This window comes from Fibrella aquatilis (genome assembly GCF_017353255.1).
In the GTDB taxonomy this organism is placed as follows: Bacteria; Bacteroidota; Bacteroidia; order Cytophagales; family Spirosomataceae; genus Fibrella; species Fibrella aquatilis.
This window is the reverse complement of sequence record NZ_JAFMYU010000017.1, coordinates 1-57671: the sequence shown is the minus strand read 5'-3', so window position 1 is coordinate 57671 and position 57671 is coordinate 1. Positions and strand designations below refer to the sequence as shown.

Below are 57671 nucleotides of genomic sequence, written 5' to 3'. Positions count from 1 at the left end.
TCTCGGATGGTTATGCCGGGCGCAACGCACAAAAAATAGTCAGCAAACCGGGTGTCGTTTCGATATTCTTGTCTGTTGAAATAATGGTACAGAATAAGCGCACCCATTACAACTGTTTTACCTGTACCAGTTGCCATTTTAAAGGCAATTCGCGGTAAGCTATCAGCTTCATTATCTTGTTCCTCACCTAGCCGATTCAAAATATTGGTACCTGCATTAGAGCGGCTGGCAACTTCATTAAGCCAAATGGCCGTCTCAATCGCTTCCTGTTGAACGAAAAATAGTTTTCTTTTAGGTATTGGCGTGAGGCCGTCGGGAATGAACCAAAATTTAAGGAGGTCAAGTGTTACGCGGGTTGTGTGCGGGTACCCTTCGGTTCGCCATTTTGCCACTTCTTTACGCAGTAAATTAACTAATTGCTCACCGTATTGAGGGGCGAATTCGTTGACATCGAACAATGATTTTTGCCCTTTAACACGGGTTGGGGCACCAATCATGTCATTGGTGAAGATGCGTCGCCCTTCAACGGTTCGGCTGTAATCCAAACTTCCTTTCTGCTCCCCATCGGGAGTGGTCGCGTAGTGATAAAGCGGTTCCAGATAAGGATTATTAAGAATGGGAGATGCGTCCATGCTGTTCAGTTGGGATCAAGACTCAAAGTAAATCTATTTTAGGGCAAGTCTACAACGTAGCTACAAACCTCGAACTGTGTCCATCACCAGCTTGAAGGGGTATCTGCCTACTAATCAAGAAACAAAAAGCCGCCGGTCATCAGACCAGCGGCTTAAAACTTTTCAATTTAACCTAATCTGTCTCAGTCGTCCTACGCCGTGGCCAGCATCGAGAGGGCTTTGGCTTCCAGAAACGACTCACCCATGAGGTATTCGTCGGCGGCGCGGGCGGCCTCACGACCCTCCGAAATGGCCCACACCACCAGCGATTGCCCCCGGCGCATATCGCCGGCAGCGAATACTCTGGGGTTACTAACGGTCTGGTAATGAATCGTTTTCACGTTGCCGCGTTCGTCGCGCTCCAGGTCAAGGCCGCTGAGGAGGCCTTCGTGCTGGGGGTGCAGGAAACCCGCCGCCAGCAGGGCCAGTTCGCAGGGAACGTCGCGCTCCGAGCCGGGAACTTCGACCATCTGCATCCTGCCACCCTCATTTTTCCACTCCAGGTCCACCAGCCGCAGGGCCTTCAGATTGCCGTTCTCGTCGCCAATGAAGGCTTTCGTGTTGATGCTCCACTGCCGCTCGCAGCCTTCTTCATGGCTGGTGCTCGTGCGGAGCATCATGGGCCAGTGGGGCCAGGGTGTGCTGGCGGCGCGGTCGGTGGGGGGCATGGGCATCAGTTCGATCTGCGTGATGCTTGCGGCCCCGTGCCGGTTGGACGTACCCACGCAGTCGGAACCGGTGTCGCCGCCGCCAATGACAAACACGTTTTTGCCCGTTGCCAGCAGTTCGCCATTGGCGTAGGGTGCGCCCCGGTGATCGACCGAAACGGGCCGGTCGGCATTGCGTTTGTTTTGCTGACTCAGGAATTCCATGGCCGGGTAAATGCCTTTAAGATCACGTCCCGGAATGGGCAGGTCGCGGGGTACGGTGCTGCCACCAGTAAGCATAACCAGGTCGAAGTCGGCCAGCAGGTCTTTGGCTTTGATATCCACGCCTACGTTCACGCCCGTGCGGAAGGTGATGCCCTCGGCCTCCATCACGGTTAGTCGACGGTCGATGGTCCACTTTTCGAGCTTGAAATCGGGGATGCCGTAGCGCAGTAAGCCGCCAATCTGGTCGGCGCGTTCAAAGAGCGTCACGGTATGACCTGCTTTGTTCAACTGCGTGGCGGCAGCCATACCGGCGGGGCCAGAACCGACCACAGCCACGGTTTTGCCCGTCCGTTTCAGGGGTGGCTGTGGCGTCACGTACCCACGCTCAAAGGCCACTTCGGCAATCGACTTTTCGATGAACTCAATCGCCACGGGCGGCTTGTTGATACCCAACACGCAGGCCGACTCGCAGGGAGCCGGGCAGATGCGCCCCGTAAATTCCGGGAAGTTGTTGGTTGACGACAGGATCTCCCAGGCGTATTGCCAGTTCTGCTCATACACGGCGTCGTTAAACTCCGGGATGATGTTACCCAGCGGACAGCCGCTATGGCAGAATGGCGTACCACAATCCATGCAGCGGGCGGCCTGTTTCTGAGTGATGTCCTCAGAATAGGGTTGCTCAATTTCCTTATAATCGTGTACCCGCTCGGCAGCGTCGCGCTTCTTTGGCAGTTCGCGGGTAAATTCTAAAAATCCGGTAGGTTTGCCCATTGTAAAAGAGCGAAAGAGTTAATGAGTGAAAGAGTGAGTGGGGCGGATAAAAAAGGGTTTTTGACAGGATTATCAGGATTTTAAGTTCTCCTTCCTAGTAAGCTTAGAGCAAAAGAAATCCTGTTTATCCTGAAATCCTGATAATCCTGTCAAAAACCCTTTTTTATTAATTCTGCACCACGTCAACTGTAATATCCTGGTAGACAACACTTTTGTCGCGGATCTGGTCGGCGAGGGAGATGCCGCGGCTGGCGAGGGCGGCTTTGAAATCGCCGGGGAGCACCTTCACAAATTTGCCCAGTTGTGCGTCCCAGTCCTGCATCAGGGCCAGGGCTACGTTGCTGGTGGTGTGCTGAAAATGCTTCTCTACAAAGTCGCGCAGGATGGTCCGATCTTCCTCGTTTAGTGGCTCCAGGCTCACCATCTCGCGGTTGACGTTGGCCGGGAACGAGCCGTCGATGTCATACACGTAGGCCACCCCGCCGCTCATACCCGCCGCGAAGTTGCGGCCGGTTTTACCCAGCACCACGGCCACGCCACCCGTCATGTACTCGAGGCCGTGGTCGCCCACGCCTTCTACCACCACTTTGGCGCCGGAGTTGCGCACGGCAAACCGCTCGCCCGCCATGCCGCGAATGTAGGCCTCGCCAGAGGTCGCGCCGTAGAACGACACGTTGCCCACGATGCTGTTTTCTTCGGGGGTAAATGTAGCCGTGCGGTCGGGGTAAACAATCAGTTCAGCGCCGCAGAGGCCTTTTCCGAAGTAATCGTTGGCATCGCCTTCCAGTTCCAGCCGCACCCCGGCGGTGGTAAACGCGCCGAAACTCTGACCCGCCGTACCCCGAAACTTGAAGTGGATGGTATTGGTCGGCAGACCCGGCCCCCCGTAGACTTTTGAAATCTCGTTCGACAGCATCGTGCCGATGGTCCGGTTGATATTCTGCACCGGAAATTCGGCATAGACCGATTCTGCCGAACGCGGCCCGGCGTGTTGCAGGGCCGGCTGAGCCAATTCAATCAGCTGACGGTCAAGGACATGGTCGATGCCGTGGTCCTGATCTTCCTGCTTGTACAGGGCCACGTCGAAGTTGGCGGGTTCGCGGTAGAGCAGGCCCGACAGGTCCAACGTTTTGTATTTCCAGTTGGTAATGTCGGGTCGCATTTCGAGCAACTGCGCCTGCCCAATCATCTCGGCCACGGTGCGAAAACCCAACTCGGCCATGATCTCGCGGAGTTCCTGCGCCATGAACGTAAACATGTTCACCACGTGTTCGGGCTTGCCTGTGAACAGGGCGCGGAGTTCCTTGTTCTGCGTGGCCACGCCCACCGGGCAGGTGTTCAGGTGGCATTTGCGCATCATAATACAACCAGCAGCTACCAGTGCGGCCGTGGCCACGCCAAACTCTTCGGCACCCAGCATGGCCGCAATGGCAATGTCGCGCCCGGTCCTGATCTGCCCGTCGGCCTGCACGGTTACGCGGCCCCGGAGCTTGTTTTTCACCAGCGTCTGGTGCGTTTCGGCCAGACCCAGTTCCCACGGCAATCCCGCATGACGAATGCTCGACAGGGGCGAAGCACCCGTGCCGCCGTCGTGGCCCGACACCAGAATATGATCGGCGTGGGCTTTGGTCACACCCGCCGCAATGGTGCCCACGCCCGCTTCCGATACCAGTTTTACGCTGATGCGGGCGGCCCGGTTCGCGTTTTTGAGATCGAAAATGAGCTGGGCCAGGTCTTCAATGGAATAGATGTCATGGTGGGGCGGGGGCGAAATCAGGCCTACGCCGGGGGTGCTGTGTCGGGTGCGGCCAATCCAGTCGTCGACTTTGTGGCCGGGCAGTTGACCCCCTTCGCCGGGCTTGGCCCCCTGCGCCATCTTAATCTGCAACTCGCGCGCGTTGCTCAGGTAGTGGCTCGTTACCCCAAACCGGCCCGACGCCACCTGCTTAATGGCTGAATTCATGCTGTCGCCGTTGGGTAGCGGGTTGAAGCGCAGCTCGTCTTCACCACCTTCGCCGGAGTTGCTTTTGCCGCCAATGCGGTTCATGGCAATGGCTAGTGTAGTGTGGGCTTCCCACGAAATTGACCCGAACGACATAGCCCCGGTGGCAAACCGTTTGAAAATCGCCTCGACCGGTTCTACCTCGTCAATCGAGATCGATTCGGCTTTTTTAAATTGGAGCAGACCACGTAACGTCAGCGCGTTTCTGGTCTGATCGTCAATGAGTTGGCTATACTTTTTGAACAGTTTGTAATCGCCTTTCTGGGTCGACTGTTGCAGCAGGTGGATGGTGTCGGGGTTGAAAATGTGTTTCTCGCCGCGCTGTTTCCATTGGTAAATGCCGCCTACTTCGAGCCGCCGCGTGGCCACCGTAGGCACCGGCGGGAAGGCCGTGTGGTGCCGTACCAGCACCTCCCGCGCAATCTCGGCCAGGCCCATGCCCCCAATGCGCGATACCGTGCCCGTGAAGTAGCGGTCTACCACCGATTTGTTCAGACCGAGACACTCAAAGATCATGGAACCCTGGTACGATTGCAGGGTCGAGATGCCCATCTTCGAGAAGATCTTCAGCAACTCGCCGTCTACCGCCTTGATGTAATTCTTGTTCAGCTTCTCGATGTCATAATCAACCTGTAATTGGTTTTTCTCTTTCAGGCTGGCAATGGTTTCAAACGCCATATACGGGTTTACCGCACTCGCGCCGTAGCCAATGAGCGTGGCCACGTGGTGCGTTTCCCACACGTCGCCGGCCTCCACCAGAATGCCCACTTTACCGCGCAGCCCTTCCCGAATGAGATAATGATGCACCGCCGACGTGGCCAGCAACGACGGAATGGGCGCGTGGCACGAGTCGATGGCGCGGTCGGAGAGGATCACGATAGTGTAGCCGTCTTCGATGGCGTCTTTGGCATAGCGGCACACCCGGTCCAGCGCCCGTTCCAGCGATTCGCCCTTGCCGTCGGCCAGAAACAAGGTGTTGATAGTCTTGGCCTGGAACCGGCGGCGGTCAATAAACCGCAGCTTGTCGAACTCCTGGATAGTCAGTACCGGCTGATCCAGTTCCACTTGTCGGCAGTGCTCGGGCGACTCAGACAGCAGGTTGCTGGTGGCCCCTACAAACGAGATCAGCGACATGATGGCCCGCTCCCGAATCGAGTCGATGGGCGGGTTGGTGACCTGCGCAAACAGCTGCTTGAAGTAATGGCTCAGGTGCTGACTTTGCTCGGACAAAATGGCCAGGGGTACATCAGTGCCCATGGAGCCGAGGGCTTCTTTGCCCGTCTCGACCATCGGGGCCAGAATCATGCGGAGGTCTTCGGAGGTGAAGCCAAAGGCCTGTTGCAGCCGCAGGAGGGTTTTCTCGTCGTAGCGGCTGTAGGTTCGGGCGGGGGCAGTGAGGTCGGCAATCTTCACCTTGTTTTCGTCCAGCCACTGCTGATACGGCTGCGCCGAACAGATCGTGTTCTTGATTTCTTCGTCGGCAATGATGCGGCCCTGCTCCATGTCGACCACAAACATTTTGCCGGGCTGCAACCGCCCTTTGCTCACCACCTTGGCGGGGTCTATGTCGATCACCCCCGCTTCAGACGCCATGATCACCACGTCGTCGGCAGTGACCCAGAAACGCGAGGGGCGCAGGCCGTTGCGGTCGAGGGTGGCACCCACGATGCGGCCGTCGGTGAAGGAAATCGAGGCGGGGCCGTCCCAGGGTTCAATCAGGGCGGCGTGGTATTCGTAGAACGCGTGGCGCACGGGGTCCATGTCGGCGTTGCCATCCCAGGCTTCGGGAATGAGCATCATCATCACGTGCGGCAACGACCGACCGCTCATCACGAGCAGTTCAATGGCATTGTCGAGGTTGGCCGAATCCGACTGGCTGTGGTCGCAGATGGGCAGGAGCATGTCCATCTCTTCGCGGGTAAACTGGCTCGATTCCAGCAGCGACTCGGCGGCTTTCATCCAGTTTACATTGCCCTTCACGGTGTTGATTTCGCCGTTGTGGGCAATGTAGCGAAACGGCTGCGCCAGCTTCCACGATGGAAATGTGTTGGTCGAAAACCGCGAGTGCACCACGCCCAGGGCTGAAACGACGTCGTCGTTTTCCAGATCGGGAAAATACGGCTCCAGCTGTTCGGTGGTCAGTTGCCCTTTGTACGTAATGGTGCGGCACGACAGCGACGAGAAATAGAAGTTTTCCACGCCTGCTACGGTCTCGTTGACCATGCGGGTGCTGACGTTGCGCAGAATGTACAGTTTCCGCTCGAAATCGTCGGTCGTCAACACGGTGGCGGGGCGCTTCACAAAAAGCTGTTCCATCTGCGGCTCGGCCGAACGCGAGGTTTCACCCAGGTCGGCGTTGTTCACCGGCACTACGCGGTAGCAGAGCAGTTCGAGGCCCAGCTTCTTCATTTTCCGGTTTAGCACGGCGCGGCACTCTTCGCGCAGCCATACGTCTTTAGGGAAATAGACCATGCCTACGCCATACTCACCGGCGGCGGGCAGGTGAACGCCCAGTTTCCGGCATTCGTCTACAAAGAATTCGTGCGGCAACTGAATCAGCAGACCAGCCCCGTCGCCCGAATTGGCTTCGGCACCCACGGCACCCCGGTGTTCCATCCGCCGCAGCATCGACAGGGCATTGGCCACGATGGTGTGCGACTTGCGGCCTTTGATATGCGCCACAAAGCCGATACCACAGTTATCGTGCTCAAATTCGGGATGATACAGGCCCGTTTGTACCGGCGCGGACAGCCCGCTTGCTTGGTCGACTTGGTCAGACATGAACGAAAAATAGGTTAACTGGCCGGTAGCCGGATGGGCACTATAGCAGCCCTGAGAAACCGACGCTGTGTTGCGAAAAAGACAACGAACGATCTAGGAAAGTTGGTTAAAGACGTTGTGTCTGCCCGTTAACTAACTTTTGTTTGTGATGAAAGCTACGCAATATACTAGATCAGCTGTATGGTAGAAAGGCCATTTTGCCAAATTTCATTCGCTCAAGTTGTAGTTATGGCTATGATTATAAAAGTTCTATAAAAAAGCATATGTCGTAATAGCGTTCAGCCGTTTTTGCTGTATTGGCAACATATGAACTGAATTATTATCGCTTTACTAAGATGAACATGGTTTTGCTAGCAATTGTATAATAAGGTTAGCCTTGGTATAGAACGAATTTTCAATAGGTTGTGGTTTGGGGGTATTGGTTGACCGATGCAAGCGTACTGGCGCGTCAGCTAACCGCCACTCATTACAATCCCTGTTCGTTGGCAAGGCGGATGAGTTCGGCGGTGCTGTTGGTGCCTAATTTGAAGTGGATGTTGCGGCGGTGGGTTTTAATGGTCAGGTAGCTCAGCCCGGTTTGCGCGGCTATCTGCTGCGAATTTAACCCCTCCACAACCAGCCGGATGATAGTCAGTTCGCGGGGAGTGAGCTGGTATTGTTTCAGAAAAACATCGTCGGCGTGTCCATTTGGAGCCACATTTTTGGTTAGCTGCGGGTCGAAGTAGTGACCACCCGCCAGCACCGTTCGGATACCCGTCAGCAGGGTTGGGCGACTGGCGTTTTTCAGGATATATCCCGACACGCCGATACGCCGGAAGTCATCGACCAGCTGTTGTTCAGCATACATGGTCAGGATAATAATTTTCAGCGAAGGAAAATCGCGCAGTAAATACGGGGCCAGGTCATGGCCATTCTGCCGGGGCATGTTTACGTCGAGCAGCAGCAGATCGGGCGCGTATTGCTGAACAGCCGACCGCACCCCCGTCCCGTCGTACACCTGCCCAACGATCTGAAAATCGGCTTCGGTGTTGAGCAGGCTACAGAGGCCATCGCTAAATAGTTGGTGATCATCGGCCAGTAGAATACGCGCCGACGGGGTGATTTGCACACGCATAGGGCGCAAATTACGCATAGGGTACTTCTAAAGAGACCAGCGTGCCCATCGGGCCAGATTCGGTGATGAGGGTAGCGTGGAGGTAGTCGGCCCGAAGCCGGGTTGTTTTCAGGCCTATACCCTGGCTGCGGGTTGGTTCGCCAATGCCTTTGCCGTCGTCTTCTACCGAGGCATACAGAAAGGTGTCATAATAGATAAGCTGAAGGGTAATCTGACCTGCCTGCGCATGTTTAAGGGCGTTGGCCAACAACTCGCGCACAATGCGGTAGGTATTGATTTCGCGGTCGGGCGGGAGGCGGTGTTCCTGACCGTGCCCCACCAGCCGTACGGTAGCCTCAGTCTGCGCACGATTGGCCAGGTCAACGGCTTCTTCCAGCACCTGCCGGAGTCCTTTTTGAGCAAAGGCCGTGGGCATGAGGTGGTGCGAGATCAGCCGCAGGTCGTCTACGGCGCGTTCGGTAAGCCGAATGGCCGGGGCTAGTTCGGGGTTGGTTTCGTTGGTGCGCGATAGCTCTCCGCGCAGGGCTGAGAGTGTGCCGCCGAGGTCGTCGTGGAGGTTGGCGGCCAGTTGCTGCCGTTCGTCTTCCTGCGCCTGCATAATGCGCCGCGTTGTTTCCTGCTCTACTTCATTGAGCCTTAGCAGGGCCTGGCGGCGGTCTTCGTTGAAGCGGTACGCCAGCCCGGCCCCCAGTACCAACACTTCAACCAGCAGCACCGGACTCACAAACGGCATGGTGAAAGCGGGCATGTAGAGGGGCAGCAGCCAGCCGCTCAACAGGTAGTAGGTCAACAGCAGCAGCACCGGCGTGAGCGCCGCCAGCATCCAGATGGCCCCGGCCTGCCGCCGCCACACACCCAGCCCCAGGCAGGCAAACATGCCCAGCAGGTAAGCTTGTGTGGCCAGGTTAGCACCCTGCCGAATGGGCCAGCCATCGCCCAAAAGAAGCCCGGCCACCACCAGGCCAGTCAACGCCCAGACGGTCAATTGGGCATAGCGACGCAGCCACAGCCCGGCAAAGTTGGCAATACGGAGAAAGCGCAGGTAGAAGTGCCCCTGGAGAGCTATGGAGGCCAGCACCATCGTGTAACCAAAAAGTGGTGTACCCACCCAGCCATTTTGAAAGTGTAGATAGTCAAACAGACCGTTTATGTTCAGCGCGTAGGCAGCCTGCGCCGCCACATACAAACTGTACAGACCATAGAGCCAATGGCGCGTGTAGACGGCCAGTAGCAGCCCAAACAGTATGGCCAGCAGCAGACAACCATAAAGCCCACCCTGAATTAGCAGTTCGCGGGTCATGGCCACGCCAAATTCGCCTTCGTCATACAGCGTCAGCAGGGCTTTGCTCACCCGCTGATGCACATTGACTTTGGTGTGCACCATCAGGCGGCGCGTGGCATGAGGCGGAATGACCACGGGCAGGTTATGCAGTGGATAGGGTAGCGGACGATGCCGCACCGGCACCCGCCAGCCGCTTTGACTTGCCAGTTCGAGCACACCCGCCGGGGTATAGGTGTAGACTGCGATGGTATCGAAAAAAAACTGTTCGAGACCCATTACCAGCCGGCGGGGCGCGGCAGTGGGGTTATACACCGTCAGCATGAGGTAGTGGTGGCGCGAATCATCACCATAGCCCACCACAGCCGCAACGGGCCGGAAACGTGGCCATAGTGTGGCGAGTTGGGCGGGCGGTAGGGGGGCGGTTGTATCGAAGCGCGACAGATAGCCCACCAGCACAGACCGCCGAAAATCAGACGAAAGCTGAAGCGTTGGAGGAGAAGCCAAAAGTGGCTCTGCCCCAATGACCAACAGCCAAAAGATATGTAACCAGCGCATTAGGCAAAACTACGGTGACGACTATGCTGTATCACTACCTCCAAAGAGGTATTGAACCCATTTTTAGGCTTGCCGTACTTGCCGACCAGTTACTAAGCCTAGTCAAAAACCACCAATGACGCTCCGTTCTGTTTTCAGCACCTCTCTTCCATGAATCTCAACCTACTACCCAATCCCACGCGTCGGCTCGTCATCCCGGCCCTGTCCCTGTTATTCACCCTGCTAACGCTCACCAATGGCTGGGCGGGGATGTGTAATTGCATATGTTGCAAGTGCGATGGTGGGAACAAATGCAACTATTTGGATAAAAGGAAACCTCTGTTTCTTTTGCCCTTCGAGGGGCGGTCAACAACGGCCTGGGTGAGCAACCGTACCACCCTGTCACGCGATCTGGCATCGGCCAACCTGGTGTCGGAAGCCGCCGACCGGCTGCGGGAGAAGATGAGCGTGTCGGGGGCCATTACCCTGCTGGGGTCTGATTTCAACAGCTTTGCCTCGCCCGGTAAAAGCCAGTTGACCTACCTATCGAGAAGTACAAGCGTAACGTTCGACATGGTGATTGGCAACGCCAATGCCGTGAACGCCCAGGTCTGGACGCTCCCCGCCGACCTCACTACCCAATTAGATCGCGTATCGCGGGCCGACTTTGTCGCCGTTGGTAGCATCCCCGCCAGTTTGAGCATCGCGGGCGTCACGCACGTCAGCAAGTACATTGCGGGCAATCGGCAATACGTTCAATTCAGTCAATACCAGTTGAAAAGTAATGAGTTGCAGTATTTGGGCTATGCCGTTGACCGCAAAATCGGTACTGATTTCGCCCAGGGATCGCCCGACCTGAACAGCTCGTTTGCGACCGTACCGCTCACGCTCGGCTCTACTTACACCGATATTGAGGTAGCCGAAGACCCTGCGGATGATACGAAGTACGAAAACACCAGCGTCATTACCTTCGACGGGTTCGGTACCCTCAACACCCCCAACGGCTCATTTCAGGCACTGCGCTACACGATGAACACGACGGGAAAGACGTATGACGTGAGCGATCCCAACAATCCGGTGCAGATTGACACCGACTCAGGTACGCAGGTGGGTTGGGTTACGAAAGAAGGGAACTGGATTGTGGCTAACTACACCGACTACAACGCCACCACAAAAGCGGCCACACTCAGCAACGTGCGGTATTCGGCCATTGTACCCACGAGCAGCCTGTCGCCTATGTTTACCAACCCAAGCTGCAACTGCCCTCGATGAGTCTGCCAAAGCACATACCCGCGTGGCTTATTTCGGGTCTGCTCTACGGCCTGGCGTGGCCCGCATTTCCGGTCGAGACGGGTTGGCTGGCCTGGTTTGCGCTGGTGCCGTTGCTGTTGCGTATCCGCACGGTGCGGTCGTTTGGCGAATACGTCCGGGTTACGTTACCTGCATTTCTGGTTGCGTTGCCATTTGTCTGCTGGTGGCTAAGTTACTTTTCGCGCTGGGCCATGCCCATGATCTGGCTCACGCAGGGACCGTTTATCTGGGTGCCGGTGGCGTTGCTCTATCCCGTGCAGCAGCGCATTGGCTGGCGCAGCGCATTGCTGTTGCTTCCCCTCTTCTGGGCATTCTGGGAGTGGGCCTGGCTCTACGTCTGTGATTTCGACCTCGCCGTGGGTGGCCCCGGCACCACGCAGTGTACGGGCCTGTGGGTTAATCAGTTTGCCGATTTGACAGGCGTGTGGGGGCTTATTTTCTGGGCCATCGGCTTTAACGTGTTGCTAGCGCGGATCATCGACCAAACCGAGATGCGCTCCCTGCGGCAGGTGGTGGGGCGGCTGGCGGGGGCGAGCGCGCTCTGGCTGGCTGGGCCGATGCTATACAGCGCGGTGGTGCTGAACGTACCGACGCTGGTGGTGAAACCATCCGGGCCAGCCGTGCGGGTTGGGCTGGTGCAAACCAACGAAGACTCTTACGCGCCCACCACCGAAGCGAGCAAAGAAACGATATTGCGGCGGCTGATTGCGCTTGGGACCAAAGCCGCCAAACAAAAACCAGACATTATTGTGGCCCCGGAAGGTGCGTTTCCGCTGCCACTGCTGCGCGACTCGGCTCTGTTTGCGGGGATGCGGCAGTACGTGCAGTATTATAACGTCCCCTTTGCCACGGGCCTGATGACCCCCACCGACAGCGCACATTATTACAACGAAGCGTTTGTGTTTACGCCCGAATTGAGCCGGGTCTACGAGCCGATGCTGCTTCGTCCGCAGGACCTACAGGTATACCGCAAACAGCACAGCCTGGCGTTTGGCGAGGCTTCACCCTGGTTGCTGCGGTGGGCTGATCCCTGGCTGCGGCCCGGTAAGCCGTCGGTCACGTTGGGAGAAACGCCCTACGCTTTTACGTTCACCGACCAAAAGCAGAACGCCCGTAAAATCGCCATTGCCATCTGCTGGGAACAACTTTATCCCGCCACTATCGCCAAACTGACCAGCGAGGGCGACGAACGCAGCCCGACAGAATTGCTGACGTTTATTATGAACGATGGCTGGTTCTATGACTCGCCGGGACCGCGTATTCTGCTGGCCCTCACACAGTTACGGGCCATTGAAAACCGCCGTAGCATTGCCCGATGCGCCAATCAGGGTTATTCGGGCTACGTCGATCCATTCGGGCGGGTGGTTGCCCTGTTGCCCCGGCAGTGCGAGGCGGTGGGCGACATCAGCGTACAGACCAACGCTAAACTGAGTTTCTTCACCCGCCATCCCGACTGGTTCCCGATCACCTGCGGGCTGCTGTGCGTAGTGTTAGGGGTGGTGAATCTGCGCCGGAAACAGGCCATACCGCGCTTTAAAGTCCAATCCATTAAGCCATTAATGAACATACACAACCCTTGATTCTATGACGAAGCATTCCATATTCACTGGGCTGTTCCTGTTTGCGGCTACGGTAGCGCAGGCCCAAACGACCGTTATCCTCAACTCACCCACGCAGAGCGGGTCGGCTATCGGGCAGTTTAACACCGTTGTGGGGGCGGGCAACGCCGGGGCCGCGCTTAACTCGTCTTCGCTCAACAACACCTTCGTTGGCTACGACGCGGGCAGCGGAGTCATCTCCGGCACGGCCAACACCTTCGTGGGCACATCGGCGGGGCAGTCAACGTCGGCGGGTAGTAACAACACCTTCGTTGGGACGGCGTCGGGTTATAATAGCCTGAGTACGTCGGCCAATACGTTTGTGGGTAACCAGAGCGGATTTAATACACTCTCCAGCGGCAACACGTTTATTGGCTCCTGTGCCGGACGAGCTAACACTGCCGGGTTGAACAACGTGTTTGTGGGTGCCTGCGCGGGGGGCGGCAACCAAACCGGCAACAACAACACCATCGTGGGCAATGGGGCCGGTCCTGCCTCCTTCAATTCCGATGACAATGTATATTTTGGCTATAATACGGGCCGCAATGACCGGGGCCGGGGCAACACCTTTCTGGGTACTGGGGCCGACATTCTGGCTGGTGACATGCCCCTCTACAACGCCACCGCCATTGGCTACGGTGCCCGCGTGGCTGTGAACAATGCCCTCGTGCTGGGCAACGGGGCCAACGTGGGCGTAGGCACCAGCGCACCTACTGCCCGCCTGCACGTGGTGGGCAACGAACTGGGGCAATCAGGGTTGCGTTTGGAAACGCTGACGAACCAGAGCCACGCAGTCGCCGCGACCGATAAGTTCCTGACGGTCAACGCCCAGGGCGAGGTTGTGCTGGGTCGCCCACGCTTGCAAATCGACTCACCCACCCAGTGGGCCGACCGGGTGTTTACCGCTGGCTATCGGCTACGGTCGCTGTCGGAAACGGAGCAATTTATACACCGTAACGGCCATCTGCCCGACGTGCCGAGTGCCGAAACCGTAGCGAAAGAAGGGGTCGATTTAGTGAAGATGAACGCCCTGCTGCTCCAAAAAATAGAAGAACTGACGCTTCATGTCATCCGGCTGGAGAAGCGGTTAAAGCGGCCTCGGTAGGGGCAGGCTGGCCCGAATCGGTCGTGCCTGCCCCTACGGTTTATCCATTCGTGACAAACGGAAATTTCCCCACCCATTGGCTAGTCTCCCATTCGGTCAGGATAAACGAGGCCAGGTCAGCGCGGGTGAGTTTGATGCCCTTTACGGTGCCTACATACCCCACTTGGTAGCTGCCTTTGGCGGTATCTTCGGTTAGCATCGGCCCCCGCACAATAGTCCAGTCGAGGCCGCTTTGCCGGATCAACTCGGCATGGCTGATACCGTCCGTAAGTGCATTGCGGGCACCCGACCCGGCCACGTTTTTCATGATAAACACAATGAGGTTATCCATGAAGCCGGGTTTGTCGTGGGCGGCATCACGCACGCCGCCGCCCGTGAGGCTGATCAGCCGACGTAGCTTATGCTTTTTCAGGCTCTCAATAATGAGTTTGGTAGCGCGGGTTTGTAAATCGGGTTGGCTGGCTTTGTCCTGTCCCAGCAGGCTCACCACGCCATCTGAACTATAAATAACCTTATCAATATCGGCCGGATTGAGGGCGTCGCCTTTAATAAGCCGTAGGCGGGGATGGCTGATCGTGATTTTTTGTGGTGTGCGTACCAAGGCTTGAACCGTATACCCCGCTTCAAGCGCCTGTTGAATAAAAGGAAGGCCAGTGCGGCCGGAGGCACCAAATACAGCAATTGTTGCCATAAGTTTGAGATTTATGTTTGTACATGCAAACATAAATCCCAGCGCTTTGTCTACAGGTTTATCCTTTTTTTATTGTGTGCTCGCGATCATCAGGGGCCCCATCAACCGATTTAGAACACCGTTGTCCGGTTGGGGTCGTAATTGGTTTGGTCGGGGGTATCATTCATGGAAAACTGCGACTGCGCCACGGTATCGATGGTGAAGCGAAGAATAGTGCTGCCCGCCATGATGAGGTCGTCGGGTTCGAGGCAGATGCCGTCCTGGGCCTGCTTGTTGTCTTTTTCGCTGTACAGCTGAATGGTACTCACCCCGCTTACCCCCTGCCTCGATAGGCGAGTGCCATGCACGCTGCCCAGATCAGAGATAATGTAGGATGGCTGTCGATTGTGCAACCGCGTTTCGATCTGAAAATGCAGCCGGCTCATCTTCTTGTCGTCGGTCTGAATGGGGTGATCGCTCAGGTCAAAGTCCGATTTGCGGCCATACGTCTGCACCATGCCTTCACCGATGGCCAACCGTAGGATGCCGCCGTCCATACTCTGCATTTCCAGGTAAGCCACGCGTTTGGCCTGCGTTTTTGGCTCTTCAAACTGAATCGTTGGGGTAGACGAAATGGGTGGGGGGGGCGGGGTGGCGGCCTGAACGGGTGGTGCCGCTGGGGGTGTAGGTGCAGTAGCTGCCGTTGGGGTTACGGCGGCAGCGGGTGGGGGCGGCGGGGTGGCTGGGGGCGTAGTGGCGGATGGGGCAGGTGGCACCGCTGGCTCAGCAACGGGCTGCTGAAGTGCCTCTATTGGCCCCAAACATACAACCGTACATTTCGGCTGCTTACCCGACAGGCAATTGACCGACGCTTTCTGGTCGGCCTGCCAGTTGATCTCGCTGTCGACGTCGAACTGTTTAAGGCAATCGGGGCAATTGAACTTATAGATTCCCATGGTGGAAGGGAGTTCACTGTTTTTATATCGTCCAGATAGCTCCACAACCGGCCAGGCAGTGGCCTTGTTTCTGGTTGATAGACCGTTGCATCAGCATCTGAAAGCTCGAATCGCGGGTAAGCGGAAAGGGTGTGCCGCATTTGGGGCAGGCATACACCTGGGTCATCTGCGCTTCCAAATCAGCTAGTTCGCGGCGTTTGCGGGCGCTACGTTCGGCACCTACCAACCGGCCTAGGGCCAGACCAATCAGGGGCACACCCACTGCCAGGTCGGCAATCTGATCTGATATACCCCGGTTTTCGAGTTGTGCTTTCAGGGCAATATAATCGTTCCAGACGTTTTCCAGTTCAGCAAACTCACGGGTATAATCGTCGGGGTTGCGCGAGAAGGCTTTAATCAGTCGGCGGTAGGTGATGGGCTGGTTGCCAATGCGTACCTGATCGTCGGGTTGAAGGCGACGTTTCAGGATGCGGAAATCATTGACGAAGGTGCCGTTTGAACTGTTGTTGTCTTCCAGCCAGTACTCGCTGCCCACCTTCGTCACGCGGGCGTGGAGGTCGGTGATTGAAAGTGTAGGCACCACAATATGGTTTGTCTTGCCGCGCCCAATGGTGATGTACTTCGCGTTTTCAGATGCCTGCATGGTGGGAGGGGGCTTTAAAGTCTAAAGTCTAAGGTTTAAAGTTGCTTCGCGAGCTAAACTGACTCGCGAAGCAACTTTAAACCTTAGACTTTAGACTTTAAACGTTTTTTTTAATGTCCGAAATGATGGGCGTCGGCCAGAGCATCACCGTCGGGTAGGTGGTCTGCTCCGTGTTCGAGCGACTGATGCATATCGACCGATCCGATGGTAGTATCATCCATACTGCCGGTATGCTGGGCTGCAAAATCATCGTTGTGTTGTTGTGCTGGTGCCTCCGCTGGTGCCGTTTCGGTGGTCGACTCCACGTTATGGGCCAGCGGAACCAGGGTAGGCGCGGCGGCGGCCATGGGCACTACGGTGAGGGTAGGTTCGGTGGCAGCTTTTTCGGCGGGCTGCTCCTGTTCAGCGACGGCTTCGTGCGGCACCTCTGCGGCCTTGTGGGCGTGGTGCCCACCGTGGTGCGCTGCCATGCGGGGGGCATCATCGGTCATCACGCTGGCAGGGGCTTTCATGCCACCAGCGCTGGGCAACGTGGCCAAAAAGGCCAGACGGTCGGCACGGCTGAGGTTGTCCAGCTCAGGCTCATAGTAGGTGTTATACAAGCCGTTGTGCCAGGTGAAATGATGTCCGGCCCCCAACTGATGGCGCGCGGCAGCAAACGCTTCGTCAAACGTCAGGCTGTCCAGATTGTCGAGCGACGTGTTCAGGTTGGCGTTGGGGTCGGTCAGGGGGGTTACCATGGGCAGGGCTGATGCCTGGGCGCGGGCATCGGCTGCTGCGGCGGCCGCTGCTGCCGACGAGTTGTCTTCTACAGGTTCCGAACTACTGTCATCGAGCAGGCTCAGGCCATAGGCGGCAGCACCTAAAACAGCCGTGCCAGCGGCGGCTGTGGCGACAGCCCGTTTCTGGTCTGCCGGTTGCTCAATTGTTGACGGATCAGGCGTTACCTCAGGGTATTCCGAGTTTGATGAATTGTTTTCGTACATGGACATGGCGTTTAAACAGGTTAATCTGGCTGGATCACAGCTTTTCACTCGCTACTACCGATAAGTCTACTAAACTAATGAATAACTCCGATATAACAACGTATTTCTATCGGTCTACCGTATTTCAAACGGAAAAAAGCAACCGTATCTGGTGTGGACTTGCGTAACGACTATGTACACCTGTTTGTTTTTCCAGATTACCTGCCTAGCTTACTTCCCTGATAGAAGGTTAGCCGTTAGCCACTGGTAGTTAGCGGCTCACTCGCTGTGGCTCCGGCGTCTATTTTATCCAAACGCATTATGAAACACCTACTGTTAGTACTCGGCCTGCTGGCTCTATTGACGGCCTGCAAAAAACCAGCAAATGACCCGCTCACCGCTGACCCGACCGATGCCGACACGGTGAGTAGTGCCCAGCTGGCAACGCTTGTTCACCGCGACGGACGTAGTCTGGTTGTTAATGGACAGCCGATTCGGCTCAACGGCGTGGCCTTTGGCAATTGGGTGTGGGACAACAGCGCTACGCCGCCCACGCGGCACCACAACGAGCAGGACTTTGCCCGGTTGCAGCAAAGCGGTCTCAACTGTGTGCGGTTCTACCTCAACTACCGCTATTTTGAAGACGACAACCAGCCCTATGTGTACCGGCAGGCAGGCTGGGACTGGCTTGACCAAAACATTGCCTGGGCCAAAAAATACGGTGTCTACCTGATCCTGAACATGCACGTGCCGCAGGGCGGCTACCAGTCGCAGGGGAAAGGCGGGGCGTTGTGGGACGTGGTAGAAAACCAGAACCGGCTCACTAAACTATGGCGCGCCATTGCCCGCCGTTACCGGGCCGAGCCTGCCATTGCCGGTTTTGATTTGTTGAACGAACCGGTTACTACCCAGTCTATTGACCAATGGAAAAACCTGGCGCAGCGCATCACTACGGCCATTCGGGAGGTAGACAAAGGGCACCTGGTGGTGGTAGAACGGCTCAATGCGGTGGCGGGTGACTGGCGGGACTACAACGGCGAACGGAACATGTTTCTGGTCAACGATGCCAACGTGATGTACCAGTTCCACACCTATGACCCCTTCGAGTTTACCCACCAGACCTTCGACTGGGCGGGCCGGTCACCTACCGAATTTGAGCGCTATCCCGACGAAACAAAGTTATCTATCACCGACGCCACCTGGTATTCGGCCGTTTTCACCAATCCGGCCCTGCCCGCAGGTACCACCGACTGGGCTTATTACGAAGGCGTGAAGTTCACCGTCAACGACCCGAAAATCAAGATTGGTCAGGCTGTTTGTCAGGCCTCGACGCTGGGGGCGGGCAAGGCCTATTTCGACGAACTGGTGGTGCGTGAATATGCTCCCGACGGTTCGTTGGTACGTACGGTACTGACGGCTAACATGGACAACAAAGACGGCTGGTACTTCTGGAGTAAGGCCAACACCGGTAGCGCTGCGATTGTTGATGCCGGGAAGACGGGCAAGGGGGTAGTGATTGCTCAAACCACCGACGACGCCAACCTGGGCAGTTCGTCGTTGCCGTTTCTGATTCGGCAGGGATATAGCTATCAGGTGAGCGGCTGGATGCGCGGTGAGGCAGTGCCGACGGCCGCTACGGTGCGGTTACGGGTCGATTTTCAAACTACACAGCAGCCTATTCTAGCCCGCAACAAAGAGTACCTGCGCCAGGCACTAGCGTTCTATGCCGACTGGGGTAAGAAAACCAACGTGCCCATCTACCTCGGCGAATATGGTGCGGGAGCACCCTGTTTCCGCGATGGGCGGGGCGGCGCGCAATGGGTGACCGACATGATTGACCTGAACCGGGAATTTGGCTTTCACACTACCTACCACGACTACCATGAAGATGGCTTCGGCTGGTATTTCGGCTATAATGCCCTGCCTGACCCCGCCAATGCCAACACGGCGTTGATTGAGTTGTTCAAACAGAAATTTGGGCGTTAGTCAGTGGTTATCACCACGTCTTGCGAATGCCCAGATAGCCTCCCAGGGTGTTGGTAAGCAACTGCCCCTGGTCTGTGGCGAGGCTGGCCGACAGGCTGGTGTTGCCGAGCTGGTTGAGGGGCACCCGCGCCTGTAGCAGCCCCGAAAACTGGCCAATGGTGCTGAGGTAGGGCGTGCCGTGGAGGCCATGATTTTGGCTGTATGAAAACCGCCCCTGAACAGTGGTCCGACCTGCCACCGTAGCTTCAAACGCCCCGTAGAACGCCATAACGCGGTTATTTGGGTAAAAGAGAGCCGGATTGGGCAGGGCAATGTCGCGGGCGGGGATAATGAACGGGGTGCCAATGGTGCGCCGGAAATACGAATAGCCCTCTACGTACTGCCCGTGATTGTAGTAATTGTCGGCCCCCTTATAATACTGCCCTGGCACGTTGAACTCGTTGCCCGACTGGTTCATGGTCGATAGCACTTCGCCCACCACGCGCTGCCAAACCCAGAACCGCCCGGCGGTCGAGGTAGGCTTGGCGCGTTGCCAGCGTAGACCGTACAGCCCGTCGGGGGCATTAAGCCAGACCAGACCGCTGGCATCGTCGTAGGGGTGCTGGAGGTATAGCAGCCAGTTGGCATTGGGGCGCTTCAGACTGAAACCCAGGTCGACACTGCCCACGTGGTTGCCCACCCGATTGGCCCCGTCGAAGCTGGTATAGCGGCTGTTATCCCAGTCGTTGGGGAGGAAACCCAGGAAGACGCTTTTTACGAAATCGCCGAAATCGCTGGTCAGGTAGCCATTTACGGCATAAGGCGTGCCCACCAGGTAGGGCGCATAGCCACCCCACTGCACCATGTGGTTGATGCCCACTATGCCGTGCAGCCGCGATTGAGGCTTACCAAAGCGCAGAAACAGGGCCTTCTGATGCACATAGGCGTTTTGGACGTAGGGCACGTTGAACCAGACGTGCGCCAACTGCCCTTTGAACGCCACGGCCTTACCTAAAAAACCGACAGGCACATAGTCGGGGATGGCGAGTTGAATCTGCGGCATGGGCAGCGCGTTGTTCGACACCGAATAGGACCCCGACGATAGCAGCGTATCGACCAGCCCCAGGATCTGCCGTCGCCTGCCGCCCCAGAGTTCGATCTTGCCAAACCGGACTTTAGCGTAGGCTTCGGGCAGGAGCAGTTGTTGTTGACCAAAGCGGGGCTGATCCTGATTGAGGTTGCCCACGGCCTCTAGCCCAAACCCCCATCCAAAGCGGCGGCGGGGCAGAAGGGTGTCGGCGGGTTGGTAGTCGCGGAAGACACCCGCCCGGAGTTGTCCCGCCGGTGCCGACAGCGGCGACGTGCCCCAGGTAGTGGTACGTTGCCAGAAGGGCGTACGGTCGGTGGTGGACCCGTAGGCACCTACTTCAACCAGCGCATGGAGGTGGCCGTCGGCGGGTTGAGCCAGAGCGGGCAAGGAGAGCAGCAAACACACCAGCAGGCTGGCGGGGCGTAGTAGTGGAGTCATGAAATCGTATTCGATACCCTACTTACGCAAAAGCAATGGAAAAAGGATGCGTGAGCGCTAAAATCGATATTATGGCCTGAAATGAACGGCTTTCCGTAGAATTACTTAGCAGGCCTGTTTATAGACTATGGTAAGAACAGGTGTAATTAATCAAGGATAGCTAGGTGGGCTGTTAATCTTGTGTTAATTTCATCTCCCGTAATTAACCTAATCATCACAACCATGTTACGGGTATTTTTATTGAGTATATCGGCACTTTTTTTGTGCCTGACCACTGTCTTCGGACAAGTTACCACTGCCTCCATGGCAGGCCAGATTCTGGACGCTGAGGGTAACCAGCCACTGTTGGGGGCCACCGTTCAGGCTACGCACCAGCCCACCGGTACGCAGTATGGCGGCGTCACGCGCGAAGAAGGCCGGTTTGCCATTGCCAACATGCGCGTGGGTGGGCCTTACCTAATCACGGTCACCTACGTAGGCTACAAGACCGAGACCATCGAAAACGTGTCGCTGGTACTGGGGCAGCGGCTACCAGTAAACGTATCCCTGCGCAGTGAATCGTCAACATTGCAAACGGTGACGGTACGGGCTGCTTCCGGCGACGTGATGAGCAGCAACCGCACCGGGGCCAGCACCAACATTGGGTCGGAACAACTACGTACGCTGCCCACCATCAAGCGGTCGGTGTTCGATTACACGCGTCTGACGCCCATGTCGGGTGGCGACGGGTCGTTTGGGGGGCGCAACAGCCGGTTCAATAACTTTGCCCTGAACGGGGCCATTTTCGTAAACCCCTTCGGGCTGGATGCCGCCACACCCGGTGGGCAGGCCGACGCGCAGCCCGTTTCGCTCGACGCCATCGAGCAGGTGCAGGTGGCCCTCTCGCCCTACGACGTGACCCAGGCCGGGTTTACGGGTGCGGGCATCAACGCCGTGACCAAATCGGGCACCAACCAACTGCACGGTACGGTGTTTGGCTTTACCCGCAACCAGGACCTGACGGGCAAACGTATAAAGGGCACCGACATCACCGTGCCCAGCTCCAGCCAGAATCAATTTGGCTTTAGCCTGGGTGGGCCGATCATCAAAAACAAACTGTTTTTCTTTGTCAACGCTGAGTTCGACCGGCGGTCTGATTTAGGTTCGGCGGGTTGGGTGGCTAGTCGCCCCGGCCTGGCGGGGGCCAACGTGTCGCGGGTGGCGGCGGCTGACCTGGACCTGGTGGCGAATACGCTGAAAACGGTGTACGGCTATGACCCCGGCGCTTACGAAAATTATACGCACTTCACTAACAACAGCAAGGGCATTCTGAAGCTCGACTGGAACATCAACCGGGTGCATAAGCTGTCGTTCATGTATAACTTCCTCGATGCCAGCCGCGATTTGCCTGCCAACCCCTCGGCCATTGGTCGGCGGGGTCCGGACTTCCTGACGCTGCAATATTACTCGTCGGGCTACCGGATCAACAACAAGCTGAACGGCGGTATTCTGGAACTGAACTCGAACTTCAACGGGCGCTATGCCAACAAGTTGCAGGTGGGCTACACATCCTTCCGCGATGCCCGCGACCCGTTTTCGTCGCCGTTTCCGACCATCAACATCGGCAAAGACGGTGTGCGCTACATTGTGGCCGGGCATGAGCCGTTTTCGATCAACAACCGCCTCACGCAGGACGTGACCCAGATCACCGACAATTTTAACATCTACGCAGGCAAACACACGATTACGCTGGGCGGCAGCTTCGAGAAATTCAGCTTCGGCAACTCGTTTAACCTGGGGGCCTACGCCGGCGTGTTTGGACCAGAGTTCGCTTCCGTTGCCGACTTTGTCAGAACGGCTAACAACCTCGTTCCGTACGGCCAGGATTTCAACGGCAAAGACACCTACTTCAAAGACGCGGTAGCCGGAGCCAAGGCTACCTTCGCGGCGGGTAAATGGGCACTGGCCGAAACCAACGTGGGGCAACTGGGCCTGTATGCGCAGGACGAATGGCAGGCTACCCAGAAGCTGGTGCTGACCTACGGCCTGAAAGTAGACATGCCGATGTATTTCAACACCAAAGAGAAGATTCAGGAAAACATCAGCCCAGACCGCAACTGCTGCTACTTCCCCGACCGGACGTACTTCAACGAAAACGGGCAGACTGTCAAACTCAACTCGCTGGAGTTGCCCACCACGGCCCCGCTGTTTTCGCCCCGCGTGGGCTTCAACTACGACCTGAAAGGCGACGGCAAGCAGAAATTGCGCGGTGGTACGGGTGTGTTTACGGGCCGGTTCCCGTTTGTGTGGATCGGCAATCAGGTAGCTAACCCCAACTTCTATTTCTACTGCACCACCTCGCCCGATTTCCGGTTTCCGCAGGTGTGGAAAAGCAGTCTGGGCTACGACCACAAGTTTGCCAACGGCTGGACTACCTCTGTTGATGTACTGTATAACAAAGACATCAACGCCATGATTGTGCGCAACTACGGCCTCAACAAGCCCACCGGCAAACTTCAAACCCCCGACAGCCGCCCGTATTACCTGGCTTCTGACAAAGCGCAGAACGATGCCTACGTGTTCACCAACACCAACCTGGGCTACACCTTCAACGCCAGCATTCAGGTGCAGCGGGCGTTCCAGAACGGCTTTTTTGTGAGCGGGGCCTACAACTACCTCAACGCGCAGGACGCCTCGTCGCTGAGTGCCGAAATCTCGTCGGATGCCTACGCCCGCAACCCCGCCTATGGTAACGTGAATCAGGCCGTGGCCGGACCGTCGTACTACGGCAACCGCCACCGGTTTGTGGGGTCGCTCTCGAAGCGGTTTGTGTATGGTGATGGCCGTTGGGCCACCACGGTGTCGGGCGTGGCCGAATACGCCGAAGGTAACCGCTTTAGCTTCACCTATGGCGGCGACATCAACAACGACGGCGCCTTTGATAACGACCTGCTGTTTATTCCGACCGCCGCTCAGGTGGGGCAGATGCGCTTTTCGGGCGATGATGCTGCACAAGCAGGGCAGCGTACTGCCCTGGAAAAATACATTCAGCAGGACGACTACCTCAACAGCCACCGGGGCGAAGTGGCGGGCAAATTTGCGTCTATGACCCCCTGGTTCTCGACCTTCGACCTGCGTGTGATGCAGGACCTGCGCATCAGAAAGGCCAACACCATTCAGTTCAGCCTCGACGTGCTCAACTTCGGCAACCTGCTCAACAGCGACTGGGGCGTGCGGCAAATTGCGTCTTACACCGGCCTGGCTCAACCACTGGGTGCCTCCGCCGACCCCAAAACGGGCGCGGTGGTCTACAGCTTCGACGCCAACCAGAAGAGCACCTTCTTCAACGATACCCAGCTCATCTCCCGCTGGCGGATGCAGTTCGGCCTGCGCTATTCGTTCTGATTTGTATATGGGTGGCACACAAAAAAAGGGGCTTCTGCAAGATGCAGAAGCCCCTTTTTTTGTGTGCCACCCAACTCCTCCAAGGGTGATGAGCACCCAAGATAAGCCCGGACTCGCGACTCTACTACTGGCTTTTTCACCCTTGGATTGTTGGGTGCTGCTCGTTGCACTCCTTCAGATTCCTGTCGAACGAGGCGCACCCACGCGAAGCTGACTAACAACGCACACAACCGCTGACACTGAGAAGGGGCCGACCCAAGTATACATAAGCTGTTAGACCCACCTACTGCGGTGTTTTTATGTTAAAAGTAGTCAAAATGAATTCGCCTAACTCTATATCTATTTGCAATCTGTTCCCCAAATTATTGTACGAGCTTTTTCAACTGAATCAACTTGAAATTGGGTATAAATATTGCATTTTTTAGCAACATCCATGTAGGAACTATATGCGTAAATTAATTGCTGACAATTTTCTGCGTTTTGTTGCTTATACCACTTTGCTATTGCGTCAGTGTAGGGATTTACTTTGGCATTTATATCAATACCAACGCAATTACTAACTGCTTGTGGGTCAGATTTTCTGCAACCTAACATTAGGATGATACTGAGAAATAGAATATAGTGGAAGAGATTTTTCTGCATATTATTACTGATTAAAATTGATTTCAAGAAGTCATCAATGGTGGGATACCTGCTCAAAGCATTCTCTATTTCTGAGTTTAGCTTGTCACACACTGCTGGCACACGAGCAACCGCCCGCCATCCCCCAAGTTATGCTTGCTTCTCGCGACTTACCAAATATGCAAAAGAGTCAGCTTATCACGTACATAAGTTGTCGCCCGAAAGGCAGCCCGCCAAAAATGCATAGCCGAGGCCCAACACGTTAAAGTACGAAACTTAGCTTAATGTTGATCTCATTGATTATCAGTGAAATTGCCATTAAGCTTAGGTGTTCTGCCGATATTTTACTCTCGGACTCAACCGTTGGCTGAATGTGTTACAATCTTACCCGTCCGGCCTATTCGATGCAACGCTACGGCAAAAAGAATTTTGGTCATTCAGGCCAAAGTGACTATGCGGTTGTGGGACATCGAAGGCTTCCGCGACGGCGGTTAGGCCTAACCACTGCTTCAAGAATGAAAAACAGCTATATCGCTATGATCAGCGGGGGCAAGTCAAGGAAAATAAACGATTCGTTATCAGCTACATGGTCCGTACCGCCGTTTACCAAACTCATCCAGTCAACTGCCCTGTTTGTCTGAAATGGCTGGGTAGGCACGGGCGGTTGCCGTATGTTTGAATTCCAACGAATTACGTGCCTTCCCTATGACTCGTGAACAGCTTATTCAACGCACCACCGGGGCCAAACGCCTGCAAATGCGGGGGCAGGCGCTCAAGGGGTTCGACTTTAGCGAGATGGACCTGACCGGGGTTGATTTTCGCTTCTGCGATCTCCGCCGGGCCAACTTCGAGGGGGCCACGCTGCGCAAGGCCGATCTGAGTTTTGCCAGCCTGCGCGGGGCTAACTTCGCCGGGGCCGACCTTCAGGATGCCGATCTTAGTTTCAGCGACCTGTCGAACAGCAACCTGAATGGGGCCAACATCACGGGGACCATCATGAACTTTGCTGTGGTGACTGCCGCGCCTGATCCTGGGCGTACCGAGCCGCTGACGTTGGCCAAACTGCTGCAAAAACCGGGCTGGGGCGTGCTCATTGGCATGTTCATGAGCGCCCTGGCTGTCTATGGCATGAGCGGCATCATCTATTTCTCCAGCCAGATTGCTACCATTAAAGACCCGGTGCTGGCCCAGTTTTATCGGTTTTTGGTTACCCAGAATATGCTGCTGGGGGCCACGGTTTTTCTAGTAGTGTGGTCGCTCTCGTCCTGGCTCGATCATATGTTTAAGGCCCTCTGGAAACGCCACCTTCTGGCCTCAATAGCCACCTTCATTGCCATTATCATTATCAGCTTTGTGGCGTTCATGTGGCTGGGGAAATCGGCTATTGACGTGCTCATGCAACGGCCTGGTTTTGGTCGGGACTACGTGCCTTCATGGGCCTACATGGCATCATATATGTTGGTGGCCAACTTGTTTCTGTACATCCTGCGGCAGGGGAGGCAGCTGACCCGCAAACTGAGCGAACAGGAATACCAGTTGCTGAACATGGAGAAACTGAAAACCCGCGCCGAACTGGATGCCCTACAGGCTAAAATCAACCCTCATTTCCTCTACAACGCTCTCAACAGCATTGCCAGCCTGGTGCACGAAGACCCCGACAAGGCCGAAACCATGACCTTGCTGCTCTCGAAACTATTCCGCTATAGCACCGGCCGCGACGGCAGCATGTTCACTACCCTGGCCGAAGAACTGGAAATGGTGAAAACCTACCTGCAAGTGGAACAGGTGCGCTTTGGCGACCGGCTGTCGTTTGAGATCGAAGGCGGTAATGAGGTGGTCAATGCCATGACTATTCCGCAGTTTTTGTTGCAGCCGCTGGTCGAGAACGCCATTAAACACGGCATCAGCAAGCGGGCGGGCAACGGCTGTATCCGCATCAGCATCCGCGAGGAAGCCGACTGGCTTTGCCTGAGCGTGCACGACAATGGCCCAGCCTTTGCCGAGAGCATGAGCGGTGGCTACGGCTTGCGCAGTATCCAGGACAAACTCCGCCTGCTCTACGGCGACGATGCCCGCGTAGAACTCCAGAATGAACCCCTGAAGCAAGTGTGTATCTGGCTGAAAAAGAGCAAGTTAATAGTGGTGAGTGATAAGCGCTAAGTGATGAGTTTGCTGCCGCCTGAATAGTTACGCTGGCGGCAGCAAACTCATCACTTAGCGCTCAGCACTTACCACTCAAGATTATGACCACTATACTCATCGACGACGAACCGCTGGCGATTAGCCGGTTGAAGCGGCTACTGGCCAATCATGCCGACACGTTTACCATTATTGGCGAGGCGCATAACGGGGCCGAGGGGCTGACGTTGGTAGAGGCCAAACGGCCTGACGTGATCTTTCTGGACATTGAAATGCCCCTGCTCAATGGCTTCGAGATGCTGGGGCGGCTGTCGTACATGCCAATGGTAATCTTCGCCACCGCCTACGACCAATACGCTATCCGGGCGTTTGAAGAAAACTCCGTCGACTACCTGCTGAAGCCCATCGAGGCGGAACGACTGAATCGTACAGTGCAGAAAATCAGCGCGTTGGCAGGCCAGCAGCAGGCGGCGGCCAATCCCTATGCCGATAACCTGATGCAGTTGCTGGAGCGCATGAAACCCAAAAAAGAACTGTTTTCGATTTCAGTAAAGTCCGGCGATAAGATCCTGCTGATACCTCTGGCCGAGATTGCCTTTTTCGAGGCCGAAGAGAAATACGTCTTCCTCGCCACCATCGACGGGCAGAAATACCTGACCTCCTACACGATCACGAACCTGGACGAAAAACTGCCCGACACCTTCGCCCGCGTCAGCCGGTCTACCATTGTCAACATCCACCGCATCCGCGAGTGCCAGAAACACTTCGACGGCAAGTACATCCTCACCCTCACCGACAAAAAAGCCACCCGCCTTACCACTGGCAGCACCTACGCCGAAACCGTACGGCGGCTACTGGAACTGTGAAGGGAAAGAGTTAGTGATGAGTGATGAGCGGTAAGTGATGAGTTTGCTGCCGCCAGCGTATTATTTGTGCGGCAGCAAACTCATCACTTACCGCTCATCACTCATCACTAACTCTTTCCTACTCCCACTCCCAGGCGTCATCATTAATCAGCTCAGCTACTACGCCGGTCCAGCCGGTTTGGTGGCTTGCGCCGATGCCCTGGGCGGTGTCGCCGTGGAAATATTCGTAGAAGAGGAGCAGGGCCTTGTTTTCGGGGCGCTGGTAGAATGGGTTAAACGGCCCGTGCACCGGGCGGCTGCCATCGGGTTGGGTTTCAAACACCGACACAATGCGCTGGGCCAAGGCGTCGGACACCTGCTCCAGATTCATGCGGTTGCCCGATCCCGTCGGAAACTCAACCGTTAGCGAATCGCCGTAGAACTGATGGTATTTCTTTAGCGACTTGATAAACAGGTAATTAAGAGGCATCCAGACCGGCCCACGCCAGTTGGAGTTACCGCCAAACAAGTTGCTGTCTGAGTCGCCGGGTACGTAATTAATGGCGTAGGTATTGCCGTAAACGCTGATCTGATAGGGGTGCTGCTCGTGGTATTTCGACAAGGCACGGATGCCCCCCGGCGAGAGAAATTCGGTCTCGTCGAGCATGACAGACAGCAGTTTTTCAAGCCGATCTTTCGACACCAGCGACAGCAGAATGTCGCCGTCTTCGGTCACGCGCTGATCGGGCATGGGCAGGTTGAGGCCTGTGCGATAGGTTTGAAAATACTGCGCCCGCTTCAAAAAATCCGACAGCGGTTCGCTCTTGTGGCGCCTCACGATAGACACCGCAAACAGCACCGATAACCCCACCACCGACCGTACCTCCAGCGTGACGGGCTTGCCCGACGTGGGGTAAAGGCGGTCGTAATAAAAATGGTCATCCTCGTCCCAGAGGGCCTCGTTCAGGCTCTCGGCAATGATGACAAAGTGCTCGTAGAATTTGGTGGCGATGTCTTCAAAGGTAGGGTCGTGGCGGCTGATTTCTAGGGCCATATCCATCATGTTAAGGGCATACATAGCCATCCAGGCGGTGGCGTCGGCCTGTTCCAGCCGGGTGCCGTCGGGCAGGTTGCTGCGGTCAATCACGCCAATATTGTCGAGGCCCAGAAAGCCCCCGCCAAAAACGTTGTCTTCTTCCAGATCCTGCCGGTTGGTCCACCACGTGAAGTTGATGAGCAGCTTTTGAAACACCCGTTTCAGAAACTGGATGTCTTCGTTTTTGTAAATCGCCCGCTCCAACCGATACACCGACAGCGCCGCCCACGCCTGTACGGGCGGGTTTACGTCCGAAAACTTCCACTCGTAGGCCGGTATCTGCCCCGTGGGACTCATGTACCACTCGCGCATGAGCAGGATCAGCTGATTTTTGGCAAAGACGGGGTCTACCATCGCCAGCGGAACAGTATGAAACGCCAGGTCCCAGGCTGCATACCATGGGTATTCCCACTTGTCGGGCATCGAGATGACGTCTTCATTATTAAGGTGTTGCCAGGCAGCGTTGCGGCCCAGCCAGCGTTCGGGTGGGGGGGCGGGTTGGTCAGGATCGCCGCGTAGCCAGTGCGGAATGTCGTAGTGGTAGTACTGTTTGCTCCAAAGCATACCCGCCAGCGCCTGCCGCTGAATCTGCATTAGTTCGGGCGAGGCACCGATGGGGGAAAGGGGCGCGTAGAACAGGTCAGCCTCGCGTTGTCGGTCGGCGAACACCTGTGTAAATGGTGCGCCAAACGGCTGTATCTGAATAAGTTTGCTTAATCGCAGGCAGACCACCGCTGTCTCGCCCGGCTCGATTTGCCGCTTGTATACCGGCGCGAATTTGGTACCCGCTTCATTGTCGCGCAGCAGTTCGCAGAGGTAGTCATTCTTCCCAGCTACGGCCTCATGGAAGGCATCTTTCACAAACGGCGTGTCCGGGCCGGCGTACCGGTTGGGCTGACCGTAGAGGCGCTTTGTATTCGTCTCATTATCAGTCATTAAGGCCAGGTCCGTAGGTTCGTAGTAGAGGTAGTAATTGCCCGTGCGCGGGTGGCTCACAAACACGTTGCCCGCCGTGGGTGCATCGGGCCGACGGCTGATGGTGGGGCGCGGTTTGTCAGGCTCGAACTGCCAGCGGTTGCGGCACCAGATCGTAGGCAGCAGTGTCAGCGAGGCCGCGTCGGGACCGTGGTTAGTGGCCGAAATACGAATGCACACATCGTCGGAATCGTGCTTGGCATATTCCACCAGCACGTCGAAGTAGCGGCCTTCTTCGAATACGCCCGTGTGCAGAATCTCGAATTCGGGATCGGCTTTGGTGCGGCGAGCGTTTTCGTGCAGCAGCCATTCGTAGGGAAACCGGGCCTGTGGGTACTTGTAGAGGCCTTTCATGTACGAATGCGTGGGCGTGTTGTCGAGGTAGTAGTATAGCTCTTTTACGTCTTCACCGTGGTTGCCTTCGTGGTTGGTCAGGCCAAAGAGCCGTTCTTTCAGGATGGGGTCCTGCCCGTTCCAGAGCGCCAGCCCGAAGCAAACGTTCATCCGGCTATCGGCCAGGCCCATCAGCCCGTCTTCGCCCCAGCGGTACACCCGGCTCCGGGCCTGATCGTGGGTGAAGTAGTTCCAGGCATCGCCATTGGTCGAGTAGTCTTCGCGCACCGTACCCCATTGACGGTCAGATAGATACGGTCCCCACTTTTCAAGCGGCACGGTCTTTTTGGCATTTTCCTGCAACCGGTCCAGCTCAGGATTCGGGGGTACAGCCGGCGTGGTGATGGGTGATTTCCTGGACATAACGTAATAGCTTTCTACAAACTTAACCGCCCACCAAGCCGCTTGTTAGCAAAAACACCTCATGCGGCACGGATAGACGATAGCAATCTCGATATTTGCCACTCTATGCGACTAGTTACCTACAATGTAAATGGGATACGGGCGGCCATCAAAAACGGCCTGATCGATTGGCTTCGCGAGCAACCCGCCGATGTGCTTTGTTTTCAGGAAGTGAAAGCCACCCACGACGTAGTCGACCTCGCTCCGTTCGAGGCGCTGGGCTACAGCTACCACTGGCATGCCGCCGAAAAGAAGGGCTATTCGGGCGTGGCTACGTTCTCGAAACTACCCGCCGACTACGCCGTACTGGGCTGTGGACTAACACATTACGACTGTGAAGGACGAATTTTGCGCACCGACTTCGGTGATGTTACGGTGCTGAACTGCTATTTCCCGTCGGGCACCACAGGCGACCTGCGACAGGGCGTGAAGATGGGTTTCCTGACCGATTTCTATGACTACGTGCAGAACCTGCGGCAGGAGCGGCCCAACCTGATTGTGGTGGGCGACTACAACATTGCCCATACCGAACTGGACATCCACGACCCGGTGCGCAACAAAAACACCACCGGCTTTTTGCCCGAAGAACGCGCCTGGATGGACCGCTGGTTTGCGTCGGGCTTTGTCGATGCTTTCCGCGCCACTCACCCCGACGAGGTAGCCTATAGCTGGTGGAGCTACCGCGCCGGGGCACGCGCCAACAACAAAGGCTGGCGTATTGACTACATCTCGCTCACCGAAACCCTCCGCCCCCGCCTCCGCGACGCCGGCCACCACCCCGAAGCCATCCACTCCGACCACGGGCCGGTGTGGGCGGAAGTGAAAGAGTGAATGGTGAAAGAGCGAAAGAGTGCTGTCAGGTTAGGGAACCTGACAGCACTCTTTCACTTATAAACCCCTCGCTAAACGCCCGGATATCATTGCGGACCTGGCGGTAGACGGCCATGATCTCGTCGGGGGTGCCGGTAGCTTTAGAGGGGTCGGTGAAGTTGTGGTGGGTTCTGTTGGTGCGGCCAATCCAGACAGGGCAACGCTCGGCGGCGGAATCGCAGACGGTGATCACGAAGTTGATGGGCAGTTGGGCGTAGTCATCAACGTGGTTAGACGTGTGGTGGCTGATGTCGATTCCGTCTTCGGCCATTACCTGCACGGCCTTGGGGTTGAGACCGTGGGTTTCTACCCCTGCGCTAAGCACCGTGGCCCGCTCCCCGGCAAAATGCTGAAGATACCCATGCGCCATTTGCGACCGTGTGGAATTACCCGTGCAGAGCACCAGAATCGTTTGTTTAGCCATCAGTAGTGAACGAAAAATGTAAGTGGGAACAGAAAAAATCAGCGGCTACTGACCAGCCTTTTGGCGGTTATTTCGGCTTTCGCCTTGGCCAGATCGGCCCGAAATTTAGGCTGTTTCATTAACTCATTCACAAACCGACGCGCCCACACCCGCGACACGTCTGAATCACTTGGGTAGTGTACGCCGATGACTTCGCGTGAATAGGCCATTTCGGCAGCCATTTTCAGGAATTCTGGCGCTAAGTCGGGCGCTAACTCGCTCATTACGTAGGCGTTGGCGTAGGAAGCGGCCGAGTGCCCACTGGGGTATGCCGGGTGGCCGGGGCGTTCAACGGGGGCCAGTCCAGGCTCCAGCGCGTAGGGACGGGGCCGCATGAACCGGTACTTCAACGTGAAAAAATAATATGTCGCGTCCTGATATACTCCCGTCAGCAGGGTTGCCGTAAGGGGCAGGTTGGCATGGGTATACCAGTTTCCCAGCGGACTGCCCACGTGAAAGAGGCTATTCCAGTTGCGGGCGTAGTCGGGGTCGTAGGGGTTGCTGGTGGTGGGGCTGTGGTAGATAGCAGCCAGGGCTGTGTAGCGGGCTACTTGCTCGGGCGTTCGTTTGGCCTGAAGGTCCAGCATAAAATCCAGTTCCGCCCGGGTTTGGTCCGATGAGTTGGCGGGTGGGGTGGGCACGGTCAGCAGCGCGGGCACGTCGGTGGGGAGGTATACGCCCCGCAACCGGGTACTCACAAACGACCCTTTGCTGGCATCCTGCATACGGAACCGCACGGTGTCGAGCGCAGCCCGGGCAGGGTTGGGTGTTTTCGAGAAGACTGCCAGCGTCAGGTAATGACCCATTGCCGGGCTTGTTGGTCGAACCTGCGCCTGTGACGGGACCAGGTAAAACAGGCTCATGAGGAGTGTGAAGGTGGTTTTCATCTGAAATTAGCGGTTGGGATTAAAAAACACCTTGATCAATCGCAGCAGCCCGACCCTGGGCAGCACACGGGCGTGGCGGTCTGACCTGGTTTTTCGGCGTAGAGCGTGATGCTGAAAATGCCCCGTCCGGTTTGTTGGTAGGCCGTAATTTCATCGGCGGTGAGGTAGCTAAGCAGCAGGTCGTGCGGTAAGTCGATCACCTTTTGCTTCTGAATCTGGAGGTTCACAAAGCCCGCGTCTACCACCAGTTGCAGGTAATCGGTTTGCTGAATAGCCCCCGACACGCAGCCCGCATATAGTTCAGCGTCGCGTTGCAGGCCATCGGGCAGGGCACCCACCAGCACAATGTCGGAGATGCTGAAATGACCACCGGGTTTCAGGATGCGGAAGGTCTCGGCAAAGGCCTGAGCCTTGTTGGGTACCAGGTTCATCACACAGTTGCTCACCACCACATCGGCCAGGGCGGCGGGCAGGGGCATGGCCTCAATGTCGCCATAGACAAACTCTACGTTGTTGAATCCCAAGGTTTTGGCGTTGTGACGGGCGCGGTCAATCATGGGTGCTGTCATGTCCAGCCCAATCACACGACCCGTTTCTCCGGTTTCGGCGCGGGCCACAAAACAATCATTACCCGCCCCAGCACCCAGGTCGACCACCACGTCGCCGGGCTTGATCTGAGCAAACTGCGTAGGCAGACCACAACCCAAACCCAGGTCGGCCTCGGCGGCATAACCGGCCATGGTGGTGTATTCGTCGTTCATCAGAATACTATACGACGCGTCGGTGCTGGCGGGTCCGCAGCAGCTGGTGGGGCTGCAGCAACTAGCCACGGGTACGCCCAGCGCACTGTCGGTCAGGGCAATGTCGGCATACTTTTGACGGACGATGGCCTTCAGGGCATCGCCAGTGGATTGGTCTGTTGTTGTCATGATTGTGATTGGTTTAATGTAATATTACGATTGAATAGGGCAAAAAAATTAGCAGCAGGTGTTTTGTTCAAAAAGGGCCAGCAGTGCGCCGAATGTGGCTTTTGCCTCTTCCCAAACGGCTTCGTTGATACAGTAGCACACTCGTGGCGGCTGCACATTGCCTTTAATGATGCCAATGCGACTGAGCTCTTTCAAGTGTTGCGACACCGTGGCCTGCGACAGGGGCAGTACATCCACCAGGTCGCCGCAAATGCAGGACTGAGTTTTGGCCAAATGCTGCAAAATGGCTACCCTTGCCGGATGAGCAAACGCTTTGGCCAGTTCGGCTATGCGGCTTTGTTCAGCCGTAAATAGTTCTGTCTTTGTGACACCCATGCCCAAAGGTAGGGGCATTTTTATTAATCGTACTATTGCGATTATCTATTTTTTTTCGTGCTCGATGCATTACCTCATCTACAAGCCCTTCAACATGCTGTCGCAGTTTTCACCCGAAGGGGAGAAGGCTACCCTGGCCGACCTGCCCTATAGTTTCCGGCGGGATGTCTACCCCGTGGGGCGACTCGACGCCGACTCGGAAGGGTTATTGCTACTCACCAGCGATAAGTCAGTGAACCATCGGCTGCTCAACCCGCGCTTTGCCCACGCTCGCACCTACTACGTGCAGGTAGATGGGGCCATCACAGACGAAGCGATACATCAACTAGCTGATGGTGTGACGATTACGATTGATGGTAAGCCCCACCAAACCCTGCCCGCCCAAGCTCGTCGCCTCACTGAGGAACCCGATTTGCCGCCACGTAACCCCCCCATCCGTTTCCGGGCCAACATCCCTACGTCGTGGATTGCGCTGACATTGACAGAAGGCAAAAATCGGCAGGTGCGCAAGATGACCGCCGCCGTGGGTTTCCCCACGCTTCGCCTGGTCCGCTGGGCCATAGGCCACCTCACCGCCGCCAACATGCGCCCCGGCGACGTGCAAGTGCTGAGTGATACGGAGGTGAGCGAATTGGTGAAAGAGTGAAAGACAGAAAGAGTGGCGTTGTCGCTTGGCTAGGCGCCCCTCACTTTTCACCATCCACCCCTCACCCTTCGCCCCTCACTCTTTCGCTCTTTCTGTCTTTCACTCATGTTAAAAATCTGCCTCTACGGCCCCGAAAGCGTCGGGAAGACTACCATGGCCCGAAAACTGGCGGCTCATTACCAGACCGTTTTTGTGCCCGAAGTAGCCCGCGACCTGATCACGTCCAACGACCTGACCACCGATGATTATGCCCGCATTGCCGTGGCGCAGACCGAGGCCATGCAACTGGCCGAGCCGCTGGCTAACCGGGTGCTTATTTACGATACCGACCTGCTCACCACCCAGCTTTACGCCACCGTCTATGGCGTGCCGCATCCGCCCATCTTAGACCAACTGGCCGCGCAGGAGCAGTTCGACGCCTATTTTCTGCTCAATACCGATGTACCCTGGGTGGCAGATGGCCTGCGTGACCTGGGGCACCGGCGAGCCGAATTGTTTGCCCTGTTCGAGCAGGCCCTACGTGACCACAACCGGGCCTATACGCTTATTTCAGGGGCTAGTTACGACCAGCGTCTGGCCACGGTTATCTACCATATAGATGCCCTGCTGACTCAGGAACGTCTTTAACTAGCCTGTTTGTACTTATTTGGTTTTCAATAGCTTAGCCGGCTAAACCTCTTAAGCTCAATTAGGTTTACATACCATGCCTTGGTTAGCTGGCCGTTCCAAGCTAGAATAAGCTAGGCAGTCTGGCAAGAATTGTGTTGATTTGTTTGAAACACTCTCGTTAATGAATCAGGAAACTGGCAAGAATACTGACGCACCACTCACGATCCTCCCCAAATCACCCACTGGTGTCACAGGCTTAGACGAAATCACGGGCGGTGGCATACCCAAAGGTCGCCCTACGCTGGTTTGCGGGGCGGCGGGTTGTGGCAAAACCCTGTTGTCTGTCGAATTTATAGTACGCGGTGCGCTTGACTACGGTGAGCCTGGCGTCTTTATGGCGTTTGAAGAAAAATCGGACGAGCTAACCACCAACGTTGCGTCATTGGGGTTCGATCTGGCTGACCTACAGGCCCGAAAGCTGCTGAAGATTGACCATGTTCATATTGACCGGAGCGAGATTGAAGAAACCGGCGAATATGACCTTGAAGGCCTCTTTATCCGCCTCGGTTATGCCATAGATAGTATTGGAGCCAAACGCGTGGTGCTCGACACCATCGAAAATCTCTTTGCGGGTCTCTCGAATATGGCCGTGCTGCGGGCCGAACTCCGCAGGCTGTTTACATGGCTGAAAGACAAAGGCGTAACCACCATCATCACCGGCGAAAAGGGGGACGGGTCGCTCACGCGGCAGGGCCTGGAAGAATACGTTTCCGACTGCGTTATCCTGCTGGAGCACCGGGTATCCAATCAGATCTCCACTCGCCTGCTGCGCATTGTCAAATATCGCGGGTCTACCCACGGCACCAATGAATACCCCTTCCTGATCGACGAAGATGGGATCTCGGTGCTGCCCGTTACCTCACTCACGCTCGACCACCCGGTGTCATCGGAACGGATTTCGTCGGGTATTCCGTCGCTCGATAAGATGCTCGATAACAAGGGCTATTTCAGGGGAAGCAGTCTGCTGGTGTCGGGCACGGCGGGCACGGGAAAATCGAGCATTGCTTCTACGTTTGCCTACGCTACCTGCCTGCGTGGTGAGCGGTGTCTGTATTTTGCTTTCGAAGAATCGCCCCAGCAGATCGTACGGAACATGGGGTCTATTGGCCTCGACCTTCAGCAGTTCGTAAACAATGGCCTGCTTCAGTTTCATGCTGCTCGCCCCACGCTAAACGGCCTTGAAATGCACCTGGTGGCCATCTATAAGCTGGTTAACGCCTTGAAACCGTCGGTGGTTATTCTTGATCCCATTACCAACCTGATTACCGTAGGGTCGGTGAGTGAAGTGAAATCCATGCTGATTCGCCTGATCGACTTTCTGCAAAGCCAGCAGGTGACGGTCATGTTTACGGCCCTTACGCTGAACAACATTGTAAATGAACAAACTGACGAGGGGGTCTCGTCGCTGGTGGATGCCTGGCTGTTAGTGCGCGACATCGAGAGCAACGGCGAACGCAACCGGGGGTTGTACGTGATGAAATCGCGGGGGATGAAACACTCCAATCAGGTGCGCGAATTTGTGATTACCGACAATGGGCTGGAACTGATTGACGTCTACCTGGGTGCCGAAGGCGTGCTGACTGGCTCGGCGCGGATTGCCCAGCAGCTACAGGAAGCCACCGGCGTAGCCCTGCGCGACCACGCGGTAAGCCGAAAAGATCGCGAGATTGAACGGAAACGGACCGTACTCGAATCGAAAATTGCGTCGCTGCAGGAAGAGTTCGAATCGGTACAGGATGAACTAAATAAAACATACGTGGAAGATGATCTTCGGAAGGAGATCATGGAGAAAAATCGGGAACAAATGACCCGGTCCCGGCACGATGACTAACCACACACCGCTACACAACTACAACGTTATGACCATGACAGACAATTTTTGGGAACTGCGACTCTACGTCGCCGGAAAAACCGCTAAATCAACGGCGGCGCTGGCTAACCTGCGCCGGTATTGTGAAGAACACGTGCCCAACCAGTACAAAATAGAAGTGATAGACCTGCTGGTTCATCCACAACTGGCCGAAGGTGACCAGATTTTGGCTATTCCTACATTGGTGAAAAAAATTCCCGAGCCGATTCGGAAAATTATTGGCGACCTCTCTAACGAAGAAAAAGTGCTGGTTGGCCTAAACATTATTCCGGCAACGCATTAGTATGAGTGAACAATCGGAATCGTGGGATGATGAGTTGGACGCAGCCAATGAGCTGTACGTGCTTCGCCTGTTTATCACCGGAGTGTCTGTTAATTCGGTGCGGGCACTGACCAACATCAAGCATATCTGCGAAACCCGTCTGGCGGGTCGCTACTCACTGGAAATCATCGACGTGCATCAGCAGAAAGAGCTGGCCGAAGAGGCGCAACTTGTTGCGCTGCCCATGCTCATTAAAGAACTGCCCCTGCCCGTACGCCGCCTAATCGGCGACATGTCTGACACGAAGCTGGTTTTAACTGTATTAGGACTGTCATGAGCGTAATGCCAACGTATGCGCAGCTTCTGGCCGAAAACGAGCACCTGCGAATCCAGATCGCAGAGGCCACCGAAACGATAGAAGCAATCCGGTCGGGGCAGGTCGATGCGTTGGTGGTGGAAAGTGACCAGGGCTACGAACTCTACACCCTGAAAACGGCCGATCAGACCTACCGTGTTTTCATTGAAACCATGAATGAAGGGGCCGTGACGCTCAATCAGGATGGCCTTATTTTATACGCCAATTCTATGTTTGCCACTATGGTGGGCATGCCACTCTCTAAGGTGCTGGGCCTTTCTTTTGGTAAGTTCGTCACCGAAGGCGATCTGGCATCATTCAAACAGTTGTTTGAACAGGGCTGGATCGAAAACCACAAGCTGGAACTGGTGCTGGCTGGTACCTCCCGGCAAGTGCCCTGCCTGCTGTCTGTCACCGCGCTTGACCTCGACGATGGCCGTTGCCTGAGCGTTGTCCTCACCGACCTGACCGATCAAATAGAGCAGCAGAAACAGCTCACTGTCAACAACGAGCGGCTGCATAGTGCCATCAATGCGCTGGAAATGAGCAATTTAGCTCTGAACCGGTCGAATCAAAACCTACAGGAGTTTGCCTATGTGGCCAGTCACGATTTGCAGGAGCCGCTTCGTAAAATTCAGCAGTTTGGTTCGTTGCTGAAGACTACGTATCTGGCCGAACTGGGCGTTGAGGGCGTAGATCTGGTGAGCCGTATGGAATCGGCCGCCAGCCGCATGTCTGTACTAATTCGTGATCTGCTCGATTATTCCAGGCTTACGCGCCCCATTGCGGCCTTTAAACCCCAGGCGCTCAACGCGTTGGTGGGTGGGGTATTGGCCGAACTAGACCTGATGGTACAGGACAAACAGGCTGTTATGGAGGTGCATGACTTGGGAATGGTGCCTGGCGAACCTACCCAACTGGCGCAGGTGTTTCGTAATCTCCTTACCAACGCCCTTAAGTTTGTTAAGCCTGGTACGACACCCTACATCTGTATTTCCCGTCAGGAAATAGGCCGCTCCGAACTGCCAGCGGTCTACCAGCCTATTGGCAGTCAGGAGCTGTTTTGCGCCATTCGTGTAGTCGACAACGGCATCGGGTTTGACCCCCGGCAGGCCGAACGCATCTTTGGTACGTTCCAGCGGCTGCACGGCATGCGGCAGTACCCCGGTACGGGCATTGGACTGGCCATTGTGAAAAAAGTGGCTGAGAACCACGGTGGCTACGTCCTCGCCGAAAGCACCCCCGGCCAGGGGGCTACCTTCACGCTCTACCTGCCGGTATAGCGCAATCATATTCGTTTTGCAGTGTGCTACGCATCATAGCCAGATAGGCAGGCTTCAATACATCCCAGGAAAAATTGTTATAGGCATATGTGTGGTAGTCTTGCCGGGCACTGTCTGATACTGGATTCGCTAAAAGTTGCTGCAACAGGCCAGCCAACGCTCCTTCTTTGGTAAAGTCTGCGAAATGACCGTGAGTAGACAACAGTTCGCGCGTAAGCTCATGGTCGTGCGCACAAACGGGCAGTCCTGCATGTAATGCCTCAATATACACCCTGCCAAATCCCTCTCTCAGTGAGCCTAAAACAAAAATGTCAGCACAGGCATAGTATAAAGCTACCTCTTTCTGAGGAACTGTTTTTATCGTGAAATTAGTGCCGAGTTTCTCTTTAGCCAATGCTATAATTGGAGCCGTTTCCTGCTCATCTATCTGGCCTAGCATAATCAAATAAATGTCCTCTAATCCAGCTACTTCGTCAATTACATAATTCATTCGCTTGTGCAACCTATTGATAGCACCCACAGAGATAATAATTTTTTTCGCTGTTGGAATACCCAGTCTTATTTTCAGGTACTCTATTTCGTGAGTAGGTAATCTATGGTCTGAGCGGTTGAAATTAAAGCCGTAGGGCACAACCGTATGTTTGGCAGACGGCTCTCCGTAGCGGATGGCTTCATGTTGGTGTAAATGAGTGAGTTGATGAACATAATCAAAGCGGTATGGTGGTCCGCTCGGCCCGCCATTGGAAAAAAGTACCTTGTATGACAAACGAAAAAGCTTTTTTAAACGCATCAAATAACGCGCCCCAAACGAGTCACTAATCAGAATTACAGTAGGACGACCTGTAAATAGTTTTGATAGCAAGGATAATATAAAGGTGAAATTCTCCAATCTGTAAGCCAAATCCATACCTACTAATTTCAGGGTATAGCTTCTTGGTATATTCCAGCAAACATGTATATTATTTGCTGCCTGAGCCGATCCTCCACCTTTAAACAAAAAGAACGTTAATTCGCTGTCTTCTCCCGACAGTGCAGTAAAGCATTCCTGAGCAAATGATTCAAATCCACGGTTTACACGTCCTAAACCGGGACAAACTATATAGACGTTGGCCATGTGTTTCATTTGATGCAGGATTATCCTCTATTGCTTACAAACTGTCCCATTTAGAAACAATACCTGTTTTTTCGTACAACTCGCTAAGCGAGAGTTGCACATGGCGGACGTCTTTCCAGTCTTTGAGCACCACGCCCAGGGTTTGCTCGATGATGTCTTTTTCGAGGTGGTCGATGTGAAGGGCGGCAAGGGCCATAGCCCAGTCGAGGGTTTCAGCGATGCCGGGTGTTTTTTCGAGGCGCAACGGACGCAACGCCTGCATGAACAGACAAAGCTGTTTGGCCAAGGCTGCGTCGATGGTGGGGACTTTGGCCAGCACAATGGCCAGCTCTTTGTCGTAGTCGGGGTAGTCGATGTAGAGGTAGAGGCAGCGGCGGCGCAGGGCTTCAGACAGTTCGCGGACGCGGTTGCCTGTCACCACAACATACGGAATGTGTGTGGCCCGGATCGTGCCAATTTCGGGAATCGTGATCTGCCAGTCGGACAGCACTTCGAGCAAAAAGCTCTCGAATTCTTCGTCGGCGCGGTCAATCTCGTCGATGAGTAAAACGGGCGCTTTGTGGTGCGTAATGGCCTGAAGTAGTGGGCGTTTCAGAAGAAATTTATCGGAGAAAAGGGTTTCTTCCTGCTCGCTGAGCTGTTTGTCTGTTTGGCTGTTCGTCTGTTTGGCTGCCACCTCCATCATCTTCAGGTGCAACAACTGCCGCTGGTAGTTCCATTCGTAGAGGGCATGGCTGGCGTCGAGGCCTTCGTAGCCTTGCAGGCGGATGAGGTCAGTGTTGAGGGCCAGCGCCATTACTTTGGCAATCTCGGTCTTGCCTACGCCGGCAGGTCCTTCAATGAGCAGTGGTTTCTGGAGTTGCAGGGCCAGAAAAACCGACATGACTACTTGCGGGTCGGTTTGATAACCCTGATTTTCGAGTAACGCCTGAATGGATTCGCGGGTATGTTGAGGCATTTTTTAAGAAGTTTTCAGTCTTCGGCTTCCTGTTGTCTGCCGGCTCTGTTCCAAAGCCAATAGATGGGTAATCCGGTGGCGATGAGGGCCAGGCCGGTGATAGCTTGTGCAGGCTGGTTGAGCAGGGTCAATATAACCAGCAGGCCGCAGAAAATGATGAATAGCAAGGGCAATATGGGGTAGCCAGGTACGCGAAACGGGCGGGGAAGATGAGGCTGCTTTCGGCGAAGCCAGAATACGCCAACGGCCGTGGCTCCATAAAAGATGAAGGCGGCAAATACCAGCCGGCCGGTGAGCTGGTCGAACGTGCCGGACCAGATCAGCACCACCGCCCATGCGCCCTGCCAAGCTAGTGCCCCTGCCGGGGTTTGGTAGCGCGGATGCACGTAGGCGGCCGATCGGAAAAACAGGCCGTCGCGGGCCATGGCGTAGAACAGCCGCGCCGACATCAGCACCGTGGCATTGGTGGCGTTGAGCGTGGTGAGTACAATCAGCCCCGACACAAACATGACTCCCACACCGCCCACGCTTTGCCGGACTACTTCCACCGCCGCAATCTGATCGGGATGGGCGTTGAGACGGGCCAGCGTATCGATAGGCAAGACGAAGAGATAAACCGCATTGAGCAGCATATATACCCCGATAACGATGGCCGTGCCGATGCCCAGCGCCAGGGGGAGCGTGCGCTGCGGATTACGAACTTCTTCGCCCATGTAGCCGATGTAATTCCAACCCTCATAGCTCCAGAATGCTCCTAACGAGGTCAGAATGAGTACATTTGGCAATGACCAGCCCTGTAGAATGGGCCGGTTGCTGGATGTGATGAGGTGATCCCAGCTACCTGTTTTGGCCTGTAACCCCAGCACGATTACCGCCAGCAGCGACGCGACCATGACCCACGAGAGCGCACGGGTAAGGGGTTCAGCTATGGACAGGCCACGGTAGTTGAGCAGGGTTAGCAGCACCAGCAGCGCTGTGGCCAACAGCTTCACGATCGTATCTGCCTCCATACCAAACGTACCTGCCACCGGCCCCAGCAGCGCCAGCACCGACTGCCCGAACACGTGGGCCTGCGCCGCCATGGTGGCTGTTTTGAGTACCACGAAGCTAGTCCAGCCGTAGAGAAACGCCATCAGTCGGCCGTAGACGGGCTGGTAATAGGCGTATTCACCACCTGCCACGGGAAACAACCCGGCCATTTCGGCGTTTGTGAGCGCACCCGCCAAACTGACCACCCCAGCCAGCGCCCAGCACCCCAGCAACAGCAGCGGCGCGGGCAGTTGGTCGGCCATGGGGGCAACTTTCTTAAACACGCCCGTGCCGATCATAGCGCTGATTACTAGTAAGATAGCCGATTGAGTTCCTAGTAAACGAGATAGCGTTTTCATGCCGACACCCTCGTTTGGGTATAGGCTATATGGGCCGCTAGTCCCGCCAGTAGCAGGGGCAAAAAAGGCGTGATGCCTTTATAGTCAAGTAGGGCGGGTGGGGTGGTTTGGAGTACGTTGAGCAGGTTTTGGGCGGCGTCGGGGCGTTCGGTGAGTTCGCGGTCGAGGCGGTTTTGGTAGGTGTGTAGGCCGAACAAAATGGCTTGTGAGCGTGGTAACCGCGTCAAGGTCTGGTACTCGATGCGGACATACAGGTGTTGGCCCACGGTGTCGGCAGTGAGGTGGGGCAGGAGGGCGGCCAGTTGGGCATGTTGGGTGGGGGTGTGGCGGCTCGTCAGATCGAGTTGGTCGGTGGCTTTAATGCTCCAGTTCAGTCGCCATATTGGTCGACCAGCGGGCAGGCGTTCCATCACTTTCTGGGCGGCCCGCATCATGGGTTCCACAATGTTGGTGATGGGGGCGTGGATGGCCCAAAATGGCAAGCCCATTTTCTCGTCGAGGCACCAGGCATTGGCAAAACACAGTTGTCCCGCCACCAGCGACGGCCCCGGCCCGACCAGCAGCAAAAGGTCTTCCTGCACCTGTCGACCCACCCAGTCGAGTGGGGGCAGGGGGAGGGTATCGGTATTGTCGAAGGTGAAGGACGTGGTTTCGTCCAGCAGGCGGTTTTCCCAATGCCAGTGTAATCCTGCCTTTTTCAACAGAAACTGGTCGGGGTAATGACGGGCCAACTGATCCAAAACAAGCCCCAGCACGTCCCATTGGCCTGTTTCGCTGCTGGGTAATGACTGGAAATAGTAGTTCGGCAGTTCAGTCAGGAGTTGCCGTTTCAGCCCCACTTCGTTCAAATAATGGCTATCTACTACCAGCAACGGATCAGCCTCCTTTAGAAGCGACGTGCCGATTCTGTCATTAAACTGATTGCCGAACGGAAAATGGGGAAGCATTTTTTTTGTGTCTTCTGTTTGCAGTTTACTGCGGCCCGCCGCCCGGCCTTCTGTTGGCTGGCGCAGGAAAGAGTCTCATCACCTTACTTTATGCGCTCAATCTTGCCATCCGGTGAAGGGCCACCCTGGCCTGTGTCTCCACAGGCCTACGCTGGCGTAGGTACGAGATGGTTGTAGCCCGTTGCGAACCGGGAGGGTCTATCCGAAACACCGATGCCATCACTCCAAGTGATGGCATCGATAGTCTCCCGCTCATAAATAAGCCCAAATTTTCAGGCAGATGTAGTTCAACATGCCCCCCAACTTCGGCTCATTCTGCTACAACAGTAAACTGAAAACAGAATACGGTAAACGGTTATAAAGCGGCCAGCGCCCGGTTCAGATACACGTTGGCCAGGTGCTTGCGGTATTCTTCCGAGGCGTAGTGGTCCGAGAGGATCGACATGCCCGCGGCGGCATCGGCGGTTTGGCCACTGCTGAGTTGGGCTTCCACATTTTTGTCGCGGAAGGGGGCTTCTGACACGCCCGAAAAGGCCACGCGCAGGCTACCATCGGCATTTTTCACCACGGCACACCCCACAATGGCATAACGCGAGGCGGGCTGCGAAAACTTCTGGTAGGTCATTTTCGCCCCGTCGTGCTTAGGCACCCGAATCTGCGTGATCAGCTCGTTTTCGTGCATGGCCGTGCTGAATAGGCCCGTAAAAAACTGCTCGGCTTTCACCTGACGGCTTCCCGACGGCCCCTGCATCACAATGGTGGCGTCAGCAGCAATGAGCATAGCGGGCCAGTCAGCGGCGGGGTCGGCGTGGGCAATGGAGCCGCCAATGGTGCCCCGGTTCCGCACCGACGGGTCGCCAATCTGGCCTGCTCCCGTGGCGAACATGGGCAGGTGCTGTTTCACTAGGTCCGACGCCGCAATGGCCCCGTGGGTGACGCCTGCGCCAATCACGAGTTCGTTGCCATCTAGGGCAATGCCCTTGAGTTCGGGCAACCGGCCTACGTCAACAAGCACGTCGGGGGCGTTGAGGCGCAGTTTCATGGTTGGAATCAGGCTGTGGCCACCGCTGAGGGCTTTGCCACCGTCGGCCAGCAGCGCCACGGCATCGGCCAGGCTGCTGGCCCGTTTGTATTGAAAAGGGTAGGTAATCATTTGATTTACGATTTACGAATTACGATGTACGATTTATTGCTTACGCCTCAATTTGCTCAGGCGTTGGTTAACGCGTAAGCAAAAATCGTAATTCGTAAATCGTACATCGTAAATCAGTTGTTCATTGCCCGCCAAACGCGTTCGGGTGTCATGGGCATCAGGATGTCTTTTACCTGGTGGCCGCCGCTCCAGAGGGCGTCGATCACGGCGTTGACCACGGAGGGCGTGGAACCGATGGCACCAGCCTCACCGGCACCTTTCACACCCAGCGGGTTGTGAGGGCAGGGCGTGGTGCGGCGGTCGGTTTCGAACATGGGCAGGTCGTCGGCGCGGGGCATGCAATAGTCCATGTATGTACCGTTGGTGAGCTGCGCGTTTTCGTCGTAGATCGTCCCTTCAAACATGGCCTGCCCGATACCCTGCGCCAGCCCGCCGTGGATTTGGCCGTCTACGATCATGGGGTTGATCACATTACCCACATCATCCACGGCAATCATGCGTTTCAGCGTTGTTTTGCCCGTTTCCCTGTCTACTTCCACCACCGCAATGTGACAGCCGAAGGGGTATGTAAAGTTGGCGGGGTCGTAGAAACTGGAGAAATCGAGGCCGGGTTCGAGGCCCGCCGGGTACACGTGGGGTACGTAAGCCGTGAGCGCCACGTCGCCGAAGCCGATGCTCTTGTCGGTGCCTTTTACGGTCCATTTGCCCTCGGCGTATTCGAGGTCGCCCTCGGCGCACTCCAGCTTGTGGGCAGCAATTTTGGCCCCTTTTTCCAGTACCTTATCGATGCTCTTTATGATTGCCGAACCACCCACCGCCAGCGACCGCGAGCCGTAGGTGCCCATGCCAAACGCCAGCGCGTCGGAGTCGCCGTGAACGAGGTCAACGTCTTCCATCGGGATGCCGAGCTTGTCGGCCACGACCTGCACAAAGGTGGTTTCGTGACCCTGCCCGTGCGAGTGCGAGCCGGTAAACACGCTCACCTTGCCCGTGGGCTGCACCCGTACCTGTGCCGATTCGTATAGGCCGGCGCGGGCACCCAGGGCACCCACCACCGCCGACGGCGCAATGCCGCAGGCTTCCACGTAAGTCGAAAAACCGACGCCCAAAAGCTTATTAGTTTTGGCAGCTTCTTTCTGCGCAGCGCGGAAATCGGCGTAGCCCAGCATCTCCAGGCCACGTTCCAGCACAGGGTGGTAATCGCCGGAGTCGTATTGCAGGGCCACCTGCGTCTGGTAGCCAGGCTCGGTCACGCCATCGAATTTAGGGATGAAATTCTGGAAGCGCAGTTCGGCGGGGTCGCGGCCCATTTCGAGCGCGGCGAGGTCCATCAGGCGCTCCAGCAGGTACGTGGCTTCGGGCCGGCCAGCTCCCCGGTAGGCATCCACCGCCACAGTATGCGTGAAGACGCAGGTCATGTCGATGTTGATTTTCGGAGTTACATACAGGCCCTGCAACAGCGTGCCGTGCAGGTAGGTAGGCACCGCCGGGGCAAACGTAGACAGGTAGGCACCCATGTTGGCCACGGTCTTAATCCGCAGGCCCATTACGTTGCCGTCGGCATCGAAACCCATTTCGGCTTTCGTGACGTGGTCGCGGCCGTGGGCATCCAGCAAGAAGGCTTCCGAACGGTCGGAGGTCCACTTCACGGGTTGACTCAATTGCTTCGAGGCCCAGGTTACCAGCGCTTCTTCAGTGTAATGGTAAATTTTCGAGCCAAAACCGCCGCCCACGTCGGGACCCACCACGCGCACTTTATGTTCGGGAATGCCCAGCACAAAAGCGCACATCAGTAGCCGGATCAGGTGCGGATTCTGCGTAGACGTATACAGCGTGTACTTGTCCGACACCTCGTCATACGCCCCGATGTAGGCCCGTGGCTCCATGGCGTTGGGCACAACCCGCTGATTCACAAACTCTAACGTGGTCACGTGCGCCGCCGCCGCCATGGCCGCGTCGACTTCTTCGATGGGATTCCCCAGCGACCAGTCGAAGGCCGTGTTGTCGGGGAACTGCTCGTGTACTTTAGGCGCACCGGGCTTAAGGGCCTCGGCGGGGTTGGCCACGGCGGGCAGCTCGTCCCACTCGATCTGTACGCTTTCGGCTGCGTCGGTGGCAATGGCTTTCGACTCAGCAATGACAATGGCCACGGGGTCACCAGCATGCTTGGCGGTGTCGCCGGTGGCAATGAGCATGGGGTGTTTCGGCTCGCGCATGGTCTCGCCATTGCGGAAGTTTACCTGCCAGCCGCAGGGTACGCCGTTGAGGTCTTTCACATCGTCGCCGGTGTAGATGGCGATCACGCCGGGCATGGCTTGCGCCTCGGTCATGTCGATGCTCACCACGCGGGCGTGAGCGTAGGGGCTGCGGACGAAGTGGGCATGGAGCATGCCGGGCAGCACGATATCGTCGGTATAACGGCCTTTTCCGGTAATAAAACGCTTGTCTTCCACGCGCTTTATGGACTGGCCAATGAATTTGTTGCTCATTTTTTTGAAGAAATTGGTCATTAGGCTTCGCCGTCATTAGCCTTTGGCGTCATTCGTTGGTCATTAGTAGCAAAAACAATGAATGACCAGCGAATGACAGCGCAGCGAATGACGGCGAAGCCTAATGACTAGTTTACACGGTAACAGCTACTTCATTTGTCCAGACGTGGTGATCGGCGAGGAGGGGGGCGGCGGTGTGGTCGGCGGCCCACTGAATGGCCTTCACGATGTTGTGGTAGCCCGTGCAGCGGCAGATGTTGCCTTCCAATGCTTCGCGAATGTCGTGTTCTGATGGACTGGGGTTGCGCTTGAGCAGGTCGGCGGCGGTCATGATCATGCCGGGTGTGCAAAAGCCGCATTGCAGGCCGTGGCACTCTTTGAATCCTTCCTGGAGCGGGTGCAACTGACCGATGGTGCCGTTGGTGTTGAGTTGCGCAAGGCCTTCGATAGTGGTGACACTACACCCGTCGGCCTGGGCGGCAAGCAGGGTGCAGGACTTTACGGCCACGCCGTCGAGGTGAACGGTGCAGGCGCCGCACGAGGACGTGTCGCAGCCCACGTGGGTGCCGGTGAGGCGGAGGTTTTCGCGGAGGTAATCGACCAAGAGGGTTCGATCCTCGACGTCAGTTTTACGGGCTTTGCCGTTTACTGTGAGGTTGATTTGCATAGATTAATGGAATAAGGAAGTTAAGAATGCGTTGCAGGGTCGGTGGCCAGCTCCTGTTCGAAGTTGGCGAAGAACTGTTTGGTCAGGGTGGTGGCCACACCCGAAATGACGCGCTGCCCGGTGCGGGCCAGCAGTCCCGACAGCCGGGCGTTGCCGTTGAACGAAATCTCGGTTTGGGCATCGTCTAGGGCGTTTAGGGCAATGCTGACGGTGGCATCGGCATTGCCGATTTTGCTGTTTTGCTTTACGTGCAGGGTGTACCCTTCATTTTGGCGAATGTCGGACAGCGAGAGCGTGCCGGTGAACGCGCCGCTGACGGGACCGAGCTTGATTTCGGCAATGGCGAGGTATTCGTTCTCGGCGGTCTTCTCAAGGCGGGTTATGCCCGGCACAATGCGGGCCAGAATGTCGGTGTCCATGAGCATGGCCCAAACGGTGGCCACGGGTGCGTTGAGTGTATGCGAACCGGTTAAATCCATAGGACGTAAGGGGGAGGAGAGTTACCCCAACCGGGGCGTTGCAGGGGCTATAAATATGCGACTAAATAATTTAATTTTTTTGACGAAAGGCATTTTTAGACCAATCATACTATGGTACACCTGTAGGTGCTGGGGTAGGCCGCCAGCCGGTTCATCTTTGGCTTAGAAACCCCACAATCTTGACCGATGCCATTCTACAGAACCACCACCCTGCTTTGCCTTATTTCGCTGGCTGCCAATGCCCAAATTAGGCCGCAACCCATCTCGCAGCCGCTGGTATCACACATCTATACCGCCGATCCCTCGGCGCACGTCTTCAACGGTAAGCTCTACATTTACCCGTCGCACGATGTGGAGTCGGGCATCAAAGAGGATGATAGCGGTGCTCATTTCGACATGCGCGATTACCATATCCTGTCGATGGATTCACCTACGAGCAAGGTGACGGATCATGGCGTGGCCTTGTCGGTGAACGATATCGCGTGGGCAGGTCGGCAACTCTGGGCACCCGACGCGGCCTATAAAAAGGGAATGTATTACCTATACTTTCCGGTGAAAGATAAACAGGACGTTTTCAGGATCGGCGTGGCCAGCAGCAAACGTCCCGAAGGTCCGTTCACGCCCGAAAAAGCGCCCCTAGAAGGCACATACAGCATTGACCCCTGCGTACTGGCCGCTACCAACGGCGAGTATTACCTGTACTTTGGCGGGATCTGGGGCGGGCAACTGCAACGCTGGAACAACAACACCTACGACGCCAATGCTAAACTCCGCACCCCCGACGAACCCGCCATTTTGCCCCGCATGGCCCGGCTCTCGCCTGATATGAAACAACTGGCCGAAGCTCCCAAAGAGATTCAACTATTGGATGAGACGGGCAAGCCATTTCTGGAAAAAGATAACGATAAGCGCTTTTTTGAAGGCCCCTGGGTGCATCAATACAAAAACAAGTATTACTTTTCCTATTCCACCGGCGACACCCACAACATTGCCTACGCCATTGGCGACAGTCCCTACGGGCCATTCACCTACAAAGGCGTGGTGCTAAAACCTGTGCAGGGCTGGACTAACCATCATTCTATCGTGGCGTTCGAAGGCAAATGGTACCTCTTCTACCACGACGTGCAGCTATCGGGCAAAACCCACCTCCGCAACATCAAAGTCACCGAACTGACCTATAACCCTGATGGTACAATCGTGCCGATATCGGCGTACAAGTAGGGCGGGCACGATGCGGTCCGACGTTTCGGCCCGCCCCTACACCCCCACAACCCGCAACCTGCCAACCACATTGGCCACGTGCTCAATAGCCCTGTCAATATTGGCCTCTGTACTATTGAGGCCGAGGCTGAAGCGGACGGAGGCATAGGCTAAATCGTCGGAGAGGCCGAGGGCTTTCAGTACGTGGGATGGGTCTGTAGAGGCGGCGGTGCAGGCCGAGCCGTTGGAGACAGCAATCTCATTGAGGCTCATCAGCAGGGCTTCCCCATCCACGTTCGGGAAGGCCAGATTCGTGGTGTTGGGCAACCGATGTGCGCGGCTACCGTTTACCTGCACGTCGGGAAAGTTGGCCAGAATACCCGTTTCGAGGCGGTTGCGGAGGGCGGCGAGGCGGGGGGCTTCGGTAAGCATTTCGGTCTGAGCGAGTTCCGCGGCTTTCCCCAACGCCACGATGCCTGGCACATTCAGCGTACCCGACCGGCGAGCACGCTCATGTCGGCCCCCGTCCTGCTGCGCTATCAAGGGCGTTTTTTTGCGCACGTACAAGGCACCGATGCCCTTGGGCGCATACAGCTTGTGGCCCGACAAACTCAATAAATCAATCCGGGTCTGACTTAGATCTATCAGGAGTTTGCCCACGGCCTGTGTGGCATCGGTATGAAACAGCGCCCCGTGCTGGTGTACGGTTTCGGCAATGGCTTCGACGGGCTGGATGGTGCCGGTTTCGTTGTTGGCCCACATCACCGATACCAGTATCGTGGCCGGTGTCATGGCGGCGGCCACCTGTTCGGGCGTGACGAGGCCGTCGGGATTGGGGGGCAGGTACGTGATCTCGGCACCAAGCTGAGCGAGGTGTTCACACACGTCCAGCACAGCTTTGTGTTCGGTCTGCACCGTAATGATGTGGTTGCCCCGGTGCTGGTTCGCCTCGAAAACACCTTTCAGGGCCAGGTTGATGCTTTCGGTAGCCCCGCTGGTGAAGACTAGTTCCACCGGCGACGCGTTCAGCAGATCGGCAAGTTGCTGGCGGGCGTGGGCCACGGCGTCGGCGGCATTCAGCCCAAACACATGCGTCCGCGAGGCGGCGTTGCCGAAGTGTTCGGTGAAATAAGGCAGCATGGCTTCCAGCACCCGCGGGTCAACGGGCGTGGTGGCGTTATGGTCGAGGTAGATGGGGTACGTCATGGCTATGACTAAAGTTAACGCGCCCGGTTGCCAAAACAAAAAAAGCCCCCGCCAACTGGCAGGGGCCGACTATAGAATGGCACAAAAGCGGCTGATTAGTAGCGGTCTACCTCGAAATGACTCATGCCGCCGTCGTAGCGAATCGTGATCTTTTTGGTGGCCTTGTCGTAGCCGGGGCTGAGGTAGGTGTTGTTGCCCACGCGCTCAAAATCATTGTCGATATCGGTAGCGTTCATCCCGCCGTCGGTGGTGATTTTAACCCCGGCACTCTGTGGCACCCGGATCTTCACCGATGCCATGCCCGACGAAATCTTCACGTCCGACTGCGCTGCTTTGTCGCCCAGTTTCAGCTCGATGCCCGCCGCGCCCGCGTCAATTTTCAACGATTTTACGGCATAGCGGCTTAGGTCGAAATCGCCCGAACCGGCACCGAAATCGAGGATCATGTCCCAGAGCGGTTTGTCGTTGAGCTGCACTTTCACGCTCCCAAAATCAGACTCGCCGTCGAAGTTGAAATTACCTTTCGACCCCTTCGTTGGCTCCAGGCGGATGGTGGGGGCCTGCGCATCGCGGTCGATACTCATCGTATAGGTGTTGAGCGTCCGGGTTTTGGCGTCGATCAGGCGATTGGTCGGGTCTTCGATAGAGAACTTGGCGGCACCGCCCTCCATGACAAATTTGGCTTCAGCGGGTGCAGTGGCGGGCATGTCCTCACTGTAACTACCGCTTTTCAAATCGGTGTTGTCTTCGTCGTCGCTGTCGTCGCCGTCGTCCGAATCATCATTATTGTCGTCATCATCATCTTCTGAATCATACATCCCCGGTGGACTAGGTGGTGATGGGGGAGACGGCGGCGACGGTGGGTCGAAGTTCATCGACAAATCGCGGTCATAGCGGTGGTGGCGGTCGGCGTAGCTGAAGAGCCAGAAGGGCAGCGCAACGGCCAGAATGATAGTGAAGAACGTAGAAATAGCAGACCGGCCGCTGCCATAGCCGTCACGGCGAAACATCAGAGCAATACCGCCCAGAATGAGCAGTACGGGCCACAAACCGCGCACAAAGTGCCAGTCGGGCATGGGAAACAGGTTCCAGTTGCGGGCCAGAAACAACACGCCGAGCGTGATGCAAAGCAGGCCCCAGAAATAACCGCGTCGGGTGTTCATAGCTAAGGGAGAAATTGGTCATTTGGCTGCGCCGTCGTTGGGCGTGCGGCTGTCATTCGATTGTCATTCGTAGCAAAGTGGCGATTAATGACTACGAATGACAATTGAATAACTATCAGTGGCAATCGAATGACGGCGCAGCCAAATGACCCTTTTAAAGTTGGTTAATCGGCCGGTTTGGGTCGTAGGGGTCGTTGCGGGCCGAATCGGTGGGGGGAGCTGGAGGGGTGGGGCGGTTGTCGGGCAGGTCGTTGCCGAGTGAGCCGTCGGGCCGTCCGAAGATATCATGACCCGGTTTGCGGTCACGAACCACCAGCCATACGCCAAAGCCGATCAGCAGCAGGGGCCAGATATCGCGGAAATCGACGTCGGTGTATCGTTCCAGCAGGGCCACAACGCCCAGGATGATGAGGATGGCACCGCCAATGAGGTTGCCGTTGCGCTTTTGGTCAGGATTAGCCATAAGAAGGGGAGTTGAAAAAATGGTAGACTGGGTTTGGGGCGTAGTGCCAAACTGATGTTCGGGCAGCACGATCCACAAGATAACGTACAGAATGAGACTGGGTGCCGATGGAATAAACAAACCGGCTACAAACAAGACCCGAATCAAGGTACGATCAATGCCGAAATAATGGGCTAATCCAGCTGCTACGCCCCCAATCTGTGCTTCGTCGAGGTAACGTTCAAGGCGCTTTTCCATGTCAGTAGGTGTTTTAACTGCATCAAACCTACGGGCCGTTTGACAAATGGCAAATAGACTTGGTAAGAGCGGATAGAGGTTGGGATGAAGGGAGTTTTTTGGGGTTAGTTGGCAATACATAGTAGCGGGCAATGGATTGTTGATGGCCTGCATGACCAGCCTACCTGATGCGGAGCGTCAGAGCGCCTCGACCACCGCCCGTACGACCAACTCGCTGGTGCCAATGCGCGCATAGTCGCCGGGGATAGAGGTGGCCATGGGAACACCGTCGCGGCGGAAGGTCATGGGGCTATTTTCGGTAAGGCTCCCGCTCAGATGCAGGTACGAAACGCCCGTAGCAGCCAGGAATCGGGCATTGTTGGCCGTCACCCCCGACCCCGCCATGACATCGATACGGCCCGCCGCCTGTTTCACCAACGCTGCCAGCAGGGGAATGCCCGCCTCTGCCCGCGCCTGTTGGCCCGACGTGAGTACGGTCTGGATACCCAGTGCGATCAGCACGTTGAGGGCTTCGCGGGGGTCGCGGGTAAGGTCGAAAGCGCGGTGGAAGGTGACGGGCAGGGGATGGGCAATCTGCATGAGTCGGCGGGTAGTCTTGGCATCTACCTGGCCGTCGGGCAGGAGTGCACCAAAGACAAAGCCATCGGATCCAGCCTCGCGGGCGACCTGGATATCGGCCTCCATCACGGCGAGTTCATCGTCGGCATACACAAAATCGCCCCCGCGCGGCCGGATCATGACGCAGATGGGTAGGGTGGTGGCGGCCCGTGCCTGTCGGATGAGACCAATGCTGGGCGTGATGCCCCCTTCCGAACGGCCCCCGCAGAGTTCAATCCGGTGGGCACCAGCGCGTTGAGCCGCCAGACAATCCGCCACCGAGTAAGCACAAACTTCGAGATGCATGGGATAGTAGTGGTAAGTGCTGAGTGGTAAGTGGTAAGTTTGCTTCCGCAAGCGTAGTTCTCTTGCGGAAGCAAACTTACCACTTACCACTCAGCACTTATCACTACTATCCCATGCTCAATCGTCGTTATTTTCTCCGCCTTGGTGCCTTGTTGCCTACACTGACAACGACCAAACTGTTTGCTAAGTCACAGACTGCCACTGTATTGACAAAACCCATTGTGCTGTCGACCTGGGATAGTGGCGTGACGGCCAACAAGGGTGCCTGGGCCGTGTTGAGCAAAGGTGGCAAAGCCATCGACGCGATGGAGCAGGCGGGCATTGCCATTGAAAACGAGCCAAGCTGTTGTGTAGGTTTGGGTGGCAACCCCGACCGCGACGGCCACGTGACCCTCGACGCCTGCATCATGGACGACAATTTTAACTGCGGGTCGGTGGCATTTCTGGAGCGGATCAAACACCCCGTTTCGGTAGCCCGGAAGGTGATGGACGCTACGCCTCATGTGATGCTGGTGGGAGTTGGCGCACAGCAGTTTGCCTTGGCCAACGGCTTTGCGCTGGAGCCGGACTTGCTATCGGCCGAGGCTAAAAAGTCGTATCAGGAATGGCTGAAAAAGTCAGAGTACAAGCCGATTATCAATATTGAAAATGGGGCTGGTTCGAGTCAGTCGGGTAAAGGAAGTGGGCCTAAAAAGAAAGGCGGTGGACCTTACGTAGACGAGTTTGCGCCAAACTATTTCGACGATGGTACACCCAATCACGACACCATGGGCAGCGTGGCGATGGATGCGGCGGGCAACCTGTCGGGCATGTGTACCACCAGCGGCATGGCGTTTAAGATGCGGGGCCGCGTGGGCGATTCGCCCCTGATTGGTCCCGGACTGTATGTCGACAATGAGGTGGGTGCCGTAACGGGTTCAGGTCAGGGTGAAGAGGTGATTCGTATGTGCGGAGCGCACACAATCATCGAACTGATGCGGCAGGGGCTTTCCCCCAAAAAGGCCTGTAAACAGGCCATCGAGCGGATTGTGAAGCGCGACCCGGCGCGGGCCAAAGACTTTCAGGTGGGCTTCATTGCCATCAGCAAAGCGGGCGAGATTGGGGCCTACGCCGTGCAGAAGGGGTTTTCGTATACCCTCACCACACCCGACGTAGCGCATATGGTGTATCCCGCCGAGAGCTACTTTGCCTAGTAGAACGCGACTGATGCCTCCTTTCCTGGAGTGAAAAACCGCTCCCCAACCTATGACTACGCGCCTTGCTATTGCCTTTTCGTTGCTGATTGGCTTATCGCTTACCGCCTTCATACCCCCCGCTAAACAGCGTGTTACCCTTAAACGCGAGAAGCAGCGCGTGGCCGTGCTGGTCGACGGAAAGCTGTTTACTGCCTTCATATATCCCGATGCGTCGGTGCTGAAAAAGGCTGTCTTATACCCGATTCTAACCGCCACGGGCAACCCCATCACACGCGGCTGGCCCATGGACCCTCGCCCCGGCGAACGTGTAGACCACCCGCACCACGTTGGCATGTGGTTCAACTATGGCGACGTGAATGGCCACGATTTCTGGAATAATTCCAACGATTTGGGTCCAGAACACAAGGGGCTGATGGGCACCATCGTGACCACCAACATTGCCCGGCTAAACGAAAACGGCAACCGCGCCGAACTGACCGTGGAGGCTGACTGGCAGGACAGCGGCGGGAAACCGATGATCAAAGAATCGACCCTGTACATGTTTGAAGCTGACGGACAAACCCGCCGCATCGACCGGCAAACCACGCTCACGGCCCTTGACAAAGACGTGACGTTTAAAGACAACAAGGAAGGCCTGGTGGCCCTTCGGGTGGCCCGGCAATTGGAGCACCCCTCCACGAAGGCCGAAATTTTCACCGATGCCAGTGGAAAGGCTACCCCCGTGGCATCGCTCAACAATGAGGGCATCACGGGCCATTATCACAGCGCCGTTGGCAAAGAAGGCGATGCCGTCTGGGGCACCCGCGCGCCCTGGGTTGAACTCACCGGCACCCTCACCGGCAGCGCAGCGGCGGCTGGCGAACCCGTTTCTGTCGTGCTGTTCGATAATCCGAAAAACGTGGGTTATCCAACATACTGGCATGCAAGGGGTTACGGTTTATTTGCGGCCAATCCGCTGGCGCCCAGCGTCATGTCGGCGGGCAAGGATGCGCCTATGAACTATGTGCTCAAGGCTGGTCAGTCCGTCACGTTCCGTCACCGCCTGCTCATTGCCCCCGGCACGCTCACCGACGGACAGATTGGTCAGGAGGCTGAGCGGTTTGATAAATAAGTAATCCCGGATTCGATTTTAAAAAGGGTTAAATGAGTACTTGTTTGGAGCGAAAATGCCTTCCAAAAACGTTAGTTACCTACTATGAGACAAACACACCGTCTGCGGCTCCTTTCGCTGACCGCACTTGCCTGCTTCACCGCAGTTGGGCAGGGATATGCTCAACCAATGGCCCCGAAAACGCAGGGCAAATTTAACCAGTGGGCCTACAAAGACCCTGGTACCGATTCTATTGCGGGCATCAGCCTCGACAAAGCCTATAAATTGCTTCAGGGCCGGAAATCAGTGCCTGTTACAGTAGGCGTAGTCGATTCGGGTATCGACATTGCCCACGAAGACCTGCGTGACGTGGTCTGGGTAAATCCCAAAGAGACCCCCGGTAACAACATCGACGACGATAAAAACGGGTATGTGGATGACGTGAACGGCTGGAATTTCATGGGTGCCAAAGACGGCACGACTTACGAAAGCGACCAGGATGAACTTGGTCAGATATACACCATCTGGGGACCAAAATACGATAAAGCCGATCCCGCAACGCTGTCGATCAAGGAGAAAAAAGAATATGCCATTTACCAGAAAGCGAAGGCTCGTTACGCGCAAAGCCGCCTGAAATCAGAGCTTTGGAAGGTGGCCATCCGCGACACCACTAACTTCAACCGGGGTGTTAATCAGGTGGTGGCGGCGCTGAAAGGTAAGCCATTCGCCCGCGAAAGCCTCTCAGCCGCCGTGGTCGGTACCGACTCGGCCGCCCTGGGTGCCAAGTCGATTCTGGACGAGGTATTCTCACCCGATCTGGGGTCTTTTGAGTACATGGGTTTTGCCCTGAAAGCCTCATTCCAGCGTCTGAAGCCTGTTTTAATGTCTGAAGCTGAGAAAATATATAATCCGAACGCCGAAGCTCGCAAAGCCGTTGGCGACGACCCGGCCAACCCCAACGAGCGCTACTATGGTAGCCCGAAACTAAATATCGGCGAGTCGGAAGAACTGGCTATGCACGGCTCGCACGTGGCGGGTATCATCGGGGCCAAACGTGGCAACGGTGTTGGTGTAGACGGCGTGGCCGACAATGTGCGGCTGATGATGGTGGGCGTGGTACCCAGCGGTGGCGACGAGCGTGACAAAGACGTAGCCAACGGTATTCGCTACGCCGTAGATAACGGGGCCAAAGTGATCAACATGAGCTTCGGCAAGCGGTTTTCGCCCTATAAGGATGCCGTCGACGCGGCCATTCGGTATGCCGAAGAAAAGGACGTGCTGCTGGTGCATGCGGCCGGCAACGATGGCCAGAATGTAGACTCGCTGCCCAACTACCCCCGCCCCGAATTTGAAGATGGCCGCGTGGCCCGGAACTTCATCTCGGTGGGCAACTCGACCATGCGCCTTGGCAAAGCCCTGCCCGCCTCGTCGTCAAACTACGGTCAGCAGAAGGTCGATTTGTTCGCTCCCGGCACTGATATTGACAATACGACGCCCCACAATGGCTATCAGAGCCTGACCGGCACCAGCATGGCGGCACCCTGCGTGGCGGGCGTCGCGGCCCTGGTTCGCTCATATTTTCCGAACCTGACGGCGGTGCAGGTAAAAGAAATCTTGTTAAAAAGCAGCTACAAACCCGATGTCATGGTGCGGGTACCTGGCCGGGCGGGTGGTTCGCTCGTGAAATTCAGCACCCTCAGCAAGTCAGGCGGCATCGTCAACGCAGCTGAGGCAGTCAAGCTGGCAATGAGCTATAAGTGAGTTCAACGTTTAAAGTCTAAGGTCC

Annotated in this window: 46 protein-coding genes (1 of these 46 running past the window's edge); 18 read left to right on the top strand and 28 right to left on the bottom strand. The window is 56.2% G+C overall.

Annotated features, from left to right (window positions below; genetic code table 11):
- From J2I48_RS19090 to J2I48_RS19070, 5 genes are all read right to left on the bottom strand, one after another.
- A protein-coding gene (locus J2I48_RS19090; RefSeq protein WP_207337087.1) for a BPTD_3080 family restriction endonuclease crosses the window boundary here: on the bottom strand, positions 1-632 show its beginning. Its footprint begins 2611 nt before the window's first position; 632 of the gene's 3243 nt are visible here — the first part of the coding sequence; its start codon is at positions 630-632; its stop codon lies off the left edge, out of view.
- Positions 633-823: 191 nt separating this feature from the next.
- Positions 824-2314: a glutamate synthase subunit beta gene (locus J2I48_RS19085; RefSeq protein ID WP_207337086.1), complete on the bottom strand. Its 1491-nt coding sequence runs from the start codon at positions 2312-2314 to the stop codon at positions 824-826.
- Between the two features lie 166 nt (positions 2315-2480).
- The gene (gltB, locus tag J2I48_RS19080) at positions 2481-7097 is read right to left on the bottom strand and encodes a glutamate synthase large subunit (protein ID WP_207337085.1); all 4617 of its coding nucleotides are present in this window, start codon (positions 7095-7097) and stop codon (positions 2481-2483) included.
- A 466-nt stretch (positions 7098-7563) separates the two neighbouring features.
- Positions 7564-8229, bottom strand: coding sequence for a response regulator (locus tag J2I48_RS19075; protein WP_229376497.1), 666 nt, complete (start codon positions 8227-8229; stop codon positions 7564-7566).
- A complete protein-coding gene (locus J2I48_RS19070; RefSeq protein ID WP_207337084.1) occupies positions 8222-10048 on the bottom strand; it encodes a sensor histidine kinase in 1827 nt (608 codons plus the stop codon). Before J2I48_RS19070 ends, J2I48_RS19075 begins: the two co-directional genes overlap by 8 nt.
- A 327-nt stretch (positions 10049-10375) precedes the next feature.
- Between J2I48_RS19070 and J2I48_RS19065 the strand changes: the two genes are divergently transcribed.
- Genes J2I48_RS19065 through J2I48_RS19055 form a run of 3 tightly spaced genes read left to right on the top strand, consistent with a single transcriptional unit; the run spans position 10376 to position 14041 of the window.
- On the top strand, positions 10376-11299 hold the full coding sequence (locus tag J2I48_RS19065) for a hypothetical protein (protein ID WP_207337083.1): 924 nt from the start codon (positions 10376-10378) through the stop codon (positions 11297-11299).
- Entirely contained in the window at positions 11296-12918 is a 1623-nt protein-coding gene (lnt, locus tag J2I48_RS19060) for an apolipoprotein N-acyltransferase (RefSeq protein ID WP_207337082.1), read from the top strand. Before J2I48_RS19065 ends, lnt begins: the two co-directional genes overlap by 4 nt.
- Before the next feature lie 4 nt (positions 12919-12922).
- The gene (locus J2I48_RS19055; protein ID WP_207337081.1) at positions 12923-14041 is read left to right on the top strand and encodes an autotransporter outer membrane beta-barrel domain-containing protein; all 1119 of its coding nucleotides are present in this window, start codon (positions 12923-12925) and stop codon (positions 14039-14041) included.
- A gap of 40 nt (positions 14042-14081) precedes the next feature.
- Here the strand turns inward: J2I48_RS19055 and J2I48_RS19050 are convergent, their stop codons facing one another.
- From J2I48_RS19050 to J2I48_RS19035, 4 genes are all read right to left on the bottom strand, one after another.
- On the bottom strand, positions 14082-14732 hold the full coding sequence (locus J2I48_RS19050; RefSeq protein ID WP_207337080.1) for an NAD(P)-dependent oxidoreductase: 651 nt from the start codon (positions 14730-14732) through the stop codon (positions 14082-14084).
- Positions 14733-14842: 110 nt separating this feature from the next.
- Positions 14843-15667, bottom strand: a complete 825-nt coding sequence (locus J2I48_RS19045; protein WP_207337079.1) for an FHA domain-containing protein — start codon at positions 15665-15667, stop codon at positions 14843-14845.
- Between the two features lie 22 nt (positions 15668-15689).
- Positions 15690-16310, bottom strand: a complete 621-nt coding sequence (locus tag J2I48_RS19040; RefSeq protein ID WP_207337078.1) for an FHA domain-containing protein — start codon at positions 16308-16310, stop codon at positions 15690-15692.
- 110 nt (positions 16311-16420) lie between these two features.
- Positions 16421-17302 carry a hypothetical protein gene (locus tag J2I48_RS19035; RefSeq protein WP_207337077.1) on the bottom strand — a complete coding sequence of 294 codons (882 nt, stop codon included), beginning with the start codon at positions 17300-17302 and terminating at the stop codon, positions 16421-16423.
- 294 nt (positions 17303-17596) lie between these two features.
- Here J2I48_RS19035 and J2I48_RS19030 point away from each other — a divergent pair, with 294 nt between their 5' ends.
- The gene (locus J2I48_RS19030) at positions 17597-19261 is read left to right on the top strand and encodes a glycoside hydrolase family 5 protein (RefSeq protein WP_207337076.1); all 1665 of its coding nucleotides are present in this window, start codon (positions 17597-17599) and stop codon (positions 19259-19261) included.
- A 10-nt stretch (positions 19262-19271) separates the two neighbouring features.
- Here the strand turns inward: J2I48_RS19030 and J2I48_RS19025 are convergent, their stop codons facing one another.
- A complete protein-coding gene (locus J2I48_RS19025; protein WP_207337075.1) occupies positions 19272-20768 on the bottom strand; it encodes a capsule assembly Wzi family protein in 1497 nt (498 codons plus the stop codon).
- 222 nt (positions 20769-20990) lie between these two features.
- Here J2I48_RS19025 and J2I48_RS19020 point away from each other — a divergent pair, with 222 nt between their 5' ends.
- Entirely contained in the window at positions 20991-24152 is a 3162-nt protein-coding gene (locus J2I48_RS19020) for a TonB-dependent receptor (RefSeq protein ID WP_207337074.1), read from the top strand.
- A gap of 339 nt (positions 24153-24491) precedes the next feature.
- Here J2I48_RS19020 and J2I48_RS19015 read toward each other — a convergent pair whose 3' ends face one another.
- A complete protein-coding gene (locus J2I48_RS19015; RefSeq protein ID WP_207337073.1) occupies positions 24492-24794 on the bottom strand; it encodes a hypothetical protein in 303 nt (100 codons plus the stop codon).
- A gap of 684 nt (positions 24795-25478) precedes the next feature.
- Between J2I48_RS19015 and J2I48_RS19010 the strand changes: the two genes are divergently transcribed.
- Both J2I48_RS19010 and J2I48_RS19005 read left to right on the top strand, forming a co-directional pair.
- On the top strand, positions 25479-26933 hold the full coding sequence (locus tag J2I48_RS19010; protein WP_207337072.1) for a histidine kinase: 1455 nt from the start codon (positions 25479-25481) through the stop codon (positions 26931-26933).
- Positions 26934-27016: 83 nt separating this feature from the next.
- Positions 27017-27778 carry a LytR/AlgR family response regulator transcription factor gene (locus J2I48_RS19005; RefSeq protein ID WP_207337071.1) on the top strand — a complete coding sequence of 254 codons (762 nt, stop codon included), beginning with the start codon at positions 27017-27019 and terminating at the stop codon, positions 27776-27778.
- 118 nt (positions 27779-27896) lie between these two features.
- Here J2I48_RS19005 and J2I48_RS19000 read toward each other — a convergent pair whose 3' ends face one another.
- A complete protein-coding gene (locus tag J2I48_RS19000; RefSeq protein ID WP_207337070.1) occupies positions 27897-30584 on the bottom strand; it encodes an MGH1-like glycoside hydrolase domain-containing protein in 2688 nt (895 codons plus the stop codon).
- 105 nt (positions 30585-30689) lie between these two features.
- On the opposite strand from J2I48_RS19000, the gene J2I48_RS18995 reads away from it, so the two are divergent.
- Complete coding sequence (locus J2I48_RS18995) at positions 30690-31454, top strand: exodeoxyribonuclease III (protein ID WP_207337069.1); 765 nt, start codon at positions 30690-30692, stop codon at positions 31452-31454.
- A gap of 25 nt (positions 31455-31479) precedes the next feature.
- Here J2I48_RS18995 and J2I48_RS18990 read toward each other — a convergent pair whose 3' ends face one another.
- The 4 genes from J2I48_RS18990 to J2I48_RS18975 are packed head-to-tail and all read right to left on the bottom strand — an operon-like array spanning position 31480 to position 34147.
- Positions 31480-31917, bottom strand: coding sequence for an arsenate reductase ArsC (locus tag J2I48_RS18990; protein ID WP_207337068.1), 438 nt, complete (start codon positions 31915-31917; stop codon positions 31480-31482).
- 38 nt (positions 31918-31955) lie between these two features.
- Positions 31956-32843 carry a phosphatase PAP2 family protein gene (locus J2I48_RS18985; RefSeq protein WP_207337067.1) on the bottom strand — a complete coding sequence of 296 codons (888 nt, stop codon included), beginning with the start codon at positions 32841-32843 and terminating at the stop codon, positions 31956-31958.
- A gap of 35 nt (positions 32844-32878) precedes the next feature.
- Positions 32879-33772: an arsenite methyltransferase gene (locus tag J2I48_RS18980; RefSeq protein ID WP_207337066.1), complete on the bottom strand. Its 894-nt coding sequence runs from the start codon at positions 33770-33772 to the stop codon at positions 32879-32881.
- A gap of 48 nt (positions 33773-33820) precedes the next feature.
- Positions 33821-34147, bottom strand: a complete 327-nt coding sequence (locus tag J2I48_RS18975; RefSeq protein WP_207337163.1) for an ArsR/SmtB family transcription factor — start codon at positions 34145-34147, stop codon at positions 33821-33823.
- Positions 34148-34211: 64 nt separating this feature from the next.
- On the opposite strand from J2I48_RS18975, the gene J2I48_RS18970 reads away from it, so the two are divergent.
- From J2I48_RS18970 to J2I48_RS18945, 6 genes are all read left to right on the top strand, one after another.
- On the top strand, positions 34212-34793 hold the full coding sequence (locus tag J2I48_RS18970; protein WP_207337065.1) for a pseudouridine synthase: 582 nt from the start codon (positions 34212-34214) through the stop codon (positions 34791-34793).
- A gap of 105 nt (positions 34794-34898) precedes the next feature.
- The gene (locus J2I48_RS18965) at positions 34899-35420 is read left to right on the top strand and encodes an AAA family ATPase (RefSeq protein ID WP_207337064.1); all 522 of its coding nucleotides are present in this window, start codon (positions 34899-34901) and stop codon (positions 35418-35420) included.
- 163 nt (positions 35421-35583) lie between these two features.
- Positions 35584-37293, top strand: a complete 1710-nt coding sequence (gene kaiC / locus J2I48_RS18960) for a circadian clock protein KaiC (RefSeq protein ID WP_207337063.1) — start codon at positions 35584-35586, stop codon at positions 37291-37293.
- A 28-nt stretch (positions 37294-37321) separates the two neighbouring features.
- A complete protein-coding gene (locus tag J2I48_RS18955; RefSeq protein WP_229376495.1) occupies positions 37322-37615 on the top strand; it encodes a circadian clock KaiB family protein in 294 nt (97 codons plus the stop codon).
- Between the two features lies 1 nt (position 37616).
- Positions 37617-37931 carry a circadian clock KaiB family protein gene (locus J2I48_RS18950; protein WP_207337062.1) on the top strand — a complete coding sequence of 105 codons (315 nt, stop codon included), beginning with the start codon at positions 37617-37619 and terminating at the stop codon, positions 37929-37931.
- A complete protein-coding gene (locus J2I48_RS18945) occupies positions 37928-39232 on the top strand; it encodes a sensor histidine kinase (RefSeq protein ID WP_207337061.1) in 1305 nt (434 codons plus the stop codon). Before J2I48_RS18950 ends, J2I48_RS18945 begins: the two co-directional genes overlap by 4 nt.
- Here J2I48_RS18945 and J2I48_RS18940 read toward each other — a convergent pair.
- The 8 genes from J2I48_RS18940 to J2I48_RS18905 form a co-directional block, all read right to left on the bottom strand.
- The gene (locus J2I48_RS18940) at positions 39210-40346 is read right to left on the bottom strand and encodes a glycosyltransferase family 4 protein (RefSeq protein ID WP_207337060.1); all 1137 of its coding nucleotides are present in this window, start codon (positions 40344-40346) and stop codon (positions 39210-39212) included. The genes J2I48_RS18945 and J2I48_RS18940 overlap by 23 nt on opposite strands.
- Positions 40347-40380: 34 nt before the next feature.
- Positions 40381-41304, bottom strand: coding sequence for an AAA family ATPase (locus J2I48_RS18935; protein WP_207337059.1), 924 nt, complete (start codon positions 41302-41304; stop codon positions 40381-40383).
- Positions 41305-41318: 14 nt separating this feature from the next.
- Entirely contained in the window at positions 41319-42692 is a 1374-nt protein-coding gene (locus J2I48_RS18930) for an APC family permease (protein WP_207337058.1), read from the bottom strand.
- The gene (locus J2I48_RS18925) at positions 42689-43639 is read right to left on the bottom strand and encodes a heme-dependent oxidative N-demethylase family protein (RefSeq protein WP_207337057.1); all 951 of its coding nucleotides are present in this window, start codon (positions 43637-43639) and stop codon (positions 42689-42691) included. Before J2I48_RS18925 ends, J2I48_RS18930 begins: the two co-directional genes overlap by 4 nt.
- A gap of 355 nt (positions 43640-43994) precedes the next feature.
- Positions 43995-44792: an FAD binding domain-containing protein gene (locus tag J2I48_RS18920; RefSeq protein WP_207337056.1), complete on the bottom strand. Its 798-nt coding sequence runs from the start codon at positions 44790-44792 to the stop codon at positions 43995-43997.
- Between the two features lie 113 nt (positions 44793-44905).
- Positions 44906-47281 (bottom strand): xanthine dehydrogenase family protein molybdopterin-binding subunit, encoded by a 2376-nt coding sequence (locus J2I48_RS18915; RefSeq protein WP_207337055.1) that lies wholly within the window; start codon positions 47279-47281, stop codon positions 44906-44908.
- Positions 47282-47414: 133 nt separating this feature from the next.
- Positions 47415-47948 carry a (2Fe-2S)-binding protein gene (locus tag J2I48_RS18910; protein WP_207337054.1) on the bottom strand — a complete coding sequence of 178 codons (534 nt, stop codon included), beginning with the start codon at positions 47946-47948 and terminating at the stop codon, positions 47415-47417.
- 20 nt (positions 47949-47968) lie between these two features.
- Positions 47969-48427, bottom strand: coding sequence for an SRPBCC family protein (locus J2I48_RS18905; protein WP_207337053.1), 459 nt, complete (start codon positions 48425-48427; stop codon positions 47969-47971).
- 186 nt (positions 48428-48613) lie between these two features.
- On the opposite strand from J2I48_RS18905, the gene J2I48_RS18900 reads away from it, so the two are divergent.
- Positions 48614-49648, top strand: coding sequence for a glycoside hydrolase family 43 protein (locus tag J2I48_RS18900; RefSeq protein ID WP_207337052.1), 1035 nt, complete (start codon positions 48614-48616; stop codon positions 49646-49648).
- A 36-nt stretch (positions 49649-49684) separates the two neighbouring features.
- Here J2I48_RS18900 and J2I48_RS18895 read toward each other — a convergent pair whose 3' ends face one another.
- From J2I48_RS18895 to J2I48_RS18880, 4 genes are all read right to left on the bottom strand, one after another.
- Positions 49685-50833, bottom strand: coding sequence for a cysteine desulfurase family protein (locus J2I48_RS18895; RefSeq protein ID WP_207337051.1), 1149 nt, complete (start codon positions 50831-50833; stop codon positions 49685-49687).
- A gap of 95 nt (positions 50834-50928) precedes the next feature.
- Positions 50929-51996, bottom strand: a complete 1068-nt coding sequence (locus J2I48_RS18890; RefSeq protein ID WP_207337050.1) for a toast rack family protein — start codon at positions 51994-51996, stop codon at positions 50929-50931.
- Positions 51997-52150: 154 nt separating this feature from the next.
- Entirely contained in the window at positions 52151-52696 is a 546-nt protein-coding gene (locus tag J2I48_RS18885; RefSeq protein WP_207337049.1) for a PspC domain-containing protein, read from the bottom strand.
- Positions 52697-52873: 177 nt separating this feature from the next.
- Positions 52874-53599: a copper homeostasis protein CutC gene (locus J2I48_RS18880; RefSeq protein WP_207337048.1), complete on the bottom strand. Its 726-nt coding sequence runs from the start codon at positions 53597-53599 to the stop codon at positions 52874-52876.
- A 113-nt stretch (positions 53600-53712) separates the two neighbouring features.
- On the opposite strand from J2I48_RS18880, the gene J2I48_RS18875 reads away from it, so the two are divergent.
- The 3 genes from J2I48_RS18875 to J2I48_RS18865 all read left to right on the top strand — a co-directional run bounded on the left by J2I48_RS18875 (position 53713) and on the right by J2I48_RS18865 (position 57646).
- Positions 53713-54792, top strand: coding sequence for an isoaspartyl peptidase/L-asparaginase family protein (locus J2I48_RS18875; protein ID WP_207337047.1), 1080 nt, complete (start codon positions 53713-53715; stop codon positions 54790-54792).
- 52 nt (positions 54793-54844) lie between these two features.
- Positions 54845-55906, top strand: coding sequence for a DUF6807 domain-containing protein (locus tag J2I48_RS18870; protein WP_207337046.1), 1062 nt, complete (start codon positions 54845-54847; stop codon positions 55904-55906).
- 84 nt (positions 55907-55990) lie between these two features.
- Positions 55991-57646 (top strand): S8 family peptidase, encoded by a 1656-nt coding sequence (locus J2I48_RS18865; RefSeq protein ID WP_207337045.1) that lies wholly within the window; start codon positions 55991-55993, stop codon positions 57644-57646.
- The last annotated feature ends 25 nt before the right edge of the window (positions 57647-57671 follow it).

What these genes read in the sequence shown, in the direction of transcription:
- J2I48_RS19085 (WP_207337086.1), bottom strand. Translation starts at nt 2,314, where the DNA reads ATGGGCAAACCTACCGGATTTTTAGAATTTACCCGCGAACTGCCAAAG.
- gltB (WP_207337085.1), bottom strand. Translation starts at nt 7,097, where the DNA reads ATGTCTGACCAAGTCGACCAAGCAAGCGGGCTGTCCGCGCCGGTACAA.
- J2I48_RS19075 (WP_229376497.1), bottom strand. Translation starts at nt 8,229, where the DNA reads ATGCGTAATTTGCGCCCTATGCGTGTGCAAATCACCCCGTCGGCGCGT.
- J2I48_RS19070 (WP_207337084.1), bottom strand. Translation starts at nt 10,048, where the DNA reads ATGCGCTGGTTACATATCTTTTGGCTGTTGGTCATTGGGGCAGAGCCA.
- lnt (WP_207337082.1), top strand. Translation starts at nt 11,296, where the DNA reads ATGAGTCTGCCAAAGCACATACCCGCGTGGCTTATTTCGGGTCTGCTC.
- J2I48_RS19055 (WP_207337081.1), top strand. Translation starts at nt 12,923, where the DNA reads ATGACGAAGCATTCCATATTCACTGGGCTGTTCCTGTTTGCGGCTACG.
- J2I48_RS19050 (WP_207337080.1), bottom strand. Translation starts at nt 14,732, where the DNA reads ATGGCAACAATTGCTGTATTTGGTGCCTCCGGCCGCACTGGCCTTCCT.
- J2I48_RS19045 (WP_207337079.1), bottom strand. Translation starts at nt 15,667, where the DNA reads ATGGGAATCTATAAGTTCAATTGCCCCGATTGCCTTAAACAGTTCGAC.
- J2I48_RS19040 (WP_207337078.1), bottom strand. Translation starts at nt 16,310, where the DNA reads ATGCAGGCATCTGAAAACGCGAAGTACATCACCATTGGGCGCGGCAAG.
- J2I48_RS19035 (WP_207337077.1), bottom strand. Translation starts at nt 17,302, where the DNA reads ATGTCCATGTACGAAAACAATTCATCAAACTCGGAATACCCTGAGGTA.
- J2I48_RS19030 (WP_207337076.1), top strand. Translation starts at nt 17,597, where the DNA reads ATGAAACACCTACTGTTAGTACTCGGCCTGCTGGCTCTATTGACGGCC.
- J2I48_RS19025 (WP_207337075.1), bottom strand. Translation starts at nt 20,768, where the DNA reads ATGACTCCACTACTACGCCCCGCCAGCCTGCTGGTGTGTTTGCTGCTC.
- J2I48_RS19020 (WP_207337074.1), top strand. Translation starts at nt 20,991, where the DNA reads ATGTTACGGGTATTTTTATTGAGTATATCGGCACTTTTTTTGTGCCTG.
- J2I48_RS19015 (WP_207337073.1), bottom strand. Translation starts at nt 24,794, where the DNA reads ATGCAGAAAAATCTCTTCCACTATATTCTATTTCTCAGTATCATCCTA.
- J2I48_RS19010 (WP_207337072.1), top strand. Translation starts at nt 25,479, where the DNA reads ATGACTCGTGAACAGCTTATTCAACGCACCACCGGGGCCAAACGCCTG.
- J2I48_RS19005 (WP_207337071.1), top strand. Translation starts at nt 27,017, where the DNA reads ATGACCACTATACTCATCGACGACGAACCGCTGGCGATTAGCCGGTTG.
- J2I48_RS19000 (WP_207337070.1), bottom strand. Translation starts at nt 30,584, where the DNA reads ATGTCCAGGAAATCACCCATCACCACGCCGGCTGTACCCCCGAATCCT.
- J2I48_RS18995 (WP_207337069.1), top strand. Translation starts at nt 30,690, where the DNA reads ATGCGACTAGTTACCTACAATGTAAATGGGATACGGGCGGCCATCAAA.
- J2I48_RS18990 (WP_207337068.1), bottom strand. Translation starts at nt 31,917, where the DNA reads ATGGCTAAACAAACGATTCTGGTGCTCTGCACGGGTAATTCCACACGG.
- J2I48_RS18985 (WP_207337067.1), bottom strand. Translation starts at nt 32,843, where the DNA reads ATGAAAACCACCTTCACACTCCTCATGAGCCTGTTTTACCTGGTCCCG.
- J2I48_RS18980 (WP_207337066.1), bottom strand. Translation starts at nt 33,772, where the DNA reads ATGACAACAACAGACCAATCCACTGGCGATGCCCTGAAGGCCATCGTC.
- J2I48_RS18975 (WP_207337163.1), bottom strand. Translation starts at nt 34,147, where the DNA reads ATGGGTGTCACAAAGACAGAACTATTTACGGCTGAACAAAGCCGCATA.
- J2I48_RS18970 (WP_207337065.1), top strand. Translation starts at nt 34,212, where the DNA reads ATGCATTACCTCATCTACAAGCCCTTCAACATGCTGTCGCAGTTTTCA.
- J2I48_RS18965 (WP_207337064.1), top strand. Translation starts at nt 34,899, where the DNA reads ATGTTAAAAATCTGCCTCTACGGCCCCGAAAGCGTCGGGAAGACTACC.
- kaiC (WP_207337063.1), top strand. Translation starts at nt 35,584, where the DNA reads ATGAATCAGGAAACTGGCAAGAATACTGACGCACCACTCACGATCCTC.
- J2I48_RS18955 (WP_229376495.1), top strand. Translation starts at nt 37,322, where the DNA reads ATGACCATGACAGACAATTTTTGGGAACTGCGACTCTACGTCGCCGGA.
- J2I48_RS18950 (WP_207337062.1), top strand. Translation starts at nt 37,617, where the DNA reads ATGAGTGAACAATCGGAATCGTGGGATGATGAGTTGGACGCAGCCAAT.
- J2I48_RS18945 (WP_207337061.1), top strand. Translation starts at nt 37,928, where the DNA reads ATGAGCGTAATGCCAACGTATGCGCAGCTTCTGGCCGAAAACGAGCAC.
- J2I48_RS18940 (WP_207337060.1), bottom strand. Translation starts at nt 40,346, where the DNA reads ATGGCCAACGTCTATATAGTTTGTCCCGGTTTAGGACGTGTAAACCGT.
- J2I48_RS18935 (WP_207337059.1), bottom strand. Translation starts at nt 41,304, where the DNA reads ATGCCTCAACATACCCGCGAATCCATTCAGGCGTTACTCGAAAATCAG.
- J2I48_RS18930 (WP_207337058.1), bottom strand. Translation starts at nt 42,692, where the DNA reads ATGAAAACGCTATCTCGTTTACTAGGAACTCAATCGGCTATCTTACTA.
- J2I48_RS18925 (WP_207337057.1), bottom strand. Translation starts at nt 43,639, where the DNA reads ATGCTTCCCCATTTTCCGTTCGGCAATCAGTTTAATGACAGAATCGGC.
- J2I48_RS18920 (WP_207337056.1), bottom strand. Translation starts at nt 44,792, where the DNA reads ATGATTACCTACCCTTTTCAATACAAACGGGCCAGCAGCCTGGCCGAT.
- J2I48_RS18915 (WP_207337055.1), bottom strand. Translation starts at nt 47,281, where the DNA reads ATGAGCAACAAATTCATTGGCCAGTCCATAAAGCGCGTGGAAGACAAG.
- J2I48_RS18910 (WP_207337054.1), bottom strand. Translation starts at nt 47,948, where the DNA reads ATGCAAATCAACCTCACAGTAAACGGCAAAGCCCGTAAAACTGACGTC.
- J2I48_RS18905 (WP_207337053.1), bottom strand. Translation starts at nt 48,427, where the DNA reads ATGGATTTAACCGGTTCGCATACACTCAACGCACCCGTGGCCACCGTT.
- J2I48_RS18900 (WP_207337052.1), top strand. Translation starts at nt 48,614, where the DNA reads ATGCCATTCTACAGAACCACCACCCTGCTTTGCCTTATTTCGCTGGCT.
- J2I48_RS18895 (WP_207337051.1), bottom strand. Translation starts at nt 50,833, where the DNA reads ATGACGTACCCCATCTACCTCGACCATAACGCCACCACGCCCGTTGAC.
- J2I48_RS18890 (WP_207337050.1), bottom strand. Translation starts at nt 51,996, where the DNA reads ATGAACACCCGACGCGGTTATTTCTGGGGCCTGCTTTGCATCACGCTC.
- J2I48_RS18885 (WP_207337049.1), bottom strand. Translation starts at nt 52,696, where the DNA reads ATGGAAAAGCGCCTTGAACGTTACCTCGACGAAGCACAGATTGGGGGC.
- J2I48_RS18880 (WP_207337048.1), bottom strand. Translation starts at nt 53,599, where the DNA reads ATGCATCTCGAAGTTTGTGCTTACTCGGTGGCGGATTGTCTGGCGGCT.
- J2I48_RS18875 (WP_207337047.1), top strand. Translation starts at nt 53,713, where the DNA reads ATGCTCAATCGTCGTTATTTTCTCCGCCTTGGTGCCTTGTTGCCTACA.
- J2I48_RS18870 (WP_207337046.1), top strand. Translation starts at nt 54,845, where the DNA reads ATGACTACGCGCCTTGCTATTGCCTTTTCGTTGCTGATTGGCTTATCG.
- J2I48_RS18865 (WP_207337045.1), top strand. Translation starts at nt 55,991, where the DNA reads ATGAGACAAACACACCGTCTGCGGCTCCTTTCGCTGACCGCACTTGCC.